Raw genomic sequence first — 57671 nt, 5'->3', positions numbered from 1 at the left:
CCTGGGTGATTACAAAGTTCAATATTTCTCCTTTGTCATTGATAATCAGATGTAATTTGAAGCCATAAAACTATCTCATTGTACTTTTCCCAGTTGTAGCAATACCGTTGAAAGTTTTATTATTTCGAATTCTTTTGTTCTTACATGCTCTGATAGGGGTAGAATCTATAAAAGATATTCCAGTAATTTCTCCCATACGGCAGGTCTTTAATAATAAGGTCATCGGTAAAGTAGATTGTTGCATTAGTTCAACAAAACGAGTATAAGAAACTGTTGCAGGAAAATAAGATTGCATATGTTTTTTGACATAAACAAGATAGAAATGTTTCATGTTTCTAAATTGTCCAAAATGAAACAAAACCATAATAGTTATAACTTCACTTGTTGACAAAATAGGTTTCCTTTTTGGCTTGTTTCCTAAAGTGTAAGAATTCATTGTTTTGAAAAATTCAGAACAAAAATCATCTGCTAAATAAAATATTTCGGTAATTTTGTCACTGGAGATATTCATGAGTTTTATTGTTAATTGTTTGATTATCAGTCGCAAAGATAATAAATACTCATGAATTCTCCTAATATTTCGTGTAGAAAACTCACTGTTATATTCTCATTTTCAGACGCTTAAAATCCGAACTCAGGTTAATAACTATCAGAAATAAGTGTAGCAAGGAATCTGTTACATTTGTTAGGGCGATGCTGTCTTTGATATATATTATTGAAATACAAATATAAAAGCAAAAAAAAGGCTCGCAAAACGAGCCTTTTGTAAATATATAGTATCATTAATTATTTTAGGATTAACTTGGAAGTAGCTGTGTAACCTCCTTGGGATTCTACACGATATAAATAAACACCTCTGGGTAATTGACTTAAATCTAGAGTAACTTCACTTTCACCTCTAAAATTTTGTTCAAAACTCAAGGTTCCTAACGCATTATAAATCTCTATACGACCATCATTAAGATTTAATTCTTGAAGATTTACCTTAATAAAATCATTGGCAGGATTCGGATATACCATAAGTACACTGCTATTTAAATCATCATCAATCCCAGTAATATCACTAAAAGCAACAGTAAATGAAAGACTATCGTTTTCATTAGCTATATTGAAATATTTATATCTTATAATAGTATTTCCATTCTGCTCATTAGGAGTATAATGAGACGTAAAAGGTTCTCCTGGAATGGCCATTTCACCTGCTCCCAGCACATATTCCTTAGTGGTTTCGTCACCAGTTGGAGGCAAACAAACACCTAAAGCACAAAAATAATTTACCGAACCACTTACCTCTTCAATTACTTCCTTTCTACAACGAAGTGACATCACTTGATCTGTATTATTCTTAACAAACAGTTCTGGTGATACAATCTCAAAAGCGGATAGGTCAGTCACAGGCAGCTCAATAAAATCACCATTTACTACTTCAATATTGTGATGATCAAACAGCTGTATTGGCGCAGAAGATGGAGAGCCCACAAAAGTATAAGTTACAGAAATGGTATCATTCAAATTATCTACATCAAAGTAAGTATAGCGCATAATAGCATTTCCTAAAACCTCACCTGGTTGATAATGAGAAGTAAATACCCCTGCATTGCCAATTTGCTCGCCAGCAGGAATTAAAAAAGGCTCAGGAGTCTCCATTGTTCCTGGAGCAAAACAGCTACCAAGTCCGCAAAAGTAGGTCGAAGTATTTTCAGGAAGACTTATTTGCTCCACTCGAATTTTTACAGAGATATCATTTGCAGAGATGTTTTTCACAAACAACTCTGGTGATACAGTTTCCCATTCTGCAAAATCAACGAACACATGATGCTGCTGACCATTAGCAAATTCGACACCTTCATCACTAAATAATTGTAAACTTCCTTGTCCTAATAAAAAGGTGGCCTGAAGAAATAAGGCGTAAAAGAGTAGTGTTTTTTTCATCGATAATTATTTAAATTTTTAATATTTCTTGATTTGGCTGTAAAAATAAACAAAAAACATATTAGTCTTCATCAAGAATACAATATTTTTTTTAAAAAGTTGCTCATACTTATGTAATTATTTTAAAAAGGTATGTGAATTTAGAGTTTTTAATTATCCAATAATAGCGATTATCTCCTATATTTTCATCAAAAAAACATAATAAATACTTAAATCTTGGCTCGCAAATATTTCATCAATAATTAAATATGTATATTTGAGGATAAATTAATTTTAACAAAAACCTTTAATTATGAAAAAAATCTTTACACTCTCACTATTATTCATTGTAATGGGCCTTTGGACTGTTCAAGCACAAAGAGCTCCACTCAATGAAATTACAAGAAACCTTGTAGTAGTAGAAATAGGAACAGGAACCTGGTGCCAATATTGTCCTGGAGCAGCAAATGGAGCTGATGATCTGGTTCATTTCGACCATCCAGTAGCTATTATTGAAAATCATAATGGAGATTCGTATACCAACGATTATTCCAATGCAAGAAACAACTTATATGCAATCACAGGATATCCAACTGCCAATTTTGATGGTGGTTCACCTGTAGTAGGAGGAGGTGCTGCTGGCTCTAATATGTACAATTCTTATGTACCAAAAGTAGATCAAAGCATGGGCACTCCCACTTCTTTTAGTTTAGATTTCTCCTATACTGACAATGGGGACAACAACTTTACGGCTACAATCAATATTTCTAAAGTAGCAGATTATAATAATGATGTTGTACTTCATCTTTTCCTTACAGAGTCGAATATTCAACAAAATTGGCAAGGAATGACTGAGCTACATTTTGTAAACCGGTTAATGGTCCCTGATCAAAACGGAACAGCTTTAGATTTTTCAGCAGGAAACGAAGTGGTAAAAGAACTTAACTTTGATTTAGATGCCTCATGGGTAAGAGACGAATGTGAAATAGTAGTTGCTGTTCAAGATATGGGTACAAAGGAAATATTAAATGGAGCCAAAGCACCATTAGTTCAAGCCGAATTTGATTATGATGTTTCAGTACCTAGCGTTGCTTTTCCAGTTGGAAATGTATGCGGCAATCAGATTACCCCCACTGTGATGATTAAGAATTATGGCGGACAAATTCTTACTAGCTTGGATATTGAATATTTCGTTAATGATGGTGAAGCTTCAATTTATGAATGGATTGGTAATTTGGGTTACTATCAATCAAAGTCGATTGTCCTTCCTGAATATATTTTCGAACCTCAAGACAATAACACATTTGCAGTTGAATTACTCAACCCAAATGGCGAAGCTGACCAAAACCCAGATAATAATAGCAATGAAACTGAATTTGGCAAAGCAGATGAAGTATCTAAGACCATTGAAATGGAGTTATTCGTAGGCTCTTCATTTGGTTCTCAAATTTCATGGGCTTTTAAAGATGAAATGGGAGCAACTCTAGCTGAAGGTAGCGGTTATTCAAATAATGAATTGATTACCATGGAACTACCTATCGAAAGCTCTGGTTGCTATACTTATTACCTATATGATACCCAAGGAAATGGTTTTGCAGGAAACGGCTATTTAAAACTTAAAGATAATGGAACAGTATTTGCTTTTATCACTGATGAATTAGAAGCCATGTACGACATCCCATTTATGGCTGGTGACATCACTGGTATCGAATCTTCTAATGAATTTGTATCAGAATTTAAAGTCTTCCCAAATCCTTCTTCTAACGCTACTCAATTATCTTTTTACATGGAACAAGATGCAAACATATCAGTAGAAATTTATAATAGTACTGGTGTCGAATCACTATTAATCCCTGTTCAAAAATATGCAGCTGGAATGCAAAATCTTAGTATCAATACTTCTTCTCTTGAAAATGGAATCTATTTTATCCAATTAAATATTGATGGAAAAATACATATTGAGAAATTAAGTATCCTAAAATAATAAACATTTTGTAAATTTATCGAAACGCCTAATCACTTAGGCGTTTTTTTTATAATCAATAATTACCTTAATTAATTTTTTTGCAAAGTTTGTACAAGTTTATAATATATTTATATTTGTCCCACACTAATCAAATTACACAAACATGAAAAGAAATTTACTTTTATTATTATTAATGGTTGGGATTGGACAAGTTTTCTCTCAAACCATAGTCAGTACAGATGCCGAAAATAAAAAGGTTATCTTAGAAGAATTTACCGGAATACATTGTGGGTATTGCCCAGATGGACACCGATTAGCAAATTTAGTAGCAGAAGCCAACCCTGGGAATGCATTTCTAATCAACATTCACACTGGAAGTTTCGCAACCCCTGGCGCCGGTGAACCAGATTTCAATACTGAATGGGGTGCGGCAATTGCTGGTCAAACTGGTTTAACTGGCTACCCTGCTGGAACAATAAACAGACATTTATTTCCAGGAATGCAACAAGGCTCTGGTAGTGCAATGAGTCGTGGTGATTTTGCCACAGCTGCAGGAATGGTTTTAGCAGAAGCCTCTTACGTTAATTTAGGAGTGGAAGCCTCTGTTGATTTTAGCGTAACACCTGCTCTTTTAACAGTACACGTTGAAACATATTATACTGGAACAGATGCTCCACCTACCAACAAATTAAATGTTGCCTTGGTTCAGGATAGTATTTTAGGTCCACAATCTGGCATGGCAGCTAACCCTGATTATGTAGTTGGAGATCAGTATTTACATATGCATGCGCTACGCCACATGTTAACAGGACAGTGGGGTGATGATATCACAACTACAACACAAGGAACTTTTGTTGATAGAACCTATACTTGGGAAATTCCTTCAAGCATTAATGAAGTTATTTTGAATCCAAATCAACTTAATATCATTGCTTTTATTGCAGAATCTGAGCAAGAGATTATTAGTGGTAACGAATGTCATGTTGAAGTCATTCCTCCAACAACACAAAACGATTGCGATTTAATGGGTACTACAAATATTCCAGAAATCATATGTGGTGAAGGACTTGTTTCTCCAATTATCAATGTATTGAACAAAGCTGGAAACCCAATTACTTCCATGGAAATCACCTATGATGCGAATGATGGTACTCCAATGGTTTACAACTGGACAGGAAATATTATCTATTATGCAAATGAAGAAATCACATTACCTGAACTTTCATTCCCTGTAGAAGCTACAAATACAATTAATATCACTGTAACCAAAGTGAATGGTGAAACGGATCCTGATCCATCAAATAATTCCATAACTGGCACTACTAATGAGGCATCAGAAGTGGTTAATGTTACCTTAGATTTAAAGACTGATAATTACGGATCAGAAACTACTTGGCAATTAAAAAATGAAGAAGGAGATGTATTATACAGTGGTGGTCCATACACAGATGCTAGTGTATTGGTTGAAGATCAAACAGCATTCGATTTACCTGTCGCTGGATGTTATACCTTTGAAATCCATGACTCTTATGGAGATGGTATGAACGCAGGTTATGGTGTTGGATATTATAAACTATATACTGAAGGTGAATTATTTTTAGAAGGTGGCACATTCGGCTCCGTTGATATTGCTCCATTTAATAATACAATCTTTGACGGCCTTGAAACTGATATTTATTTTTCTAATTTAAATATTTATCCAAATCCAAGCACTGGCCTTATAAACATTAATAATATGGAAGGTGCTCAAATTTCAGTGATGAATATTGTTGGTCAACAAGTAATAGAAATTAATAACGCTAGTCATCATCAACAAATCAATCTCTCTGATTTAGACAATGGTTGTTATTTAGTTAGAATTAAACTCGACAATCAAATAAAAACACAAATGATCATTCTGAAAAAATAATATTTCAATTTGAGTTTTAGATAAAGTCATACTGAAATTCAGTGTGGCTTTTTTTTGACTCCTCAATAAAAACTCGAATAATAATACATGAAATGGATTTTTATTCATTTATGTGCAATAAAATCAAATTAAAGAAAAAAATGATGACAAATAAGGACATTAGATAATATGCAAATCAAATAGGAGGTTTACAAAACTCAGGAAATTAGCGGTATATCTAAGATTCCATCAAACTTAAATAAATATTTTATAAAGTTACGAGCTGTTTATAATATTTTTATATTTGTTTTTTATTAATTCTTAAACTCAAACTATGAAAAACCTTTTACTTTTTAGTTTCGCTGTACTTATCTCATTAAGTCAACTAAACGCACAATCAATTGTCGGAACCGACCCAGAAAACAAAAATGTAGTCCTTGAAGAATTCACTGGAATCCATTGTGTATATTGTCCAGAAGGACACGTTATTGCTCAAGGAATTCAAAATCAACATCCAGAAGATGTTATTTTGATAAATATTCATCAAGGGAGTTTTGCTAGTCCAAGTGGAAACGAGCCAGATTTCCGTACCGAATGGGGAAATGCTATCGCTGGTCAAACTGGCCTAACTGGTTATCCATCAGGCACCGTTAACAGACATATATTCTCAGGTGGAAATACCGCTCTAGGTAGAGGCTCTTGGACAGGTGCTGCCAACACAATTCTTGGCCAATCAAGCTATTTAAATGTAGGCTGTGAAGCTTTCTGCACAGATGATGGACAATTACTAGTAAATGTAGAAGTTTATTATACAGGCGATAGCCCAGAAGCATCAAATTTCTTAAATGTTGCTATTCTACAGAGTCATATATTTGGCCCACAAACTGGTGGAGGAGCTGGGAATAATTATGAACATATGCATATGCTGCGCCATTTGATTACAGGACAATGGGGAGAAGAAATTTCTGAAACTTCAGAAGGTTCTCTTTATACTACAACATTGAGTTATCAAATTCCAGATGATTATAACGATGTTCCTGTTGTACTAGAAGACTTAGACATTGTTGCCTTTGTAACAGAAACACATCAAGAAGTTGTAAGCGGCATTAAAGGTACTCTAACCTTTGAAGCAGCCAATGATTACGATGTAACAGTTAGTGAAGTATTATACCCTATCGGAAAAGCTTGTATTGGGGATTTAGCACCACAAATTGAATTAGCAAATTATGGTGCGATTAACCTCACATCTGCTGATATAGAGTATAGTGTCAATGGTGGTGAAGTATATAATTACGAATGGACTGGTGAATTAGAATATACAGATACCGAAACCATTACATTACCTGCTATAGCACTAGCTATGGAGGACAATAATGAATTAGTGATCACCATTTCAAATCCTAACGGTGTAGAGGACGAAAATCCTGCAAACAATACGACAAACGTTGAATTTGAAGCAGCACCTCAAACTACCAAAATGATTGAAATGCAATTATATGTTGGTTCTTCTTTTGGAAACCAAATTTCTTGGGATTTCAAAAACGGAAACGGTGAAATCATTGCAGAAGGTAGTGGATACTCCAATAATGACTTAATTACAGAGATGCTTCCTATTGTAAGCACCGATTGCTACACTTATTCAGTATACGATGCTGTTGGCAATGGATTTGCTGGTAATGGTTATTTGAAATTAAAAGATGATGGTGTATTATTTGAATATATTACCTCTGAATTAGAAGACGAAGTAAACATCATTTTCTTGGCTGGAGATCCAACCGGTATCCATACTAATTATGAGAAAGTCAATCATATCAGTATTTACCCAAACCCAACTTATAATAATGCTCAGTTAACATTCTCATTAGTGGAAAAATCTAATGTACAGCTTAGTATTTATAATGTAATAGGATCTTTAATAATGGAACTTCCAACGGAATTGTTAAATGCAGGTGAGCAAAATATTGAAATAAATACTACTTCACTTGAAGAAGGTATCTATTTTGTAAACCTCAATATCAATAATGAAATAATAACTAAGAAAATTACAGTTTTAAAATAATTCTTAGACAACTATTTTAGGTAAAAAGCCGTCTTGTGTGAGACGGCTTTTTATTTTTGAGCCAATGAACTTAAATAAATATTTTAAAAAGACCACATTGGTTTGGAATATTTTTATCTTTGTCAATTAATAATCATTATATCACACAACTATGAAAAATCTCTTACTCATTTTATTAATAACCATGGTCTCTTTAGGTCAACTTAATGCTCAAAGTATTGTTGGAACAGATCCTGAAAACAAGAACGTGGTTTTAGAAGAATTCACTGGCATTAACTGTGGTTACTGCCCTGATGGTCACGCCATTGCACAAGCCATCCAAAATGCAAATCCAGAAGATGTTATTTTAATCAACATACACCAAGGTGGTTTTGCAACTCCTAGCGGAAGTCAACCAGACTATCGAACACAATGGGGAGATGCAATCGCTGGCCAAACCGGACTAACAGGATACCCATCAGGAACCGTAAATCGTCATTTGTTTTCAGGAGGAAATACTGCCCTTGGCAGAAACTTATGGGCAAATTCTGCAACTCAAATACTTGGACAATCAAGTTACTTAAATGTTGGAGCAGAAGCTACTATTGTTACTTCCACACGACAGCTTGTTGTAAATGTAGAAGTCTATTATACTGGTGATAGTCCACTTTCAACAAACTTACTCAATGTGGCTTTGGTTCAAAATAATGTTATTGGATACCAAACAGGAAATAATAACTATAACCACATGCATATGTTGCGTCATTTATTAACTGGTCAGTGGGGAGAAGAAATCACAGAAACAACAGAAGGAAGTTTATATACGACAACTCTTTATTATGAAATTCCAGAGGATTACAGAGATATCCCTGCTGTTTTAGAAAACCTAGAAGTTGCTGCTTATGTAGCTGAAAATCATCAAGAAGTTATTAGTGGTACCATGGCTGAAATTTCTTTTGTTGAGGCTTTAAATGTGGACGCCGGAATTGTAAACACTAACGTTCCTCAAACATCTTGTGGTGAATCTATGTCTGCTGAAGTTACGATTATGAACTATGGAATGGATGAATTAACAAGTTTCGATTTTGAATATTCTGTTAATGACGAAGCTATTCAAAGCTATACTTGGACTGGAAATTTAGCACAATCAGAAACTGTAACTGTAAGTTTACCAAGTTTTGACATAATAGCTGACCAATCTAACGAGTTTAACCTTGTTATGAGTAACCCAAATTCATCTGAAGACGAACTTCCTCAGAACAACATGACTTCTGCAACTTTTGAAAAAACTGCGTTTTTACCTCAAGGATGCAAAGTAGCCATTTTAACAGATAACGCCCCGGAAGAAACTACTTGGGATATTAAAAATAGCGCTGGTGAAATCATAGCACAAGGTGGGCCATATAGCGTTACAAGCATATACTTAGAGCCATTTGAGTGGACAGGAAATGATTGTTATAAATTCTCTATCTATGATGCTGGTGGAAACGGATTAAATGGCGGATTTTACAGAATTGTAAACTCAAGTAACCAACTAATATGGGAAGGCACAACTGATTTCGGAACTGTTGGTTCAGCAGAGTTTGCATATGATGAAGTAATGGATATTAATTCCGTACCTGAACTTCACAAAGTGAGTGTTTATCCAAATCCAATAATCGGTACTGCACATGTTGAATTTACTTTACTTCAACAAAGTACAATTCAACTTGATTTATATAACCTCCTTGGAAAAAGAGTTATTCAAATCTACGAAGGTAGAATGCCACAAGGGTTAAAATCGATAAAGGTGAATACCTCAGACTTAGAAGAAGGTGTTTATTTTACAAGATTAAGCATTGATGGTTTAGTATATACACAAAAAGTCAATGTTCTGAAATAAAAACAAAAGTATATCAATACTGAGCCAACGATTAATCGTTGGCTTTTTTTATGCCATTTTTTTAATTCGAAATTGCAATTGATTTAAATTTTAATGAATATTTGTATCTTTATATAGAAAACAGAATCTTATCACTAACATTTCAATACAAAACCCATGAGTCAATCACTATATCCTTTTGAGTTTAAGCCTATTTTTAAAGAAAAAATTTGGGGAGGTCAAAGAATCAAAAACAGTTTTGGGTTTGATACTGGAGAACTAAAAAACTGCGGAGAACTTTGGAGCTTATCAGGATACGAAACAGAGCAGAGCACTATTTCTAATGGTTTTTTAGCAGGTAATGAACTCAATGATCTGATTGAGATTTATATGGATGAATTAGTTGGTGGAAATATTTATCAGCGATTTGGGAACACCTTCCCTATTCTTGTAAAGATTCTGGATGCTGAAGATTGGCTTTCTATTCAAGTTCATCCTGATGATGAATTGGCCATTAAGCGAGGTATGGAAGGTGGAAAAACAGAAATGTGGTACATACTTGAAGCTGATAAAAATGCGCAATTGATAGCTGGTTTTAGCCAAAAAGTAAATGAAAATGTTTATCTCCGAAAAATAGAAGAAAAGAAACTTTCTGAAATCATGAACTTTGAGGAGGTTAAGAAAGAAGATGTATTCTATATGCCTTCCGGAAGAGTTCATGCATTAGGTCCAGGTATTTTGTTGGCAGAAATACAGCAAACCTCAGATACCACCTACCGTATTTATGATTGGGACAGAGTTGACGAAAAGGGACAAGGAAGAGCACTTCACTTAAAAGAAGCCATGGAAGCCATCGACTTTGAGCTTTATGACAACTACAAAACTGAGTATCAAAAAAAACTTAACGAAACCAATGAAATCATCAATAATGACTTCTTCACCACAAATCTACTGGAACTAGATCAGGGGATTCAAAAAGACTATAGTGAGTTAGATAGTTTTGTTATTCTTTTGGCTGTGGAAGGTTCTTTTAATTATACCGACAAATTTGGGAATTATGGTTTTATAAAAGCTGGTGAAAGCCTTTTGATTCCTGCAGCCCAAGATAATATTAATATACTTCCTGATGGGAAATGTAAAATTCTTGAAGTATATATTATTGATGTAGAAGATTTGGATACAGGTAATTTGTAACCCTCCCTTTCAAATCTCGTCCAACATATTGAACTAAATAACTATATACATGGACATTCTCTTATCCATCTTGGCCATACTCCTCATGATTGTTGGCTTCGTAGGCGCTGTAATACCCATACTTCCGGGACCTATTATTTCGTTCCTAGGCCTCCTCTCTCTTTATTTTTTAGAAGACAAGCCTTTCGACGATCGGTTTATGGTAACATGGGGTACTTTTACTATCATTGTAACAGCAATAGATCAGGTAGTTCCAGTATTAGGCACTAAAAAAATGGGTGGTACCAAATATGGCGTAAATGGGAGCATTATTGGTTTAATTATCGGAGTATTTTTCTTTCCTCCCATTGGCTTAATTCTAGGACCTTTTTTAGGCGCTTTATTAGGGGAGCTGATTGGCGGGAAAGATATTAACCAAGCTACAAGAGCCGGATTTGGAAGTTTTCTTGGGTTCTTGAGTGGAACCTTTTTAAAGTTAATATTTAGCGGAATTGCTGCATATTATATCATCATTAATTTATCTTTCTTCAACTAGAACCATAATTCCTATTTATCATTTTCATGATTTATTCCTATCTTAGCATTCATGAAAAAATCGACTAAGATTAGCATCTATATATTAATTGGGATCAGTATATTTATTGGATTGACCTACCTATCATCTGGGCTTATTCTAAAAGGAATTTTACAGAAAAAAATAGAGAATCAGCATATTGCAGATATCTACAAAATCGAATTTAAAAATGCCTATTTTGATATTTTTAACATGGGGTTTACTGTAACAGGACTTGAATTAATTCCAGACTCCACAGAGGACATCATGTTAAATTATAAATACCACAAGCAAATAGCCCATATTAATATCAAGCGTGCTGCCATCACCAGCTTCGATATTCTATTATTTCTTCAGGAACAGCAAATAGACATCAATAAGATTAGAATCATAAAACCCCAAGTAAAACTTTATAAGAATAAAGACTTCATAAATAAAAAGGCCATCACACAAAAAGATAGTAGCAAACATAACTCAGAAACTACTATTGACTTAATCTCACTTGATGAGATTTTATTCAAAGATTTTAGTCTTGAATATTATATTACTTCCACCGAAAGACCAGATTTATACATTAAAAGCATCAATATTTCTCTTATAAATCCCGTTATCGATCATAAAAAATTCCCTGAAATTAATAAAGTTTTGACCATTGATGAGATCAAGATGAACATGCAAGGGATTTCATTCTTCGATAAAAATGGTTTATATGAGATAGAATTAAAAAATCTGATTCTAGATGATGAAAACTCAAGTGTCCTATTAAATAACTTAAGCATTTCTCCAAGATTAAGTAAAAAAGAATTCGCGAAGAGGAGCCCTTTTCAAATTGATAGATTCGATGGAAAAGTGAAGCAAATTAACATTAAGCAAATAGACATTGCTCAGTACTTAGATGATGGAGTATTAATCATAGATCATATAATTGTGGATGATGCAAATTTTGAAATCTATCGTGATAAAAACTTTCCATTTAACACTAATAATTTACCTAAATTGCCTCAACAAGCCATTCGCCATATCAAGCAAGCATTGGCGATCAATACTATTGATTTGACAAATGTAGATCTTGTTTATATGGAAACTGCAGAAGGTGTTACAAAGCCTGGGAAAATAGAGTTCAAAAACACTGAAGCTCATATCAGTCATTTTGGAAATACCAAGGATTGGCAATCTAGCCAAGAAATGAAAATAGAACTTAAAACTCAAGTTTATGGTAAAGGAAACCTAATTGCTCAATTTAATTTTCCCTTAGCAAGTAACACCTTTTATTTTTCTGGTCAATTAGCTAAAACACAAATGGATATTTTCAATGAAATGACCATAAATGCTGCAGGAATAAAAGTTAAAGAAGGTATTATTGACAAGATGAGTTTTGATGTGGTTGCCACTTCTACGAAAGCTACAGGTAACCTTGACTTATATTATCACGATTTAAAGATTGCCTTATTAAAAGATGAGAACGAAAACGGACAAGTAAAAGAAAAGAAAATGCTAAATTTTCTTGCCAATAATCTATTAGTTCCTGTTCAGAACCCCAATAAGAATGGACAGTTTTATGAGGCCAAGATTGATTTTGATCGCGTAAAAAACAAAGGCGTTTTAAATTATTTATGGAAAAGTATTTTCTCCGGGATTAAAGATACTTTCCTTAAAGATCATAAAGATGAACAATCATATTCAAAGAAAAATGCAAAAAGTAATTCTGGTTTATCAAAAAGAGAATTGAGAAAAAAAGCCCGTCAAGAAAAGCGTGACAAGAAAAACAATTCAAAATAATAAAGCCATAAATTCATTTATAAAAAAAGTGGTCAAAAAACATTTTGACCACTTTTTTTATATTAAGAGTTTTCTTACTCGTAGATTTTAGCTATAGCCTCACCTTTAACCACTCGCAAACCATTAAAAGCCAACGCTCTCATTTCATCCTCGCCCGGGTAAACATGAATAGGAGCCATTTTATGAACACGTTCACTGATCTTATTTACCATCCACTTACCATGTGCTACACCACCAGTAATGAGTATTGCATCTACATCGCCTTTAAGAACAGCATACATAGATCCAATTTCTTTACTCACCTGATAAGCCATGGCTTCATTTACCATTCTAGCCTTCTCATCTCCGTTCATCATCCTTTTCTCAGCTTCATAGGCAGAATTAGTTCCAAGGTAAGCTACCATTCCTCCCTCACCTTTGTTCATCTTCAATAATTGCTTCAAGGTATATTTACCACTAAAACAAAGACGAATTAAGGCACCAACAGGAAGCGTACCTGTTCGTTCTGGGGAAAATGGACCATCACCATCTAAGCCTTGATTTACATCGACAACACGGCCTTTTTCGTGAGCTCCAACAGTAATACCACCACCCATATGAACAACAATAAGATTCATATCTTCATAATTTCGAAGAACAGATTTAGCATGTTGACGAGCTACAGCTTTTTGATTTAAGGCATGAAATACAGAAACTCTTGGTAATTCTGGATGACCAGAATATCGTGCTAAATCGCATAATTCATCAACTACCACAGGATTGGCAATATAAGCTTTAGCATCGGGCAGGGATTTGGCTAAATCATCAGCTATTAACCCACCTAAATTAGAAGCATGCTCTGCTCCCATTGGACTATTGATCAAATCCTCTTTTAAGCGATCATTCACTTCGTACACCCCAGACTCGATAGGCTTAACCAAACCTCCTCGTCCAACTACTGCACGAACTAAATCCATTCTAATTTCAGCATCCTCAAGAATTTTGATGATCAAATCTTTACGATATTGGAACTGATCTGTAATTCTTTCAAAGGGCTCTAATTCTTCTGTAGTATGAACTATATTTTTAACTAAAACTGGAGATTCATCATCGTAAACCGCAATTTTTGTACTTGTTGAACCTGGGTTTATGGCAATGATTCTGATGCCTTGACTAATACTCATGTGAGCTTGTTTTGTTTTATAATTAAGGGTTTGCATAAAATACAAACCCGATTTTTTTCTTATGCTTGTAATGCAGCTAATGCGATGGAGTATAACTTTGTCTTCACACTATCGCCACGACTACTCAATACCGCAGGAACCTTAGCTCCAGCTACAATAGCTCCTTGTTCTCCACCAGCTAATTTAGTATTGGCTTTATAAAAAACGTTTCCAGATTCAATATTTGGAAAAAGAATACAATCTGCATTACCAGCTACCTCGCCACCTACTTTTTTAATTTCTGCGCTTTCTTTGTCAATGGCCAAATCAAGACTTAAAGGACCATCAACCCAAGCACCTTTTATCTGACCTCTTTCAGCCATCTTGGCCATTAAAGCACCATCCACACTAGCTTGCATCTTAATAGACACCTGCTCGGAAGCTGCTAAAACAGCTAATCTTGGTTTTGCAATCCCCAATGATTTAGAGGTTTTAATCAAGTAATTAGCGATAGCCAATTTCTCTTTCAATTCAGGCGCTGGAATAATAGCCACATCACCAACCACCAATAATTTATGATAATTAGGAGTTTCCATTACTGTAACATGGCTTAAAGTAGCTTTAGGAGGCATCAAACCTATTTCTTTATTCAGGATGGCTCTCATATACTGATCAGTACTCACCAATCCTTTCATGATTAAGTCGCCTTCTCCTTTATTGATGAGTTCACAAGCTTTAAAAGCAGCTTTTTGACCATCTGCCTCTTGAACCATTTTGAATTTATTAGGGTCAATACCTTCCTCTTCACAAATAGATTTCATTGTATCGATATCGCCTACTAAAATAGCATCAACAATGTCCATATCAATAGCAGTACTAACCGCACCAATTGTATGATGATCGTTAGCATAAGCAGCTACTAATACTTTCTTTTCCTTACCTTTAAGGACTTCGAACATTTGATCTAATTTCGTTAATTCCATGTTGTATCTTAATTTATTATTTGTAATAATTTATTTCTCTGAATTAAAAACAATCATTTTTATGATGGCTTCTTTACAAGCATCACAAAATATATCTTCTTTAAATGAATTCATTAAGCAATCGTGACGTGGACGATAAACTCCTTTAGCCACATATCCTCCACCCTCGAAAACTCCTGTCACTCCTTTAAACTCCACTATATCAGGAGTTGGAATCGGTGTTTTTGAATCGACCAATTGTTTCCACTTGCTATCAAAATCGACAAGTGTTGTGATATTAGGTTCCCAAGGCTCCACTTCCAAATTATAAAACTCATTATAACTTGTTGAACTAGAATAATACTCGTCGCCTAATCCAATAAAACCATGACCTAGTTCATGAATGAAAATCTGACCCGCTTTGGCATTGGAGTTTACACTTACATTATAGAAATTATAGATGGCTCCCCCTCCATATTTCTCATTATTCACTAGAATATAAATTTGGTCATAGGGCGCATTTGCAGCTAAATCTCTAACGCTCTTAAAATCTTCTGTCATACAATAGCGCTCACTATCAAAAGTATAAAAGCTTGAGCTTAATTGTGTATTTTTCCAAATAGAATCTGCAGGTATGTCATTACCACTCTCCTGGCTTGGAGCCAATACTCCTCTAATATTAAAACGATTTTTATAATCAGTATATGGAGCATAATTAAAGAGCTCTCTAGCGAATTTATCACAATCGCTTTTGAATAAGTCCATTTCGTCTTTGCTATAACCATCGGGTAAAATAACAATATCTACTTTATCTTGTGGATCCCCTGAAACCAAAGCATCGTATACCGGGAAAGGCTTAGCTATACTTGGATCAATAAAATAGTTCTTTGGGTCTACTTCTAATTCCATTTGTTTTACAAATTTCCCATCCCAATTCCTAGAATACCACTTAACAATGATTTCGTTTTGAGGAAATGGGAAAACAATACTTTCGTAAAATGATTTATTAATTTCACGAGACTCATCAGTGGTTTGCCATTCTCCAAAAAGACTGCTATAACCTCTAGAATAAATCAAAACCCCAGATGCCTTATCATAAACTTCAAAAAAATATTTCCCATATTTAAAAGTGTCGATGAGGTTTTGGTGGTGACCTCCCCAATGAGGCTCTTGTTTTATTATTTGAACATAATATTGCTCCTGTTGATGATTTCCTGCATGAGTGTAATCAATGCGCATGGTTTTATTAACAAAATACTGATCAAAAGAAGCCCAAACTCCCTGATATATAAATAATAATAAAACAAAAATGACAACTTTTCGCATAGCTCAATTTTTGGCAAAAATACATATAATGTATCATTCTGAGTGCAAAAATTAGATCAGTGATTCTACTATTTTTAGCCTTTAAAGAGAAGAAATGTGAGAAGGACTTAATGAGACAATGAAGGAATGAGAGAATGATATAAAAAATGATACGGATCAATCTAGTAAATCCTTATGCCTTTAAATCATTCAATCCTTAAAGAAAAAAGAGAATGATTCAATAGTATAATGAGAAATTATCCTTTATAGAAAAACCATTTCCAAAGTTCTTTATAGCTCACTTTTTTACCATACATTAAAATTCCAGTTCTATAGATTCTTCCAGCAACATAGGTTGTGAAAACAAAACCAGCAATCAACAAGGCACCTGAAAGAGCCAACTCCCAAGCTTGAACTCCAAAGGGAATACGTAGCATCATAATTATTGGAGAAGTGAAAGGGAACATAGAAAACCAAAAGGCTACTTGTCCGCCAGGATCATTAATAATAAACTGCGCCATTACAATACTCAGAATAAGTGGAATGGTGATAGGCATCATAAACTGCTGAGTATCGGCTTCGCTATCTACTGCTGAACCAATGGCAGCAAAAAGAGCTGCATATAACAAATATCCTCCAATAAAGAAGAATATGAAAGCACCTATAACTAACGGAAAGTTAATAGCCATTACCGCTTCTATCATGAAGTTTACAGATTCGTCTTGAAAGTCTTGAGTAACTTGTTCTCCAGTTTCTGCTTGTTCAGGAAATAATCCTTGGGATGTATAGGTTGGCATTGGATCTGCTGCTTTAAAAGCATCGGAATAGACCAGTTGAAATCCACCAACAATAACAGAGGTAAGTATAATCCATAGAATGAACTGAGTTAAACCCACCATGGCTATTCCTACTATTTTACCCATCATCAATTGAAATGGCTTTACAGAGGATACGATGATTTCAATCACACGACTGGTTTTTTCTTCTATGACTCCTCTCATCACTTGAGCACCAAATAAGAAGATAAAGAAATAGATAAGGATGGCCGAAAATAATCCTACAACCATATTGGTTTCCACCGATGATTTCTCTTCATTCCCGCTCCCATCAAGTTTGATGGAACTTACAAAAACATTGGTTTTTATAGAACGAAGAATATCTTTTTCTATTCCATGCAGCCTTAGCTTTTCATCTTCCACCGATTTCTTCATGGTGGTTTTGATATAATTCTTAATGTCGAGGCTGGCTTGCCCATTGGAGTATAAAATGGCTGAAGTGGGCAAACTGGCTTCCGGAAGAGGAATATACAGCAAGGCATAATTCTCCGACTCTATCAAGTTTTCCTTGGCCACTTCCAAATCATTAACGGCAATCACAAACTTCGTATTCTCATCGCCACTTAAGTCTTTCATGAACATTCCACTTTCATCCAATACAGATATCACTTTAATATCTTCACCTAATGTGGTGAGGAAAAAAGGGACAATCCAAACAGCAGCCATCAATAGTGGGCCGAGGAAAGTCATGATGATAAAAGATTTCTTTTTGACTCTAGTCAGGTATTCTCTGCGTATAATTAATCCTATCTTATTCATTTTACTTCTTGTTTTGAGACTGAACCATGTCAATAAAGATATCATTCATACTAGGCAATAACTCCTGAAAACTTAAAAGTTGACCATGTTTCATAATCATTTGTGCGAGATCGTTGGAGGAGTGTTGTTCATCAAGTTTTAGTCTAAACTGATGTGCTTTCTCTAATCTTAACGAAGACTCAATGGTAAAGTGAGTAGACAAGTCGGCTTTTAGCGCATCAAAATCTCCGTTCACTTGAAACTCGAATAAGTGCTGTTTAAAATCTTCTTTAATCTGACCCACCTGCCCTTCGAGGATGGTTTCCGCATTATTTATAAGAGCAATATGATCACAGACTTCTTCTACAGAAGCCATATTATGGGTAGAGAATATGATTGTAGTTCCTTCATCCCGAAGGTTTAAAATCTCCTTTTTCAAAAGGTTTACATTAATCGGATCGAAGCCACTAAATGGTTCATCGAATATTAAAAGCTCCGGTTTATGAATAATAGTGACAATAAACTGGATTTTCTGCGCCATCCCTTTGGAAAGGTCTTCCACTTTTTTGTTCCACCAGTTGGTAATCTCAAATTTCTCGAACCACTTTCTCAACTCTTTTCTGGCATGAGCCGTGGAAAGTCCCTTAAGCTGAGCTAAATAAATGGCTTGGTCTCCAACTCTCATTTTTTTGTATAAACCACGCTCCTCAGGTAAATAGCCAATACGATGCACATCCTCAGGTTGTAATTTTTTTCCATTGAAAAGAAGCTCCCCAGAATCGGGACCTGTGATTTGGTTGATTATTCTGATTAAACTGGTTTTACCAGCTCCATTTGGACCTAATAAACCAAAGATGCTTTTTTCGGGAACAGAAATACTAACATCCTTTAAAGCAGTATGTTCAGCGTATTTTTTAATTATATTTTTAGCTTCAAACAGCATATTCTTGATTTTACGCAAATATAGTTTGATTCTATTCTAAAGAAATAAAAAATATGTTAAACGACAAGCAAATCATTAAAACCTAGGTTTGGTTTTTTTGGGCAGTGTGAAATAAAACTTACTTCCTATATCTAGCTTTGATTCCACCCAAAATACGCCACCATTTAGCCGAATAAACTCCTTAACCAACAATAAACCAAGCCCAGTTCCTGTTTCGTTTTCTGTTCCTTTTGTAGTATGGCTAGATTTTGTTTCTAAAATTCTTTTTAAGTCATCGGGTAATAGACCTTTTCCATTATCAGAAATACAGAATTCCAATTCAGCATTTCTTTGTTTTAGCTCCACACTAATCTTTCCGCTTTTACGAGTAAATTTAATGGCATTACTCATCAGATTTCTAAGTACAGTACTAATCATATTGGGATCAGCATACACCATATTCTTCTCACCAATATCCATGAGTATTTTAATGTTTTTATAACTGGCTTGATTGCGAAATAACTCATACATATCCACCAAGTAATCATTCATGTTAAATTCTTCTGGAAAAACATGAATAGAATTAGATTGATTTTTCGCCCATAATAAAAGGTTATCCATCAATTCATAAAGCGTATTACTGGTGGTATTTATTTCATTAATAATATATTTCTTCTCTTCATTTGGAATCGTATCCCATTCTGAGGATAATAAACTTGTTAAACCCAATACCGAGTTAAAAGGATTTTTTAAATCATGACCTATAATACTTAAGAACTTATCTCTTGTTTGGTTGGCTTCAGATAATTTCTCATTGGCCAGCAGCAAGGCAGAATTATCTGTAATTTTCTCTCTATTTTTTCTAAGTAAGATAAACACATATATTCCAATCCCAATTAATATAATTAACAGGGCGATAGTAATGTATTTATACGCTATTAAACTCCCTTTTACTTCATTATTCTCATGATTCAAATTCTCATTTTCCTCTTCAAGATATTTATTTTTCTTTGCCCTCTTGTCCAACTCATTATTAATCCTTAGGGCTGCTAACCTTTCTTTTGTTTCATAATCATTTTTGCTTATAACCGCCTGAGTATATTTCTCCTGAAAGGAATAGGCTTTCTTAAAATCATTTAATTCTGAATAAATAATAGAATATATCTCATAAGCATGGGCTATCTCCTCTTTGTCACCTATTTGTTTAGCAATACCATATCCTTTATCTATACTTTTAAAGGAATCATTTTTAAGTCCTTTCTTATGATATACATAAGCCAAATTAATCAGTGATGTAGATATTCCTTGCTTATTCTCAATTTTCTCATTTATGGCAATGGCTTGTTTATAATATGCAATTGCTTCTGAATATTTTTTATTTCGAACCTCCAATAACCCCAGATAGTTTTTAATAACAGCCAATCCCTTCTCATCTTTATTATTAATATATAAAGGTTCTAGTTCTCGATACAAACCATAAGCTTTATTATAATCGCCCATATCATAATAGGTGATAGCCTGAAGGTTAATCAAGATAGCGATTCCAACAGAATCATCCACCATGTTTTTATATTCAACTGCTTGATTGAAATACTCTATAGCCTCTTTGGTATCATCATTATGACGGTGCAAATTTCCTAGATTAACACAAACATAACCCAATCCTTTATAATCATCTATTTTCTTAAAATTAAAGAAGGCTTTCTCTAAATACTTTATAGCATTTAAATAATCTCCTTTTAGGGTGAATATTCCACCTAGATTATTATTAGAGTATGCTATTTGAATGGTATTATCGTATTTCGTAGCCAATTCTAGAGCTTCAAAATAATAATTGATAGCATTGGAATAGTCTCCTTTGTTTCTATGAACTAAACCTAGGTAGTTTAGTAATTCTGGTTTTAGGTAATCTAGCTCGGGGTGATTGTTTATTTCTTGAAGACCTCTGTTTCCATTATCTAAGGCCATTTGAGGGTTTCGGCTACGTTCAATCCAACACAATTTAGAATAGGCCTGGATTTTAGTTTTAGGATCTGAGTTAGCTTCAACAACACTCAATAAACTATCCACATAAGGAATATTGTCCGTATGCTGAGCTATAATGTTTAATGAAAAGAAAGTTGCTAAAACAACAATGATATATTTCTTCAAAACAAAATCATTTATTTATATGAAAGTGAAATCCTAATACAACTATTTGAAGTATTTTACTAAAATACGAAAAAAAAGTTTCATAAAGAATAAGCTGAAAAGAAAAATAAAACATAAAAATAGCCAATCCCTTCTGTTAGCACAGAACGAAAACCTTTGCTATTTTTCCACCACTGATGATGGTCATATAGCCGATCATTTATGGATATGATTCCTATATGATGCTCAGGTAGGGCTTTTTGAAATAGAAGCCAACTTCTACGAGAATGTGCACCCAAGGAAACAAGGTTAAAAGCATAGGTTCCCGGATAATTTTTCGATAAGAATTTTTTTAGCTCTAAAGCCGAATGATAGGTTCTGTCGCGCCAAACCAATTCCCTATTTACTGCCGTCATACTATCAGGTGAAGCACCATATTCTAATAATGTTTGAAAGGATACATCAGCCGTTGATCGATAATTCATGATAACGTATCCGGTGTTTAATGGGCCTCCAGTTATCATCAGGTGTTCATAATTTCCCTCCCTAAAAATTTCCAGACTTTCCTCAAGAGCATAATCATTTAACCATCCTTCGACAACGAGAATTTTAGCTTCTACTTTTTGATTGGGAGATAAAAATGAATAGGCATAATAAATAACAAAATACATAAGACCAAGGAAAGAGCCTAATATGAGTAACTTCACCCATACTCGTAATACATATTTTTCCTTTTTAACTCGCCAAGACATAATATTGGGTTTTGAATCAAAGATAGTAAATAAAGAGAGGATCGTTTTATTAGCCTCCTCAAATATTTATTTTGTTTGATTTATTTGATTCATCTCATTGATAAAGGCATCGATTTTATCATCATCAAATCCTTTTTCTTTTGCAGCCTCCTCTAAAGTTCCCCAAATAGGTTCTCCACAGGCAATACATCTTATACCATGCTCTGCTAAATATTTAACCGAAAATGGATAATCATTTACTAGATCTTCAATTTGAATGTGTTTTGTTATCATGATTCTAGATTTTAGGGTAAATTTAGAAAATCTTTAGCAGCCTCATCTGTGCAACAAGCTTCACCATCTAATTGCAATACATTAGGTTCTCCATCAGGCAATAAACCGTAGATAAAATGGCTGTCCCAGATATGCTGTATATACCAATCGGGTTCATCGCCCCAACGATTATCCAAAGTCTTTCTACTTAAGAAAGTTTCTTTCCTGATGCTCAAGAAAATCTTATGATCTAATACTTTTAAAAGTTCAGGGTTCCAAAAGACCATTAAACCTTCTACAATAATAGTCTTATTCCCTTCTTTTGCTTCCTTTATTTTTTTGATTAAGGATTCGAAATTTAATGATTTAGGATGTTCCCAATCAATGTGCTCACTAATTCTAGGCATTTTATCCATCGGTTGAATAAACTCATCTTGATGAAGTATCAGAACCTCATCATAGCCAATCCACTCTCTGATTTTAAAAGCTAAACTAGTTTTTCCGGCTCGGCTAACACCACCTATTCCTATAATCATTAATCATTTCGGTTTCTGGTATGAAAATGCAAATTTAAAAGAAAAATCGATTTAGGAAAAAATAGACATTCTAATGATTCCTTTCCTTTTTCGTAAAACAATAGCCCAATACGATTATCCATATTAATTCTATATTAACTCAGTAATAGTAGAACATTAAGGCCGAAGCAGAATGAAGGGAAGGCTACTTTTCCTAGGAACTTAATTCTCAACAAATACTCATGTTATCCACTCACAATCAATTACTTAAATTTATTTTTTCTTGCTTATTTCAATTAACAATAACTTAAATAGAGAAAACTAAAGTCCCTAAATCAGATCAATACATTTGCATCAGAAAAAAATTAAACAAGAATAAATTAAACAATTACCCAATGATTAAAAATCTTTTTAGCCTGCTATTACTTTTGTCTTTTAGCATTTCTTCATTTGCAGGTACCATAAAAGGAGTTGTTTCAGATAAAAATACTAATGAACTTTTAGTTGGAGTTACCATTATCGTTTCACAAGCTAGCGACTCAAGCAGAAGTATGTTAACAGGAACCTCAACAGACCTTGATGGCAATTATGCAATCAATTTAGAGGCTGGCCATTATAGACTCACCTATTCTTATGTTGCTTATGAAAGTACTGAATTTGTATTTGAGATTTCTGATGGACAAGTAATAGAACATAGTATTGGTATAATAGAATCTGGTTTTATGCTAGAAAGTGTAGAAGTGATTGCCAAAGTGAGCCGTGAGTCTGAAAACATCCTTTTAATGGATCAGAAAAAAGCTTCTGTTTCCATAGAATCCATAGGTGCCAAACAATTAACAAGCCAAGGGGTGAGTGACGCAGCCAGTGGGGTAACTAAAGTATCTGGTATTAGTCAACAAAGTGGTTCATATACTATTAATGTGCGTGGTTTAGGTGATAGATATAATTCTACTACCATGAATAACCTTCCACTTCCTAGCAACCACGCAGAATACAAAAACATCAACTTAGAATTATTTTCCACCGATATTATTTCAAATATTGGTGTAGAGAAAGTATTTACTTCTAAAATATTTGGTGATGTTGCAGGTGCCAATATCAATATTGTATCGAAGCAACAAAACGAAGACCCCTATCTTAAGTTTTCTTTTGGTTCATCGTATAACTCAAACCTTTCGAACACATCCAACTTTTATCTACAAGATGGACCCAACAAATGGGGTTTTAGTGATTTCGATCCTCCAGCAGGAGAAAATGTTCCTGAAAGCTATGATGCATTTGAAAACAATTGGAACCCAGTTACAGAATCCTCTCAACCTAATTTAAAAGGTTCTATTACGGGTGGCAAAAGCTTTGATTTAAAAAATGAGGCTTCTATTAATTTATTTGCAACGGCCTCTTTCGATAACGAATATGGATACTCCACAGAAATTCAAAATAGAGTAAATGGTAGTGATGATTATAGAATGGCATTAGAAGGAGAAAAGTTTTGGTATAATACTCAAACAACGGGGATGCTAAACTTGAATTATAATTCTGATAAAAATAAGATCTTCTTTAATTCACTCGTCCTCAATTCCTCCACTCAAGATTTAAATCATTTAGAAGGAAAAATTATTGATATCGCAGATAATCCTGAGACAGAATCTGCTTATGTAAGACGAAGCAATTATGAAAGAAACCTCATCTTCGTAAATCAATTACTTGGAAATCATAAAATTGCGGATAGCTATGAAATAGATTGGGGAATGGCATATAACAATATCACCAATACGCTTCCAGACAGAAGACATAATATTTTTGTACTAGACAAAAGCACCGGTATCTATACCCCTTCAACCAATGACCAAGCCAATAATCACCGTTATTTCCATAAGCTCAATGAAGATGAAATGGCTTTAAATTTTGAGGTTTCAAAAGGATTTTGGAAACAAGAAGCTGAAGATTATGAATACAAACTAAAGTTTAGTCTGGGTTATAATGGAAGATTCAAAGAACGTGAATTCAATTCCTACCAATACAACCATAAAATAAACAAGAATAATTATAACGATCCTATTGACCCTTGGAATGTGGATGACTATTTTAATGATGAGAACTACCAAGCAGGTTACTTTTCTTTAAAAACCTTTTATAGTACCCTTAACCTTCCTGTGACTTATACTGGTACTCAAAGAATTAATTCAGGAATTGTTTATGCAGAATATAATGCCAATAGTAAATTGCTATTTGTATTTGGACTGAGAGCCGAAAATGTATATCAATCAGTGGATTATCAAACCACCTTAAAAACAGGAGAGAATTCCTTTGACAAAATGTATTATCTCCCAAGTTTATCCATGAGGTATAAACTCCATGAGAAATCAAATATCCGTTTTGCAGCCAGTAAAACCTATACCTTACCTCAGTTTAAAGAGCGCGCTCCGATCCAATTCGAAGGAATTACCTATTCTAGCATTGGTAATGATTATTTATATCCTTCTACCAATTATAATGCAGATTTAAAATGGGAATTATTTCCAAAGACAGGTGAGTTAATATCAGTTACAGCATTTGGAAAATATATTAAAGACCCTATCAATCACTTTGTGATGTCCTCTGCATCTAATGACTTCACTTATGCCAACACTGGTGACTGGGCCTATGTTTATGGATTAGAGTTGGACTATAGAAAAACACTATTTCAGGTTAACCATGCTTCATCTAGCCAAAAAATATCAGCAGGGCTCAACTTATCATTTATGAAAACGGAGCAAGAACTCAATAATGAAAAAATAAGTGAAGAGACCGATGGAAAGTATATTTCTTCTTTTGTTACGGATAGAGAAGAATTACAAGGTGCTGCACCACTTTTAGGAAATGCTAGTCTGAGTTACCAAAGAGATTGGAATGATGCCAATAATAGCTTAACAGCCACATTGGTTTATGCATATACCTCTGACAGACTTTACCTACTTGGTTACGCTGGTGAAATTGGAAATCAGATTGACGAAGCTTATCATGACTTAGATTTTATTCTAAAAACAAGATTCAACAAACTTGAGATTAGCGCACATTTAAAAAACATATTAAACCCTAATCTAACACGAATCCAACGCAATAAATCCGCAGACCATATTGTATTACAATACCAAGAAGGTGTTGAATATGGTATTAGCATTAGTTACAAATTATAAGAAACAAACAATATTAAAAACAAATTTAAATCCTTTAAACAATGAAAAAATTATTGTATTTATTAATGGCAGCCGCAGTATTATTTACTACAAGCTGTACAAAAGATGACAACAACGAAACCGTTACACCAAGCCCTACTGAAGCGGAACTAATTGGTGAAATGACTGAAGACTTAACCTTAGATGCTTCAATAAGCTATAAATTAGTTGGAGCTTTAACCATGACAGAAGGAACTAAACTTACTATTCCTGCAGGAACTGTAATTGAAGCCACTGAAGTGAGTGCTAGCAATCCTAATGTAAGATATATTGCCATAGCTCGTGGAGCAGAAATTGATGTACAAGGAACAGCTGATGCTCCTGTAGTGATGACTTCTACAACTAAAGAAACTGAAGCTTGGGGAGGTTTAGTGATCTGTGGTGCTGCTCCTCAAAACAAAGCCGGTTCCACTGGTGGAGAATCTACTTCTGAAGTAGGTGATCTTCCTTATGGTGGTACTGATGCTAATGATAATTCTGGTAGTATTACCTATTTAAGAGTAGAGTATACTGGTTATAAATACACCAATGAAAAAGAATTTAATGGTGTTTCTTTCTTCGGCGTAGGTGCTGGAACCACTGTAGATTATTTAGTTTCCTATATGGGAGGCGATGATGGATTCGAATTCTTCGGAGGTACAGTTAATCCTACTCACCTTGTATCTGTAGGTTCTGGTGATGACGGAATTGACTTTGCTGATGGTTTTAGCGGTACTGGTGAATATTGGTTTGTATACAACTCTGCAAAATCTGGTATTGAAGGTTCTAATAATGGTGATAATGGTGCCTCTGATGTTCCCATGACAAATGCCACATTAAAAAACTTCACAGTATATGAAATGGGAGAAAAGCCATGGTTCCTTAAAGAAGGTGCAGGAATGCAAAATATGGACAATGTGGTTATTGGTGGTTTAGCTGATGATAAAAAACAAGCTTATTTCTATACAAGTAGCGATGATGCAGATGCTGCAGCTAGAATTGCTGCTGGAGATATCGTTATCAATAATGTTGCCTTTGTAAACATGGGCTTAAACAATACCGCAAAAGCTGTTGATGGTTTAACATTTGTTGAGAATGCTGATGCAACTGGTGCTGGAAACGGTGTGAATCGTCCAAATTGGGTTTCTGATGCCTTAAATACTGTGGATGAAAACACCCTAGTTATTCCTGAAAACATTGATGGTGGAACAATCGAAAACCTTCCTACTGGTGAACAAACTGCTGACTTAACACTAGATGCTGATGTTTTTTATAAATTAAATGGTGCTCTAGTGATGACAGAAGGAACTAAATTAACGATTCCTGCTGGAACTGTGATTGAAGCGACTCCTGTATCAACTGAAAATCCAAATGTAAGATATATCGCCATTGCACGTGGTGCTCAAATCGACCTTCAAGGTTCTGCTGATGCCCCTGTTGTCATGACTGCTACTAACAGAGAATCTGAAGAATGGGGTGGTTTAGTAATTTGTGGTGCTGCTCCTCAAAACAAAGCAGGTTCTGCTGGTGGAGAATCTACTTCAGAAGTAGGCGACCTTCCTTATGGTGGTTCTGATGCCAACGACAACTCAGGTATCATCAAATACCTTAGAATAGAATACACTGGTTATAAATACACCAACGAAAAAGAGTTCAATGGTGTTTCTTTCTTCGGCGTTGGAGCAGGTACCACAGTAGAATATGTTTCTTCTTATGATGGTGGTGACGATGGAATGGAATTCTTCGGGGGAACAGTTAACCCTAAATACTTAGTATCCATAAATAGTGGTGATGATGGTATTGATTTCGCTGATGGTTTTAGTGGAACTGGTGAGTATTGGTATGTAAAAGACGCTGTCAAGTCTTCTATTGAAGGTTCTAATAATGGTGATAATGGTGCTTCTGATGTTCCTATGACAAACGCCACACTTAAAAACTTAACTCTTATAGGTTCTGGTGAAAAACCTTGGTACCTAAAAGAGGGTGCTGGAATGCAAAACATAGATAATGTAGTGATTGGTGGATTAACAAATCCTGATAAAGCTCCATATTTCTATGCTTCAAGTGATGATACAGATGCTGCTGCAAGAATAGCCGCTGGTGATATCTTGGTTACTAATGTTTTATTTTATGAAATTGGTGATGTAGAAAAAGCTGTTGAAGGTTTAACAGTTACTGAAAACGCAAGTGCGACTGGTGCAGGTAATGGTGCTGAAGCTCCTGACTGGGCAGCTGGTTGGGCCATGCCTACTAAATAATACTCAAGATAATATAGTTTCAATTTAAACTATGTTTAATTTTTTTTAGAAGCCTTCTCTTTTGAGTTGGCTTCTTTTTTTTAAATGCACTTATCTATCTTTCTGGAATTATAGCATAATTGATATAGATCGATTGTTATCTGAATACATTTTAGTTTTCGAACATCTAAACAATGAACATTTCAACCCTCTTAAATTTTACATAGCATTAACAAATGCAATATTCGCTCAATTGCTTGCAAATTGTATCTTTGCGCACTTAAAATGGAGATATAGAAGTGGAGAATAAAAGAGTAGCATTTCAAACCTATGGTTGCAAGTTAAATTTTGCAGAAACTTCAACCATTAGCAAATCGTTTATTGACAAAGGTTACGAGGTGGTTGACTTTAAAGAGGAGGCCGATGTATATGTCATTAATAGCTGTACAGTAACTGATAATGCAGAGAAGAGATGTAAGGAAGCTGTTCGTCGGGCTAAGAGGTTAAATCCAAAATCGAAAGTTGCCATAGTCGGTTGTTATTCTCAACTTCGCACTAAGGAATTAGAAGCATTCGAAAATGTAGACTTCATTCTGGGTAATAAAGAGAAGTTCAAGCTTATCAACCATGTTGAAAATTTTGATGGAAACTGCTTTAGTAGCAACGAAGCCATCTTAAAAGATAAAGATTTTAGCCCAGCTTATAGCATTGATGACAGAACTCGAACCTTTTTGAAAGTTCAGGATGGTTGTGATTATTATTGTACTTTTTGTGCCATTCCATTTGCCAGAGGAAGAAGCAGGAGCGATACTGTTGAAAACACAGTAAAACAAGCTATGGAAGTAGTTGCTCAAGGGCAGAAAGAAATCATCTTGACTGGAGTTAACATTGGAACTTTTGGAAAAGGTAGAGATGAGAAATTCTATGATCTACTTATTGCTTTAGAAAAAGTGGAAGGATTAGAAAGGATTAGAATCAGCTCCATTGAACCCAACCTTCTCACCAACGAAATTATCGACCATGTGGCTCAGTCTAAAAAGATTCTTCCTCATTTTCACATTCCTTTGCAAAGTGGTTCTGACGAAATGCTGGCTTTAATGAAAAGAAAGTATAAGAGAGAAGTATTTGAAAATAGAGTAAAAAGTATCAAAGAGAAAATGCCATTGGCTTGTATTGCTGCTGATGTGATTATTGGATTCCCTGGCGAAACTGAGGAGCACTTTATGGATACCTACCAATTTATTGAGGAGCTTCCTCTATCCTATCTACATGTGTTTACTTATAGCGACCGCCCCGAGGCAAAAGCATCTCAAATGGAGGCCAAAGTAAAACCAGCCGACAAGAAAGATAGAAGCAAGAGACTTCATGCCCTTGGTGAGCAAAAGAAAAGAGATTTCTATAGAATCAATGCCGATACCGAACATATCGTATTATGGGAAGGTGCACATAGAAATGGAAAAATGAATGGTCTAACAGAAAATTACGTTCCTATTTCTGCTCCTTTCGATGAAAGCAAAATTAATACCCTTGAAACCGTCAAGCTTGAAAAAGTGAATACCGAAGGCGAGTGGGTCGTATAGAACTTGATGCTGGAGGACCTATGTGGGTGGTAAAAAAGAGGCCTGAGGTATGAAGCTTGGAGTAGGAAGTGTGAAGTGTGAAGTGTAAAATACTTCATAAGATTCGTTTTACTAAAGATTAATGAAGAAATAAAACAAAAACATATATTTGTACATCAAACAAAAACCTAATACTATGGTCAGCAAAACCAATTCAATTTTACTTTGGATATTCGCAGTTATTTTTACTGTTTCAACTGCTATCTACCAACGATTAACAGGCCCTACTCATCCTAAAAGAGTAACCATCTCTATGAAAGGTGAATCTTATTCCTTTAAGCTCCTCCGCTCTCATGGAGGTGAAAGTGATGCTGAAATCAAATTGGATTTCCCTGAGAATGTGAAAGGCGTGGTTGAATATAAAAGATTTAAAATGGATGAGGATTGGACTTCCGTTCCTATGCTAAGAGATGGAGAATCTGGAATTGCAAAACTTCCACAGCAGCCTCCAGCTGGTAAACTAGAATATCTGGTTAAGCTTATTGATGGGAATGATGAATACATCATTAACGAAGAACCTGTTGTGATCAGGTTTAAAGGAGAAGTGGCTTCATATATTTTAATCCCTCATATCTTCTTTATGTTTATGGCCATGCTATTTAGCCTTAGAACTGGATTAGAAGCTTTTTTTAAAGGTGACAGAACTAGAAAATACGCTAGAAACACCCTAATTTCATTAACAGTTGGCGGACTTATCCTAGGGCCGATTGTACAATGGATGGCCTTTGGAGATTTTTGGACAGGGTGGCCTTATGGTGGAGACTGGACAGATAACAAAACCATCTTTGGCTGGGGATTCTGGTTTATTGCCTATTTAATCTTATTAAAACGACCTGCCAACAGATTATTCCCAATTATTGCATTTATGGTATTATTTGCCATGTATATGATTCCTCACAGTATGGGCGGTAGCGAATTTGATTACGAAAAAGGGAAAGTAGAAACTGGAACAAGAAAATAAAAATTGATGTAAAATGTGGATAATTGATAATTGATTTGCAATACTCAAGAATCAATTATTTGCAATGCATTATAGAACTCTGAAAAATGATCATCAATTACGCTATTATTGCCGTAACGGTATTAGTTTCTATGTTAGCTTGGAACCGACCTGAGCTTTTTGCAAAACTAAAATTCAATCCCTATATTATTAAAAACAATAAGGAATATTGGAGACTAGGAAGCTATGGTTTAATACATGCAGATTGGATGCATTTAGGTATTAATATGTTTGTTCTCTGGTCATTTGGCTCCATTGTGGTTCAATATTTTCAAGTAGTTTTTCCTGGGAAAGCCATCTTTTTTTACCTGGTTCTGTATATAGGAGGATTGTTGGTGGCTAATGCATCCTCCTTTGGTAAACATAAAGACAATCCATATTATAATGCAGTTGGTGCCAGTGGTGCAGTATCTGCTATTTTATTTTCTTCCATTCTTTTCAACCCCATGGGTAAAATATATTTATTTCTGATTCCTATAGGTATTCCAGCAATTGTATTCGGAGTTTTATATTTGGTTTACTCTATTTATATGGATAAAAAAGCCCAAGATAATGTGGGGCATGATGCCCATTTCTGGGGCGGGGTATTTGGTTTCGTTTTCACTATCGCCTTAAAACCTGATTTAATTCAGCATTTCTTTTATGAAATCTTTGGGTAAAAAAAATCATATTTAATGCCTTTAGCCAAAAAAGACCTTCATTGGCTATTGACATCAGCCAATGAACCGACAAATTGTAGACCCTACATTTCAAAACCCATTTATTGCTAAGTATTCTTTATCTTATCCTCTAAACCATTTTACTTATTAATTCAGGTACTTCAATTCCTTTTATTTCCGAATAATTAATATATTTGAGTGTTCCTATTTTTTCTACAGCTGTCTTTAGAAAAAATAGATGACTCAAATGTTTATAATGAGATTATTCTCATTATATTTGCAAAAGAAATTATCATATGCCAAGACGAAGAAGACTAAGAAAAGTTGTTGCTCCACCTAGTTTCAGAGGCTATAAACCTTATGGAAATAAGAAATCGAGCAAAATCCCAGTTGAACTATATTACGAGGAATATGAAGCTATTAAACTAGCTGATTATGATTCTTTAAGTCAATTGGAGGCTTCAAAGATAATGGGAGTATCACGTCCTACTTTTGCAAGGATTTATGCATCAGCAAGACAAAAAATAGCTATTGCCCTTACTGAAACAAGAGAAATCATCACAGTCTATGGCCATGCTGTTTTAGATAAAGACTGGTATCAATGCAAAAAATGCCATTCCAAGTTCTCCTTACCACCTCAAGCAGATCAGTTTCATTGCCCTCTATGTCAATCAGAGAATTTCCAATCCATTAACCCAGAAAAATAAAAGATGAAGACAGTAATTACAGCAAAAGAAAATCAGGAGGAATCAACATTTGATTTAAGATTTGGAAGAGGCGCTTATTTTTGCTTATTCGACTCAGAAACTATGCAAATAGAGTTTCACAAGAATGAATTTGCGGAGGCTCAAGGTGGTGCTGGAACTAAAGCCGCAGAAAAAATGATAGCCTTAGGAGCACAAAAGGTTATTTCTGGTGACTTTGGACCAAAAGCAAAAGAGTTATTAGAGAAGTTTAAAATTCAAATGGTCATTTTTGAAAATGATGAAATCACCATTGCAGAAATTATAAAGTTAATTTCATAATTCATTTAAAAACAAACATTATGCCTGGTTTTAACAGACAAGGGCCACCATTTGGTGATGGTAACCAAAGTGGTAAAAGAATGGGAAAATGCAATCCCAAAGATAGAAAGCCTAAAACTTCAGATGAAGATTGGGAACTTGAAAATGAAAAAATATCCAAGGTATTTGGAAAAAGAAACGGATTAGGCCGTGGAAAAGGTCAAAAAAAGCATCATCGCTTCCGCTACGATGACGCTTCTGCAGAAGACTAATTACATTATTTTGATTTCGAAACTTAACAAAAAGTCACTACTAACATAAGAAAAGTAAAAATCAATAAACACCATAAGATATTGTTGAAATAAAGACTTAGACTTTTAGTAGAAACCTTGTGAAAGCTTCATATTAGAATAGCTAATACAACATATTATGCCTTTTAAAATAGCTGTGGCCAGCGGAAAAGGAGGAACGGGAAAAACGAGTATCTCGGTTCAGCTTTTTCACGCTCTTGGTAGAGTACACCCTAGTTTTTTAGTAGATTGCGATGTAGAAGAACCCAATGATGGTTTGTTTTTTCCAGATGCAAAAATCATAAGTACTGAGATCATCAATCAGCAAGTTGCCAATATCAACTCGGAAAATTGTACTTATTGCCAGAAATGTATTGAATATTGTGAATTTAATGCGATTACTGTTATTCCACCAGTTGAATACACTAAAATAGATCCCAGCCTTTGTCATTCTTGTGGAGCTTGTCTCTATGTCTGTCAAGACCAAGCTATTTTTGAAACTGACTCTGAATTAGGTAAAATGAAAACCTATCACATAGAAGCCCAAAACTATCTTATAGAAGGGCTATTAAAAATTGGGTCACCCATGCAAACTAGCTTAATCAGAAGCCTAAAAAAGCTGACTCCTCAAAATTCTTCTATCATTATATATGATGCTCCTCCTGGAACCAGCTGTCCGGTGGTAGAAACCATAAGTGAATCCGACTATATAGTTTTGGTAACAGAACCCACTCCTTTTGGTTTACACGATTTAAAACTAACGGTGGAATTGGTAAAAGAGTTGGATATTCCTTTTGGTATCATCGTTAATAAAGCAGGCCTTGGATTTGATAAAACCCATCAATATATCAAGGAAAAAAACATAGAACTATTAGCGGAAATACCCTTCTCAAAAACCTTTGCATCACAGTATTCAAAAGGAGAACTGCTAAAGAAAGGTTCACATGAATTCGAAGACATTCTCTCTAATTTGAGCATTAAACTCATCAACAAAATGAATCAACATGACTGAAATCACCATACTTAGCGGCAAAGGAGGCACTGGAAAGACCAGCGTTACAGCAGCTTTGGCTTCATTAGCTCAAAACACAGTATTTTGTGATTGTGATGTAGATGCTTCCGATTTACATTTGATTCTGAATCCCAATATTATTAATAAAGAAATATTTGAAGGAGCCTGGCTAGCAGAAATCAATACTGAAATCTGTAGTAATTGTGGATTATGTAAAGAATATTGTCGCTTCGATGCTATTCATATTAATGAAGAAAATCATTATCAAGTCAATCCATTTCAATGCGAAGGATGTAGATTATGTGAAAGAGTATGTCCAAGTAATGCCATCAAGTCGAGCCGAAGCATCAATAATTTTTGGTGTATTTCTGAAACTAGGTTTGGGAAAATGGTGCATGCCCACATGGGAGCTGGAGAAGAAAACTCTGGAAAACTAGTTAGTCATGTTAGAAAACAAGCCAAAGAATTAGCAAAAAAGCACAAAAATAACATCATCCTCAATGATGGCCCTCCAGGAATCGGCTGCCCTGTAATTTCATCACTTTCAGCAACACATCTTGTTCTTCTCGTCATAGAACCTAGTAATTCTGGCATTCATGACATTAAAAGACTAATCTCACTTGTTAGAGATTTTAAGATTCCTATGAAAGCTATCATTAATAAATATGATATCAATATAGAAAAATCGAAGGAGCTAAAGGAGTATTTAACCCAAGAGAACATAGAATTAATGGCGCAAATAAAGTTTGACGAGCAATTTACAGAAGCCATGGTTCAGGAACAAAGCATTATAGAATTTGCCCCCGAATCGGAAACCTCTATAAAGCTAATAGAAGTTTGGAAAAAATTGATAGCATAAAAAAAGCCAGCATAGAGCTGGCTTTTCTATATTATTTATCTCCACTTATTCTTTTACAAACTTACGAGTCGTTTTTCCATCGAGTTTAATGATATAAACTCCAGAATTCCATTTTGAGATATCTAGATCTACAGAATTATCTTTAATAGAATCGTTTAATTCCCATATAAGTCTACCATAAATATCAAATACTTGCAAGCTGTGAATATTAGAGATATTTTCTAGCCTTATTTGATGATTTGCTGGGTTTGGCGAAATCACCATTTCATCTTCAATCAAATTCTCTTCCAATCCAACATTGGGAGCAATAACAATATTATCTAGATATAAATTATTTCCTAACTGACTGTAGGTCTCAAACATCACTCGTACACTCTCAAAACCCAAGTAGGCATTTAAATTTAAGGTTAAGCATTCGGCTCCATAGCCATGACCACACCAATCATCGGATAATGCAGGAATAAACTCCTCCTCTATTCTTGGGGCAGTGGAAAAGCTTCCTGTTCCATCATCACCACCTTCAAAGATTCTTTCCCAAGAAGCTCCACAATCTACTGAAACATAAACAATCAAAGAATCGGAAAAGTTCTGCATATATTTGGCATAAGCATATTCAAATTGTAAATCCATATTTGAATAAGAAGTAAAATCAAAGGGAGGAGTCACCAAACCATCTCTATCACCTACGGTATAGTTTTTTCTAATTTGCATTCCGGCAGCCAAGGCACTTCCGTTACCATTAACAGGCATGGTTTTCCAGCCTATTTGTCCATCAGGATTTAAAACATAAAAGGATTTTGAATTTAAATTGCCCTCCTCAAATTGCGCCATAAAAGGCAATTCTGCGCTGGTAAATTGAATATAATCGTTTTTAGTCACATCAGAATTTCCATATTCATTATCTATACTCAAAGACACGGAGTAATTCTGCTCGCTATTAAAAACCACTTTAGGACTTGAAGAATTAGCATCTGTGCCGTCCATAAAAGCAACATCATCAGGTGTAAAATTCCATTGATAATCCTCAGGTAATCCAGCAGATTTATCACTAAAGGTTACGACCTGATTTGGACAGATAATGGTAGCATCCGCTTCAAAATTAGCTAAGGGTTCACCTGGCATATTCACAAAAAAGCTGATGGTTTCCCCTGCAGAAGATACCTCGGTGATTTCAATTCCTCCGAAATCATTATTAGTTAAAAATAGTCTAGGATCGGTTTCATTGGTTAAAGCAGTTCTATCGGTTTCAAGGCTTAAATGAGCTTGACCAGTAGATCCATTTACTGTTGGTGTTCCCCCTTTTCTATATAGATATACTTCATCTGGAGGGCCACTTGCATTTCCTTGTCCTTCCATGCTACCATCAATACGATAAACCAGCAGTCCACTTCCTGGAAGCTGAGATTCAAAGGTTCCTTCTTTTTTTCTATACTCCAATACAAAGTATTGCCAATTGTGATTTGGGGAGGCTATTTTAAAAACATTATTCTCAGCTTGATCTAAAGAGTTTAAAGTATAATATCCAGATTCAGTGATTTCTGGAATCTCATCAATCCAACCGCCATAAATATGTTTCATATACGCACCCATAGATTGTGGAGGGTTTTGATTTTGCTCCATCACATCCCAGCGACCTACTGGGGTAAAGTTATCTTGGTTATAATGATACAAATCAGGGGCACCAAGGGAATGATACATTTCATGACAAAGAACACCTACTCCACTGGCATTAAGACTAGACTCCAACTGGAAATTAAAATCCCAAACTTGTTTTCCATTGATATAAGCATCTTCGCCATATAATGACCAACGGTGAGGCCATAATAAATCAGCCCAAGCTCCTGGTCCACCCTTTACAATAAAACAAACATTGTCCACTCTATTATCATTATTATAATCCAAATCTAAATCTTCTGGCACTTCATCAGCAATATATTCTACTGCATTCTTCAATAACAGAAACTCTCTTTCTGACCTTTGACCATCTGAATAACCTTCTGGATTGTTTACAGCATGATAGGGCTCATAATAATTTCTATTGTGCTCGTCCACATAACTAATTACCATATTATCTTCTGGAATAGGATATGCAGTTGATGTTAAAAACAAGCTGCCATAGCTCACCATCTGAAAATAATTGAACATACTATTATAGTCTTCTTCATTATTATTGAACATATTCAAATATAGAGAAGTGTCAATATTGAAATCACTTTGATCTGCAAATCTGATATAAACCACCAGATTATTCAAATTTCCTTCGGCATCAGCTATAGATTTTATCATACCAGCCTTTTGCTCCATTTCTTTCGTTTGGGCAAGAAAAGATAATCTAATTTTCTCCATTTTACTAGAGGGAATATTGATTCCAGGATTTAATCCTACCTGGCTAGGCTCCACTTGTCCAACTCTAAAACTACTGGCTACCAATTCATCACCTTGCAAAATGGCATAAGCTAAATAGCCCTCCTCATCTAATAAAAGGGTATAACCTTGTTCATCGTGTATCCAGTTATAAAATTCATCGCCTGTGGCAAAAGCAGTGATTGTAGTTCCGTCGGCTTGGTTAATAGTTACTGGAACTTTATTTAGCCAAGCAGCCCATAATGGCATGATGATAATACTTAGCAGAAATAATGATAATACTCGTTTCATAGTATAATGATTAATTGATGTGTGTTGAAAGGCAAATATATTAGAAATAATGAAACCTTGAGGTATAATTATTTACCTAAGATTGATAAGGAAATAGACCTATAAATTGGGGTTTATTATTGCATACCGATGTTCATCTATGATTTTACCATTTTTAAAAATAGCTTTCTCAAAAATAGCTTCTTTATGGTAGCCACATTTTTCTAATACACGCATAGAAGCTTTATTATGATCGTAGATGCCAGTGTCAATTCTAATGAGGTTTAAGATACTGAAGCCATAATCAGTAATTAATGTTACTGCTCTAGTTGTCAAACCCATTCCCCAATAGGATTCACCAATGAAATAGCCAATTTCAGCTGATTTTCTATAAACATCTTGCCCTTGATGCAAACCAATGTTTCCAATATAATGCCCCTCAAATTCGATGGCAAAAATACTTTGAGGAATCCTTTTTTGTGCATTTTTTATAAACATTGAGGCATCCTCTTTGGTATAAGGATGAGGAAAACCATCGCGGAGATTACTCGCAATTTTAGCATTATTAGCTATAGGAGTAATGACAGTAGCATCCTCTTCTCTAAATTCCCTAAGTGTGACTATTCCATCAGATAATTCCATTATTTATGATATTAACTTTTATTCAAGGTTTGAAAAAATAACTTTAAATCTTTCTTTCTCTCTCTGGGTAAATCATGCCAACGAATATTTTGTATAGCCCCTTCAATAGCATACAACATATTAATACATACCCCTTCACTATCAATTGCTGCTATTTTTATGATTGCATTTTCACTGCCTAAAGCTATTAAATCTCCAGCTGTATTCACTTCTACATGATGGAGCTTTTGAGCTAATATTTTACCAATATTTGGGAGCTTTATTAATGAATCCATGTGTTTATAATTTGTGTAAAGTTATGATTTTTCATAAAACGATTAGATTTCTATTTGCAAGATTTTAACTATTCTAAAAGCCTTATTTGCAGTATATTTGCAACTCTAAAATTAACAAAAACTAAAAACAAATGAAAAAAGGAATTTTACTAAGCTTATTATTTGTATCTATTTTTACCATGGGCAGTTTTGCACAATTTGATTTAGCTTCAAAGACAAAAGACGCTGGAAACCTAGTAGAAAATATCATGTCGGAGACTGGTGTTAACAAGGAACAAGCCATGGGTGGTGCAGGTGCATTATTCGAAATGGCAGAAGGAAAAATGAATGCTGGTGACTTTAAAGAAGTTGCCAATGCCGTACCAGATATACAAGGCTATTTAGACGCAGTGCCTTCATTAACAGGAGGAAGCAGTACGTTAAGCGCTGCAGCGACCACCTTAACAGGAATGCCTAAGGTTCAAGCTCAATTTGATAAATTAGGAATAGGCGCCGACAAAGTAGCTTTGTTTACTCCAGTTATTGTAAATTATGTGGAGAAAAAAGGTGGTAAACTATTAGGTAGCAAATTATTGAATGCTTTGAAATAGTATTCTATTGAAAATAAGATTCAGGATTTATTCCTGTTTAAAAAAGCGAAATTCTAATGGAATTTCGCTTTTTATTGTGGGCTGTGATTTGCTTTCCTTAGATCTATTGTTAAATAGAACGGTTCTCTGTACCTAAAGTTTATTATTAGTATCCCAATTTTATAAAAAGAGCGGCACTTTGTTCCTTGGAAATAGGTAAATACTGATGGCTAATCAAAATGTATCTTAAGTTCCTTTCAATCTTAAAGCCACATTAATAATGTATCGGTATTTACAAAAGGTAAACCAAAATGGCTAAAGGCTCAAATGTCTTACATATACTATCATTTCTAGGCTTAAATCAAAGTGTATCCCCTACGGGGAAGAAAAAAAACATGTGCTAAGTTTTATACAAAGCCTTAACCGCTACGCGGTAAACCGATAGATTTAAATCCATATTAGTATTAAATATAGTAAAATATGAAATGGTGTTAAAAATAAAAAGCCCCTCCAAAATTGGAAGGGCTCATCAACAGTATTTCAATTTCAATCATTCTAATTTATCATTTTCACTCTCACTAAAGTAAAGCCAATAATTAGCATTCCACCAATAATCAAGGCCCAATTATTAAGAGGGACACTTGGAGAAGCATCTTCTCCATAAATAGCAAATGAAGAATTATAAGCTGAATAAATAGGCCAAACAGTACTTCCAGCTCCCCATGTTGGTGGATAAGTACCACCTGTCAAACCATCTGGGTCTTGAACATGCAATTCGTTTCCAATTTGTGTTCCATCAGCAAATCCCCAAAAAAGTTGTCCATATAAACCAAAAGCCATATTTGGCATCACACTAATCCAATAATCACCCGCAGGCAAATACATTGGGCTATTTAAAGTGATTGAATATACTCCTGCACTTTCTGTAAAAGATAAATTATCTGCTACAGCAAAAGGCACTGCAGCTGGAAGTCCGCCATCATTTTCATATATTTCAATAATAAAAGTCACATCCGGAAAAGATGGAACGGCTATAGATGGTGTAGCTAAAATCTCGACCCGCGAAACATCCCATCCAGGTCCTGATGGAACTGTAAAGTCATCAGCTGCTTGCAAACGACTGTCTCCAATATCAGGAAATTGCTGCGAGGCAACTGCAGTTACCCAAGGAGCTAATTGATCATAGAGTGCAACTTCTTTGGTGTTGTTTACAAACACTGATCCAACTCCTAAAACTGATGTTTTAATCTGAGCTGATACCATAGCTACCAAAGTAAAAGATAAAAGTAATAAAGTAAATTTTCTCATATAAATAGGTTTTTGTTAAAGTAAATTAGTTGTAATTTTTATAAGTGTAAAAATATGAGTTTAGAAAATAGACAGACAGTTAAACTAATGTTATAATTTTTAATTATCAAAGCATTAGCGTCCTAAATAATTATTAAAGATTCCTCACTACGCATCGGAATGACGACTATTTTAGCAAACCCCTTCCTTCTCTCTGATGTATTCTAATGTGCTGTCATTTTGAATGTAATGCAATGAAGTGAAGAATCTTTCTTTATATTAAACTTGTTTAGTACAACATTGTAATTAAAGCACTAGTGGTTTTAATGGCTCATGTTAATTTTTATGGGGAGAATCAGAATTTAGAGTTCGGATTTAGGAATAGTAAATATGAATTGATGTTTCGCTTCATTAGGCATAATATCGAGTGTAGATTGAAATTATAGCCGTTTCAATATCGTATTACAACTGGGATTAAACCTATCCAATAGTAGATTTTGACACCCTTTTAAGAAAATAATACTGGATCATACTTTTTTGTGGAAAAAAGTAAGCAAAAAGCCATACTGACGACTACCTGTCAGTAAGGAAACAGAAACTTCCCAAACAATTGCCTACCCGCCTCTTCTAGAATATTGATTTTTCTAGCAAAGTAGAAAACTAATGACCTGTTGACTGTACATATTTATCAGAACCAAAGCAGTCGGTTTTATTTCAATCACCTCCAATATCATTATTTTAAAAGCTAAAGCACTGACGCTTCGGTCAGCACAAGCCCTTGGCTGAACCGAAGTAAGACTAAATAGCCATTTAGTCTTGCGAAGCTCCATCTGGCAAATAAAACAAACTAGCAACAGATAAAAAATCTAACATTCTATAATTCACCGATTACACTTCGTCGTGTTTGGGAAAAGCCACCCCGCCTAATTTCTAAGTTTATTAATGCTTAATAGCATTGTAACTATGAAAAGGCTAAAAACCATTGCTTCCCATAATTTTTAATGTAACTTGTTTTGTTCAACATTTTTATCAAAGCATTAGTGGTTTTGTTTTTTCACAAAAAAAGCCCCTCCAAAATTGGAAGGGCTTGTATCATATTATATATGTATTTTCTATTCTTCATTATTCTTCATGCGGAAACCACCATAAGCAGCACCAAGGGCTACCATAATGCCAATTCCTGCACCTATGGGAGCACCACCACCTGGAGGAGCGTCACCGTCAGTACCATGACCACCGGGCATACCTGGAGGGTCGGCGAAGAGGCCTAAAGAAATTAAACTGAAACTAAATACCATTAAAGTTTTTATTGCTAATTTTTTCATGTTTAGTTCTCCTTTATTTGATGATTACTTTATTAGACTTCACAAATTCGCTATTCTGAACACGAACCACATAAATGCCTGATGGCAAAGATAATGCTTTTTTATAATTCTCGTCCAACACAATTTGCTCACTTACCAATTGCTTCCCTTGAATATCGAAGACCTCTAATTGCGCTTTTCCAGACTCCCCTAAAATATATAGGTTTTGACCTGATATGTATGCTTGGAGATTATCTTTGGCTAGTTCGTTTATTCCTGTTGCTCCGAAATGTAATTTAAAACGAGCTTGCTCATCTCCTACTTCTGCATTAAAAGTATAGCTTTCGTTTGCATAAACATCAATTACTTGATTTGTTACTAAATCTTCTAAAGTGATTGTTGTTTTTTGAGGAATAGTATTCTCTACAAACTCGATGGTATATTCACCATCTGTTCCAGGAATAAAATCTAGATTTACCGTTCTGTTTTCTTGTGAATCTGCAAAAGTATTAGTTGAGAATACTTCCTCTCCTATTCTTGTGAATAATTGTGGTGCAGCAGCCATTCCATATAATTTATGAGAATCGAATTGTGAATCGTAATTTTCAGAAGCATCTGTATTAAATTTTACTCTTGTATAATCATATAATGAATTAGTACCACCTGATATTTTAAATTTCAAAACTTCATCATTGCTTTTATACCATGGTGTAGCATCATGTGTCCTAGCATTAGCAGGGACCGTCAGGCTACCTGTACCTGAAGTTACTTGTACCATAAACCCATTCATGGCTGGAATAATTCCTGAGGATGCGATATCATCCCAATTTCCACCACCAATCCATACTTTTGCAGTTGCTGCAACATTGGACAAATCCCAACTTCCATTATTCCAAGCGACAGAAGAAGTAAACGGATTTCCAATTAAATTCCATCCATCTTCTGTAACACCTCCACCAGTATTTGTCAGGCCACTGATATCTACATTAGAATTATTAATAGTACCGTCAAATATTTTAGTCTCTGAATTAGAGTATGAACATAAGTATCCCTTTTCCTTTTCCAAGTCAAATCCAGGATTAGTACTTCCTTCTCCTGCTTTCCAATTGATCCAATTATCAATTGACTCATCATAATAATATAAATCATCATCGGCTCCAGGAGCAAAATCAGAACCTAATACTGTAAAATTATCGATAGGTGAAGCCAAATAATGCCAACCATCTTCAGAACTAGAATATTGGTCAATGTCTAATTCAATAAATTGACTTCCACTACCAGAAATAGTTCCATCTACGATTAAAGAGCCTGTTGGTGAAGCTAATTTACCATCATATCCAATACTCGCTAATATCAATTCTCCATCATTTACTAGATTTCCTGTTACTGTTAATCCACCACCAGGCATAACAACTAAATCACCACCAGATTCAACGGTTATACTTTTAACACTAACATCTGCTCCAGAAACTAAGAGCATAGCACCATTTTTAACTGTAATATCGGAATTAACCAGACTTCCTTGAAGTTCTAAAGTTGCATCAGAATTAATAGTTGTTGTTCCTGTATAGGTATTATTCTCTGCTAAAACTACTTTTGTTCCAGAAATACCTCCTACAATAATATTATTAACTGATGAAGTTGAATTACTATTTGACACTAAGCCATCTTTTATTAACCCAGGTGTAAATGTCTCAGAAGCTCCCAAATAATAACCTAATTTTACTGATTGAGTAGCATTATGTGATGTTAATTGTTTCCAATATACATCACCACGATCATCATTTAAATACATTGCAAAATGAGTGATATTTGTACCTGCAGTCCCGTTCATAGTCTGATTAAATAGTCTTTTGGTTGTTCCATCAACATCAAGTTGAACATCAAAAGTAGTTTCGGAAGTTATATAAATTGTAAATACATATGTTCTTCCTGTAGAACTAACACTATAATCCAACGATTTATTACCTCCAGCTGTATTAACATACCAAGAACCACTTACTCCATCTGCTTGAACATAAAACCTACTATTATTATGCCTATCATTCCAAGAAGTCATTGAACTAGGAGATGAATTAAGAGAAAAGCCAATATTTCCATTAGTATTTCCAAGATAAACCGAAATAGTAAAAACATCACCAACTTGTAAAATTCTTGATGAACCGGAATTATCACCTGCCGTTTGCAATTCTCGCCAGACAACCATTTGTTCATTACTATTATTTGCCCACATACCTAACTCGCTACCATTAGTATAAACACCACCTCCATCAGCAAATTGGGTATAATAAGTAGGATCTTGCAAGTCATAAACTACTTGAGCACTTAATAGCGATCCTAAACATACAAAATACAATAAAGTAAATATTCTCTTCATGATATATTAAATTTTAAATGTTACACAATTCAATCCCCAAATATAGGAAAAAAATTTATTTTTTAATTAATTTCTGGCTATAAAAGCTCACATCATTCTTAAAATAAAGCAAGTAGGTGCCTGCGGGCCATTTTTTCAAATTGATACTTTCCATGCTATTCAAATTTGATTTTTCCAAAAGCAATTGTCCTTCTAAAGAATAGATTTGTAATTGGAAATCTTGGCCATTTTCAATCATAAAATAATCGTTTGTTGGATTGGGATAAACCGCAATGCTATTCTCCCCTAATTCCGCTAAAGCATCTACGTTTTTTAAATAGATAGTCTCAATTTTATCAGACTCTCCTATAGTAATACTAGCGCTGGCTGTTTGATTTCCAGACTGCACCTGATAATCATAATTTTGATTGGAGGAGGGTAGAAAATAAGCTTCTCCCTGTGCATTGCTTATAGTGCTTCCAAATCCTTCTAAGGAAACAGAAGCTTGAGCAATTGGAGTATTATCCTCTTCTCTGAGTACCTTCATGGTTAAGGATACATAGGGTTTCCCTAGGTTTTGGTCAGTAAACAAGTAAAACTCACCTGCTGCTAAATCCATACTATAGCCTCCGCTCACTTCTATGCTTTCCCCAGTGAAATAATTATACCATGTGCCATCGTGATGGAAACCTGGAGTGGCATTTTGTGTAGTCACATCCATATTAAAGCCTGCACAGATATTCAAACTGGAATGGGTGAGCCAAGCTCGTTTAATCATTCCATTTAGATCTTTACCATATTCACCATATATAAAGGCTTCTTGAGAGGTTTTGAGCTTGGCCATGGCGGCATAGCTCTGATAAACTTCTTGTCGATTGATCTCATTGAAATATTCCCATTCTATGGGTTTTTGGCTGGTTCTACAGTCTTCACTCACACTACCATCAGGACAATGGTTGATACTATAATCGTAGCCCAACTCTCCAAATTGCCAAATCATCTTTGGCCCAGGAACCATATAGTATAACATGGCCATCCCCTGCTGACGATTTAAGGCTGTGGATAAATCCTTCACTGAATAATCGCCATATTCGTTTCCATAGGTGAGGTTTTCATACATCAAGCGCTCCTCATCGTGGCTTTCCATAAATGGTATTAAATTGGGATAAGTGAAGCCACGGTCAGAATAATAGGCCCAGTCGTAATTGGAGCTAGACTCCCAGCCCATGCTCACTTGTTTAAACTCCGATGTCATCACTCCCCAAAGCAACATACCCGAATTGGCTAATTCCTTTTGCTCGTCATTATCCGAAAGATGCTCTAATATCACATAGGTATCAGGATCTACAGATTTAATGAAATTATAATAATCGGTCAGCCTGTAGATTCTGCCTCCATCGTATTGGTTCCAAGAAGCCACATCGTCACCGGTATAGTTCTGGGTGAATCCTTTGGAAAGGTCGAAACGGAAACCATCTATTTTATATTCTTCCATCCAGAATTGCAAAGAGCGTTTTACAAAATCTTGGGTATGATAGCTTTCATGATTGAAATCGTAGCCTGGGCTATAGGGATGGGTTGGTGACTGATTATAATAAGCATTATTGGTGGCTGGCATATTATTAGCGCCATCCCAATACATCAATACCAAAGGCGATTGACCAAAACTATGATTATAAACCACATCGAGAATGACGGCAATACCTCTTTGGTGGCATGCATCTATAAAGGCTTTATAATCATTTTTAGTTCCGTAGGCTTTATCAGGCGCAAAATAGAAAGCTGGATTATAACCCCAACTGTCATTACCCTCAAACTCTTGTACTGGCATCAACTCAATAGCGGTTACCCCTAAATTCTTTAAATAATCGAGAGAATCCATTACCGAAGCGATCCTCTGATCTCCCACAAAATCTCTAATTAATAATTCATAGATGATTAAATTGGACTGGGTTTCGTTGATAGCTACTGGTGTGAAATTTTCAATATTCCAGTCATAAGCTTCTTGGCCCGTTTCTAAAACACTCACCATTCCTGTGGTTTTTCCGGCGGGATAAGCTTTTAAATTAGGATAAGTAGTTTCTGGAATATATTTATCGTTCCATGGGTCTAGAATCTTTTCGCAATAGGCATCGGCCAAAGTGAGTTCCCCATCGATATAATACTGATAAGCATATTCTTCACCTGCTGTTAATCCTTCTATGGTTATCCAGTAATAATCACCATTGGTATTACGTTTCATATAAGAATCCTCATCGATACTCCAATTATTGAAATCTCCTATCACGAAGGCAAAGTCTTTTGCTTTAGAAGGATCGTGTAAAACTAAAGTTACCGAATTATCATCTAAATAATTAATACCAGCTTGCATGCCTTCTGGTACTTCTTCAATCACTTGATTTCCTCTCAGAAATATCATTACAGAATCCAATACTTCTTCTTTTCCTGTACTTGCCTTCGCAATTAACCAATGCGAACCGCTGCTTAAATTGGCAGTATTTAAACCAAATACGATGGACTCATCTGTAGTGGTATTCATTAAACTGTCCCCTAAAAATAATTCGATTTGTTGAGATTGAATGGCGGATACACAAACAGGGACTAAAGTATTCGGACTAACTAATGGGGAATTGGAAGATGGATAAGTGATTTTCACATTCAACTCATCCATGTATATGGTCACAAAAATATCCTGATTATCTGCTGTTTTTCCTTCTAGATAATTATCTCCAACAGGTTCATCACTTCTGAATACGAGTGCTAGTTCTAGAATATCCTCACCTTGAGGAACTTCATAATAAGCTCTTGCATTAGAAATACTCAATTCGTAAAGGTCAGCATCTAAACGAGTTAATCTAGTTTCGGGTGTATTTTCACCCCAAGCAGTTTTCACATATTTCCAATCGCTTTGGCTGGTACTTAAATTGGTAATAACTCCAGTATGGACATAAATATCTCCTTCATAGCCAGCCAATCCAGCATTTCCCAATTCTGCATTAAAGGTAATCAGCAATGAAGTTTCAGTCATAGGGAAAGCAGGGTCAGTACCAATCAAGCTTAAAGAAGAACCACAGCTTAATTCTTCACCCACTTCATAAGAATAATGATTTCCGCTATTATTATCAAAATGAATGGTCATTAAATCTCTATTGGTATTTGGATTAGTAGAAATAGTGGAGAAGATATCATACTCCACTTCCACGCCATCTTCAAAAGAAGGAATCTCGGCCAATAGCTGAGTACCAGAAGGCGTCATTTCAATATAATCTGAGCTTGTCCAGCCATTGCTAGAATAATGAATATAGAATTTTTCTTCAGTAGAAGGCGCATCACTCAAATCAACAAAAACACTCACCACATCAGAAGAATTAGGCAACATAGGTGATTGAGCCACATTAAGAATAGAAACGGGCATTGCACTTAACTCCATAAAAATGACAGAGGTATTTTCGTAACCCGTATTTTTATAGTTCATCACATAGGATTTCCCATTGTTTAAAGAAATAGATGAATTTTCACCAACGCCATTATAAACGAATTCTTGAATGGTATTTAACTCCACAGTCACATCAGACCATTGGTTTTGCCAAATATTATCAATTGGACCGCTGGTAAATTTAAATTCATGATCGCCAGGCAGAATATCACCACCATTATCACTAACAGAGAATATGGTTTGATAAATGGGTGTTTCTAATTCTAAAAGTTGAACGAGACCACCAGAAGTTTGAGAAGATCCCGCCAAGACTAAATTTTGAGGAGGGTTATTCCAATCATCCCAAGAACCAGGCATATTAAGACCTTCGGGAGCATAAATCTGTGCTTTTAATGCCGTTGAGCCACAAAATGCCATGAAAAAAGCTGCCATGGCCAATGGTAGTATGATTTTTTTAATCGATTTCATTTTTTTGATTTTGCTTATTGTTTGATGATTTTAATACTGGCCTGATTATGAGAATCATTCAGTTTTATAAAATATATTCCACTTTCTAATGAAGAACAATCGATACTCGATTTTGAGGATTCTAAAATACCAGAAGCTTTCAAACTTCCTAAAGCATTTAAAATCTGATAATCGACTGGAGTAATGGAGTTGGATTGGATGAATAGTAAATCCTGTACTGGGTTGGGATAAAACTGAGTTTGTAATTCTAATGCTTCGGTCCCTACAAAAGTAATGACATAAGTAGTATCTCCAGAAACCACTCCTTCACTATCAACATTTACAACTAGGTTATCACCAATTACCAACCAAATACCATTGGAGCTACCATCATCTTCTAATACTCCCCATTCATAAGTTCCAGGAAAAACATCCAATGTTAAAGACCAATTTTCACCATCTTGAGTCATGGCTTGTGTTTCCCATGCAGTCATTTCTCCTTTTAGCTTGATATTATTATAAAGGTGTGTGGCATCAATAACATTGAAGTTTACAGGGAATGCTTGTAATTCTTCTGTAACAGTGAGTATTCCATTTACATTATTTATACCATCCCAAAAACCGCCATCGGAATCAGAAAAACCTCCATAAACAAAATCTTGATCTTGGTATTGAAAGCGAGTGGCATAATAATAAGTTCCGACATCGCTAATATATGTTCCAATATTTCCTGAATACTCATCATTATTCCCATCATTGCCCAAATAATAAGCAGGATACCAAGTGGTCCAAGAAGAAGGATCAGTATCGTCTGAACTATATCCAATCCAAGCTTGAAGCTCTACAAGAGAATCCTCACTTTGGGTGATTCCATCGATATAGGCTTGTCCATAAATTATAAATTCGGAATTAGGTTCGATAGAAGCATCTGGAGGCCATTGTAAATTGGCCCAACCAATGCTATCTGGTGCAGGAGTCTCTGTAACTGTTAATATCCCATTTACATTACTTGCTCCATCCCAAAATCCTCCACCCTCTTCAGAATAGCCACCAAAAACTATTTCTTGATCTTGGTATTGAAAGCGAGTGGCATAATAATAAGTTCCGATCTCGTCCATTAGAATTCCAATATTGGCAGAATATTCATCATTATCGCCATCCTCTCCTTGATAATAAGCAGGAATCCATTCGCTCCATGTTTCAGGATTGCTATCATCAGAACTTATGCCGATCCATGCTTTAAGTTCGGTTAATGAATCTGATTCACTAGTAATACCATCAATATATGCCTGCCCATAAACGGTAAAATCTTCTTCAGGTAATATTTCTCCCTGAGGAGGCCATTGAATATTAGCCCAGCCTATGGTATCAGGAGTTGGAGTATTGGTAACTGTCAAAATACCACTGACATTATCAACACCATCCCAGAAACCACCATTAGTAGCAGAATAACCACCATAAACCATTTCCTGATCGAAATATTGAAAACGTGTGGCATAATAATAAACTCCTTCATCGGTCATGAGGCTTCCAAGGTCAACAGAATATTCATCGTTATTTCCGGAGGCGCCTAAATAATAGGCCGGAATCCAATTGGTCCAGGTTTGTGGCTCTGTATCATCTAAACTATAACCTACCCAAGCTCTTAAATCAATTAAAGAATCTGCTTGGTTGCTTACGCCTTCAATCCAGGCTTGTCCATAAACTACAAATTCGTTTAGAGGCTCAATTTCTCCTGTAGCAGGATGCTGAAGATTAGCCCAGCCAATCACATCAGGCGTTGCCTCTGTAACCGTGAGCATTCCATTTATATTTTCAGTTCCATTCCAGAAACCTCCTCCATCTTCGGAGTATCCACCATAAACAAAAGCTTGATCTAGATATTGGAATCTGGTGGCATAATAATACTCCCCTTCCACATCCATCAATGCACCTAAGTCTAAAACATATTCATCATTATCTCCAACAGCTTGGAAGTAATCAGCAGCAATCCAGTTGGTCCAAGTTGAAGGGTCGGTATCATCATCATGATAGCCCACCCAAACTTCTAAATCAGAAGAAGGCTCGTCTTGACCAGTAATGCCCTCAATATAGGCTTGACCATAGACTAAAAATTCGGTTTCCACTTCAATTTCACCAGCACCAGGCCATTGTAGATTGGCCCAAGTTATTTCATCTACTGAAGATGAGTTTACTGTAAGTTCACCATTTACATTTTCAGCTCCATTCCAAAAGCCTCCGCCATCTTCGGAGTATCCACCATAAACATAATCCTGATCTAGATATTGAAACCTAGTGGCATAATAGTATGCTCCATCAGTATTCATTAAAGCACCTAGGTCCAAAACATATTCATCATTATTTCCTGCAGCTTGAAAATAACTAGCGGACACCCAATTGGTCCAGCCTGAAGGATCAGTATTGCCCGTATGATAACCAATCCACACTTGCAAATCATCGCTAGGATTTTCTTGATCTGTAATGCCTTCAATATAAGCCTGTCCATAGACTAAAAACTCTTGTGTTGGCGCTATTTCTCCTGAACCAGGCCATTGTAGATTGGCCCATGTGATTTCAGCTGGTGTTGGATCGTTAGTAACTGTTAATACTCCACTATTATATTCACTTCCATCCCAAAATCCTCCACCGGATTCAGAATAACCACCGTATTCATATTCTTGATCTTCATATTGAAATCTAGTGGCATAATAATAAGTTCCTTGTGTATTCATCACCTCACCAAGATTTACAGAATACTCATCATTTTCGCCTACTCCACCTAAATAATAGGCAGGTAGCCAGTTGGTCCAAGAAGAAGGGTCGTTATCTGTTGTGCTATATCCCACCCAAGATTTTAATTCTAAAAGAGAATCTGCTTGATTAGTTACATTATAAATGAAAGCTTGTCCATAGACTATATAATCTCCACCAGGAAGAATTTCACCACTTGCCGGCCATTGAAGGTTGGCCCAACCAATGGTATCGGGAAGTGCAACACCTACAGTATATGTAAAATCAGCTCCATCATTATCATTTATCTCCATTGCATATAAAAAACCATCGTTAGTGATTCCTGAAACCGTTGAACTAAAAACATTATACTCTACCACAGAGCTCTCGGCTTGACCGGGAATACTCACAGAACCAGAGGTTCCAGTGACATTAGCATCAATAATATTTATATTTTCCCAAGCATCAGTAGTATATTGAAGATAATAGTGTTCTTCGGCATTTGGGTTTGACTGTAGAGTGAAATTTACATCAATAATTTCATTGGCTGAAGCATCTGAAGGTTCAGTCACTGAAACAATAGCTGTGGGTTCAGAGGAGGTTTCCATGAAGATAGCTCTACTATCCATATAGCCTAGATCTTCCCATACTACAGTATACCATTTATTGTTGGTCAAGGTCACTTGATTATTATCAGCACCTTGATAAGAATAATTCTGAAGCTCATTCATGGACACAGTATTTGCTGACCATTTATTGGCAAAATAGTTGGTACTTGGTCCACTAGTGAAGAGCCACTCGTAGCTTCCTCCTACTAAATCAGCACCTGATTCTGCCACATGGAAAGTTGTTTTCCATCGTGCTATTCCATTAGAGGATTTCACCAACAATCCTCCATCTACTTGATTAGGATTTCCCAAAAAGAGATGATCTACTGGTGGATTTGCCCAAGCATTCCATGCACCAGGCATATTTAGGCCTTCAGGTTCATATATTTGAGCCTTGGAGCTATTTACATTAAAAACAAAAAGTGAGATAATGATAAAAGTGAAAAAGTATATGTTTTTCATTTTGAATGTTTTACATGACCTTTTAGTCACAACTAAAAAGTTATATTTTATATTAAATTGATGGTTCGATAGGTATGAGAGATAGGAATAAGCAAAAAATTAATGAAGCTACTCAAAACATGATTAGTTTACATATTCCGAACAGCCTCATTATATATTAAATGTATTTTATTTTCTGACTTTAATGACTACAAAAACGATGGCCAAGAATCCTATTAAAAGGAAAGACCAATTTGACAAAGGAACTTCTGTAGAATTAACAGTCAATGTTCCACTTACATTGGTAGTCCCATCCCAGAATCCACCTTGAAAACCACCATAAACATAGGCTTGGTTTTGATACTGATATCTTGTGGCATAATAATAACTTCCAGGTTGAGTGATAGAAGTCCCTAAGTTTACTACATATTCATCATTATTACCTACTTCTGTGTTAAAAGTTGCAGGAACCCAATTAGACCATGTTGAAGGATCCGTGTCAGATAAACTATAGCCAACCCATGCTTGGATATCTACGCCAGGTCCTGCAGGGTCTGTCACTCCATTAATATAAATCTGACCATAAACATTATAATCTGTTCCTATATCGATGGTTCCATCTCCAGGCCATTGTAGGTTTGCCCAATCTACCGTTGGAGGAGGAGGTGTTCCAATGTCATAAGAGTAATTTACTCCTCCATTATTATTGACATCAATAGCTTGTAAACCAAAATCTGCATTGATATTAGAGATAGTAGAAGTAAAAGCATAATATTTTACTCCAGTATTTACTACTTGACCAGGAATCGTAGCTGTACCTGAAGTACCAGTCATGCTGGCTAAGACAGCAGAAGCAGTACCCCAGTTATCGGTAGTATAACAGATATAAACCATTTCTTCTGGGCTAAGACTATTGTCCACAGTTACAGAAACATTTACAGGGTCGTTAGGCATTACAGTAGCAGGTTCGCTTACGCTAAGAATTTCTACTGGTTCAGCAGAAGTAGCCATGATAATCGCACGATTATTTGAATAACCAATATCCTCAAAATTAGCAGCATACCACATATCATTGAGTACAGTAATTGTATTATTATCAGGATGCTGATAGCTATAATCTTGAATGGTATTCATAGTGACAGCTACTCCATTCCATTTATTTGACCATTCGCTACCTGTTGCACCGCTGGTAAACAGCCACTCATAAGTTCCACCAACCACATCTGCTCCTGAAGCAGCTGCATGAATAATAGTATGATATTGTGCACCATCCCCGGTGGTTCTTAAAGCCACTTGTCCACCAGGAACCTGTGTGGCACTAGCTAGGGCTAAAGCATTAGTTGGAGGATTTGCCCAAGTATTCCAAGACCCAGGCATACTCACCCCTTCTGGACCCCATACCTGTGCATGTGATTGATTGGTAAATGCAATGAATGCAAACGATAGCATCATAATTAGCGTATAAATCTTTTTCATATCGTTGAATTTGAATTTAAAACTTATTGTATAATTAGTTATAATGATTAATTCAGAGGAAAAAACAGCCATACCAAGTTTTACTCGAAATAGCCTCAATATCAATACTGTAATTCACTCGATACTAAAAGCTGATTTTGTGATAATAGCAGTAAAGTATTAAAGGTCAGTTTATCAGCACCTAGCTCTACAAATGTATAAAAAAGTCATGTCTTTAAATAGCCTGTGAATAAAAATTCAAACGAACTAGCCTCATATCAAATACAGTAACTTGTTATTCCGATACTTACAGAGAAACAAGCCTTATTTTAATAACTATTTCAAACGTTTGAAATAATTTGCCATTTGTATTAAAACTAAACTATTTTAAGATTTTTTCTCACGACCAAATAAAAAAAGACCCAAATATTTAGTTCTTATTGAATTAAATAATTGGGTCTTTCTACTTGTTATCCTAAAAACTGCTATTGCTTGATAATCTTAATAGAAGCTTGATTCATATCATCACTAATTTGCAATATATAGACTCCTCTAGCTAATTCACTTAGGTCGATAGATTTTTCTGAGGAGGTTAAAACGCCCTGTTCTACCCTATTTCCTGTAGCATCTAGAATAATATAATTCAAGTTTTCGGCATCATTAGCCCTATCTATGTTCAATTGATTATGAACTGGATTTGGATAAATTTGCATCCCACTAGTGAATTCTTCTATAGCTGTGAAATTGATTTCATAGAAGATATCTCCACTCACCACACCTTGGTCGTGAACAGTAACAAATAGCTGCTCTCCTATGACCAACCAAATCCCATCTTGGGTTCCATCATCTTCCATCACTCCCCATTCATAAGTTCCTGGTTCAAGCTCTAAGGATAAAGACCAATCATCGCCAGTTTGAATCATATCCACTTTATTCCAGTTGGTCATTTCACCTTTAAACTTAATATTAGAATATAATTGAGTCGCATCAGTAGCTATGAAATTCACTCTATATGTAGGAGTTAAGCTTTTTACTGTTAGTATCCCACTTTGGTATTCTGAGCCATCCCAGAAGCCACCGCCATTGGTTGAATAACCACCATAAACAAAGTCCTGTTCTTGATATTGATAACGAGTAGCATAATAATAAATGGCAGCATTATCAATATCTGGACCAATATTAGCAAAGTATTCATCGTTGGCTCCAATATTTGAATGATAACTAGCAGGGACCCAAGTTTGCCATGTGGATGGGTCAGTATTAACTAAACTATAACCTACCCAGGCCTGAAGCCCTTCCAATTCTCCTTCTTCAATGGTTAATCCATCGATCCAAACTTGTCCAAATATTTCGAAATCTTCGCCTAAGAATATTTCACCTTGAGCTGGCCATTGTAGGTTTGCCCACTCTATGGCCTGACTTGCTTGATCACTTACTGTCAATACTCCATTTACATTTCCTGTTCCATTCCAGAATCCACCACCATCGGCAGAATATCCACCATAAACGAAATCTTCATCTTCATACTGATATTTAAAAGCATAATAATAGATGCCTTCTTCACTCATTTCAGCTCCTAAATCAAAGATATACTCATCGTTTTCATCTACTCCTAAATAATAGTCGGCAAGAATCCAATTATCCCAGGTGGAAGGATCTGTATTTTCTGTGTGATAACCTACCCAAGCTTTCAATTCACTTAATGAATCTTCTTGAATGGTGAGACCATCCATCCATACTTGCCCATAAACCAACAATTCGTCAAGAGGAGCGATTTCAGCAGAACCTGGCCACTGAAGATTAGCCCAATCTATACTTGAAGAAGAACCAGAACCAGTAACTGTTAATACACCGTTTATATAATCGGTCCCATTCCAAAAACCTCCTCCATCCATAGAGAAACCACCATATGCATAATCCTGATTTTCATACTGGAAACGCGTACTATAATAATAAGTTCCTTCAGAAGTCATGAATGCTCCTAAGTCTGCCGCATATTCATCATTATCACCCATCCCAATTTGATAATAAGCAGGGATCCAATCAGTCCAAGTGCTGGGGTCGGTATTTTCTAAACTATATCCTACCCAAGCTTGAAGTTCTGAAATAGAATCTTCTTGTGAAGTAATTCCATCGATCCAAACTTGACCATAAACCATAAAACTTTCCTCAACTTCTATTTCTCCATTTCCAGGCCATTGGAGGTTAGCCCAGCCAATAGAGTCTGTTATAGGATTATCGGAAACCGTGAGCACTCCATTTAAATTATTAATACCATCCCAGAAACCACCATTGGCTTCAGAGAATCCACCATAAACCATATCTTGATCTTGGTATTGGAAACGAGTAGCATAATAGAAAACACCTTCTGTGTCCATTAAAGCACCTAAATCCATACTGTATTCGTCATTATTTTCTGAAGCTCCTAAATAATAAGCAGGCACCCAAGTGGTCCATGTATTAGGATTGGTGTTTTCCATATTGAAACCAACCCAAGCTTGCAGATCGATTAATGAATCGGCCCCACCAGTTAGCTCTTCGATATAGGCTTGCCCATAGACCATAAACTCTTCTTCTAAGCCAATTTCACCAGAACCTGGCCATTGTAAGTTAGCCCAAAGAATATCGGTTACCGGAAGGCTAGTCACATTTAGGATACCTGAAGCATTGATACTTCCATCCCAGAATCCTCCTCCACCTTCAGAGAAACCACCATATACAAATTCTTGTTCTTCATATTGGAAACGAGTTGCATAGTAATATGTTCCTTCATCCGACATTAAAGCTCCAAGATTAGCGAGGTACTCATCATTTTCATCAATTCCATCATGATAATAAGCTGGAATCCATTCTGTCCAGGTACTAGGGTCGGTATCTTCTAAACTATAACCCACCCAAGCTTGTAAATTCTCTATAGAATCTTCTTGAATACTTAAGTCTTCCATCCATACTTGACCATATACATTAAACTCTTCCAAAGGCTCTATATTACCTGCTCCTGGCCATTGTAGATTAGCCCAACCAATGGAATCTGTGTTAAGGTTAGGTAATACAGTAAGCATACCACTTGTATTATTAACTCCGTCCCAGAAACCGCCATTAGTTCCACTGAATCCACCATAAACCAAATCTTGATCTTCGAATTGGAAGCGAGTGGCATAATAATAAACACCTTCAGCAGGTATATTAATTCCTAAATCCATGGCATATTCATCATTATTACCAACACCTTGGTTATAGTAGGCTGGCAGCCATTCAGTCCATGTTGAAGGGTCTGTATTTTCTGTGCTATATCCTACCCATGCTTGTAATTCTTGTAAGGAATCCTCCTGAGAAGTCATATCTTCAATATATGCTTGACCATAAATGACAAAACCATCTCCTTGTTCAATCTCTCCTGAACCTGGCCATTGAAGGTTAGCCCAAGAAATATCAGTCATTGGAGGAGCGGTCACGGTAAGCACACCAGAAAGGTAATCGATACCATCCCAGAAATCGCCACCACTAACAGAATGTCCACCATACACATAATCTTGATCTTGATATTGGAAGCGAGTGGCATAATAATAAACACCCTCTTCTGATATCATGGCACCAATATTTGAAACATATTGGTCATTTTCGCCAATGGCTGAATGATAATATGCGGGTATCCAATTGGTCCAAGTAGAAGGATCGGTATCGTCTAAGCTATAACCTACCCAAGCTTGTAATTCCTGTAGGGAATCTTCTTGAGATGTTATATCATCGATCCAGACTCTTCCATATACATTAAACTCTTGTGTAGGTTCTATATCGCCTGATAATGGCCATTGTAAATTAGCCCAAGCTATAGTATCTATTGGGTTATTAGTCACTGTAAGCTCTCCACTTACATTATTGACCCCATCCCAGAATCCACCATCAGATGTAGAATAACCACCATAGACAAAATCTTGATCTTGATACTGATAACGAGTAGCATAATAATATAGCCCTTCATCTGATAATGCAACTCCAAGGTTGGCTTTATATTCATCATTTGCTCCAATTCCAAGATTATAATAAGCAGGAACCCAATCTGTCCATGTATTGGGATCTGTATTTTCAGAATGATAACCTACCCAAACTTGTAATTCCTCAATAGAATCTGCTTGGTTAGTTATATTTTCAATCCAAACTCTTCCAAATACCTCATAATTTTCATTAGGCTCAATAACTCCATTTGCTGGCCATTGTAAATTGGCCCAACCAATAGAATCAATAACTTCAGGAATAACAGTTAGAACTCCACTTACATTCTCATCAGCATTCCAGAATCCACCACCACTTATGGAATAACCTCCGTATACATAATCTTGTTCTAAATATTGATAACGGGTAGCATAATAATAAGTGCCTTCTGTATCTAACAATAACCCTAAATCAGCTGTATATTCATCATTATTCCCAACTCCCTGATGATAATCAGCAGGAATCCAATTGGTCCAGGAGGAGGGCTCCGAATCAGTTAAACTGTAGCCAATCCATGCTTGCAAACCTTCTAAAGCTTCCTCTTGAGAGGTAAGATCTTCTATATAAACCTGCCCATATACCATGAATTCTTGGTTTGGAATAATCTCTCCTTCCCCTGGCCATTGTAGATTGGCCCAATTGATGGAATCCTCAACCACTTCTGTGCTGACAAGAAGTATTCCACTGATATTATCAATACCATCCCAGAATCCACCTTGACTTAAAGAATAACCTCCGTATACATAATCTTGTTCTAAATATTGATAACGGGTAGCATAATAATAAGTGCCTTCTGTATCTAACAATAACCCTAAATCAGCTGTATATTCATCATTATTCCCAACTCCCTGATGATAATCAGCAGGAATCCAATTG

Annotated in this window: 38 protein-coding genes and 1 pseudogene (1 of these 39 running past the window's edge); 18 read left to right on the top strand and 21 right to left on the bottom strand. The window is 35.4% G+C overall.

Annotation, left to right across the window (positions count from 1 at the left end; genetic code table 11):
• A pseudogene (locus HNS40_RS12355) lies at positions 1-511 on the bottom strand (IS982 family transposase); it reaches 389 nt to the left of the window's first position.
• A gap of 275 nt (positions 512-786) precedes the next feature.
• Positions 787-1932: a T9SS type A sorting domain-containing protein gene (locus HNS40_RS12350; RefSeq protein ID WP_172281226.1), complete on the bottom strand. Its 1146-nt coding sequence runs from the start codon at positions 1930-1932 to the stop codon at positions 787-789.
• Positions 1933-2224: 292 nt separating this feature from the next.
• Between HNS40_RS12350 and HNS40_RS12345 the strand changes: the two genes are divergently transcribed.
• The 7 genes from HNS40_RS12345 (at position 2225) to HNS40_RS12315 (ending at position 13190) form a co-directional block, all read left to right on the top strand.
• Positions 2225-3895 carry an Omp28-related outer membrane protein gene (locus HNS40_RS12345; protein WP_172281224.1) on the top strand — a complete coding sequence of 557 codons (1671 nt, stop codon included), beginning with the start codon at positions 2225-2227 and terminating at the stop codon, positions 3893-3895.
• 145 nt (positions 3896-4040) lie between these two features.
• Positions 4041-5786: an Omp28-related outer membrane protein gene (locus tag HNS40_RS12340; RefSeq protein ID WP_172281222.1), complete on the top strand. Its 1746-nt coding sequence runs from the start codon at positions 4041-4043 to the stop codon at positions 5784-5786.
• 313 nt (positions 5787-6099) lie between these two features.
• Positions 6100-7824 carry an Omp28-related outer membrane protein gene (locus HNS40_RS12335; RefSeq protein ID WP_172281220.1) on the top strand — a complete coding sequence of 575 codons (1725 nt, stop codon included), beginning with the start codon at positions 6100-6102 and terminating at the stop codon, positions 7822-7824.
• Positions 7825-7975: 151 nt separating this feature from the next.
• Complete coding sequence (locus HNS40_RS12330; RefSeq protein ID WP_172281218.1) at positions 7976-9685, top strand: Omp28-related outer membrane protein; 1710 nt, start codon at positions 7976-7978, stop codon at positions 9683-9685.
• Between the two features lie 156 nt (positions 9686-9841).
• Positions 9842-10858: a type I phosphomannose isomerase catalytic subunit gene (locus HNS40_RS12325; protein WP_172281216.1), complete on the top strand. Its 1017-nt coding sequence runs from the start codon at positions 9842-9844 to the stop codon at positions 10856-10858.
• A gap of 49 nt (positions 10859-10907) precedes the next feature.
• A complete protein-coding gene (locus tag HNS40_RS12320) occupies positions 10908-11393 on the top strand; it encodes a DUF456 domain-containing protein (protein WP_172281213.1) in 486 nt (161 codons plus the stop codon).
• Between the two features lie 51 nt (positions 11394-11444).
• Positions 11445-13190: a hypothetical protein gene (locus HNS40_RS12315; protein WP_172281211.1), complete on the top strand. Its 1746-nt coding sequence runs from the start codon at positions 11445-11447 to the stop codon at positions 13188-13190.
• A 74-nt stretch (positions 13191-13264) separates the two neighbouring features.
• Here the strand turns inward: HNS40_RS12315 and buk are convergent, their stop codons facing one another.
• The 9 genes from buk to HNS40_RS12270 form a co-directional block, all read right to left on the bottom strand.
• Entirely contained in the window at positions 13265-14353 is a 1089-nt protein-coding gene (buk, locus tag HNS40_RS12310; RefSeq protein ID WP_172281209.1) for a butyrate kinase, read from the bottom strand.
• 59 nt (positions 14354-14412) lie between these two features.
• Positions 14413-15315: a phosphate acyltransferase gene (locus HNS40_RS12305; RefSeq protein ID WP_172281206.1), complete on the bottom strand. Its 903-nt coding sequence runs from the start codon at positions 15313-15315 to the stop codon at positions 14413-14415.
• Positions 15316-15345: 30 nt separating this feature from the next.
• Positions 15346-16620: a M64 family metallopeptidase gene (locus HNS40_RS12300; RefSeq protein WP_172281204.1), complete on the bottom strand. Its 1275-nt coding sequence runs from the start codon at positions 16618-16620 to the stop codon at positions 15346-15348.
• 236 nt (positions 16621-16856) lie between these two features.
• Complete coding sequence (locus HNS40_RS12295; protein ID WP_172281202.1) at positions 16857-18194, bottom strand: ABC transporter permease; 1338 nt, start codon at positions 18192-18194, stop codon at positions 16857-16859.
• Position 18195: 1 nt separating this feature from the next.
• The gene (locus tag HNS40_RS12290) at positions 18196-19116 is read right to left on the bottom strand and encodes an ABC transporter ATP-binding protein (protein ID WP_172281200.1); all 921 of its coding nucleotides are present in this window, start codon (positions 19114-19116) and stop codon (positions 18196-18198) included.
• A 75-nt stretch (positions 19117-19191) separates the two neighbouring features.
• Positions 19192-21246 carry a tetratricopeptide repeat-containing sensor histidine kinase gene (locus HNS40_RS12285; protein WP_172281197.1) on the bottom strand — a complete coding sequence of 685 codons (2055 nt, stop codon included), beginning with the start codon at positions 21244-21246 and terminating at the stop codon, positions 19192-19194.
• Between the two features lie 80 nt (positions 21247-21326).
• Positions 21327-21977, bottom strand: coding sequence for an ElyC/SanA/YdcF family protein (locus tag HNS40_RS12280; protein WP_172281195.1), 651 nt, complete (start codon positions 21975-21977; stop codon positions 21327-21329).
• A gap of 66 nt (positions 21978-22043) precedes the next feature.
• Positions 22044-22250 (bottom strand): DUF1858 domain-containing protein, encoded by a 207-nt coding sequence (locus HNS40_RS12275; protein WP_172281193.1) that lies wholly within the window; start codon positions 22248-22250, stop codon positions 22044-22046.
• Positions 22251-22261: 11 nt separating this feature from the next.
• Complete coding sequence (locus tag HNS40_RS12270; RefSeq protein ID WP_172281191.1) at positions 22262-22765, bottom strand: uridine kinase; 504 nt, start codon at positions 22763-22765, stop codon at positions 22262-22264.
• A 374-nt stretch (positions 22766-23139) separates the two neighbouring features.
• Between HNS40_RS12270 and HNS40_RS12265 the strand changes: the two genes are divergently transcribed.
• The 10 genes from HNS40_RS12265 (at position 23140) to HNS40_RS12220 (ending at position 34618) form a co-directional block, all read left to right on the top strand.
• Positions 23140-25920, top strand: coding sequence for a TonB-dependent receptor (locus HNS40_RS12265; protein WP_172281189.1), 2781 nt, complete (start codon positions 23140-23142; stop codon positions 25918-25920).
• Between the two features lie 41 nt (positions 25921-25961).
• Positions 25962-28196 carry a hypothetical protein gene (locus HNS40_RS12260; protein ID WP_172281187.1) on the top strand — a complete coding sequence of 745 codons (2235 nt, stop codon included), beginning with the start codon at positions 25962-25964 and terminating at the stop codon, positions 28194-28196.
• 278 nt (positions 28197-28474) lie between these two features.
• The gene (gene mtaB, locus HNS40_RS12255; protein WP_371742943.1) at positions 28475-29755 is read left to right on the top strand and encodes a tRNA (N(6)-L-threonylcarbamoyladenosine(37)-C(2))-methylthiotransferase MtaB; all 1281 of its coding nucleotides are present in this window, start codon (positions 28475-28477) and stop codon (positions 29753-29755) included.
• Positions 29756-29930: 175 nt separating this feature from the next.
• Positions 29931-30755: a hypothetical protein gene (locus HNS40_RS12250; protein WP_172281185.1), complete on the top strand. Its 825-nt coding sequence runs from the start codon at positions 29931-29933 to the stop codon at positions 30753-30755.
• An 86-nt stretch (positions 30756-30841) separates the two neighbouring features.
• On the top strand, positions 30842-31453 hold the full coding sequence (locus HNS40_RS12245) for a rhomboid family intramembrane serine protease (protein ID WP_216663682.1): 612 nt from the start codon (positions 30842-30844) through the stop codon (positions 31451-31453).
• Between the two features lie 296 nt (positions 31454-31749).
• The gene (locus HNS40_RS12240; RefSeq protein WP_172281183.1) at positions 31750-32160 is read left to right on the top strand and encodes a DUF134 domain-containing protein; all 411 of its coding nucleotides are present in this window, start codon (positions 31750-31752) and stop codon (positions 32158-32160) included.
• A gap of 3 nt (positions 32161-32163) precedes the next feature.
• Positions 32164-32478, top strand: a complete 315-nt coding sequence (locus HNS40_RS12235; RefSeq protein WP_172281181.1) for a NifB/NifX family molybdenum-iron cluster-binding protein — start codon at positions 32164-32166, stop codon at positions 32476-32478.
• 20 nt (positions 32479-32498) lie between these two features.
• Positions 32499-32729, top strand: coding sequence for a DUF5320 family protein (locus HNS40_RS12230; RefSeq protein ID WP_172281179.1), 231 nt, complete (start codon positions 32499-32501; stop codon positions 32727-32729).
• A 157-nt stretch (positions 32730-32886) separates the two neighbouring features.
• Entirely contained in the window at positions 32887-33759 is an 873-nt protein-coding gene (locus HNS40_RS12225; protein WP_172281177.1) for a 4Fe-4S binding protein, read from the top strand.
• On the top strand, positions 33752-34618 hold the full coding sequence (locus HNS40_RS12220; RefSeq protein ID WP_172281175.1) for an ATP-binding protein: 867 nt from the start codon (positions 33752-33754) through the stop codon (positions 34616-34618). The genes HNS40_RS12225 and HNS40_RS12220 overlap by 8 nt, the downstream gene beginning before the upstream one ends.
• Positions 34619-34663: 45 nt before the next feature.
• Here HNS40_RS12220 and HNS40_RS12215 read toward each other — a convergent pair whose 3' ends face one another.
• The 3 genes from HNS40_RS12215 to HNS40_RS12205 all read right to left on the bottom strand — a co-directional run bounded on the left by HNS40_RS12215 (position 34664) and on the right by HNS40_RS12205 (position 38169).
• Complete coding sequence (locus HNS40_RS12215; RefSeq protein ID WP_172281173.1) at positions 34664-37273, bottom strand: M6 family metalloprotease domain-containing protein; 2610 nt, start codon at positions 37271-37273, stop codon at positions 34664-34666.
• A gap of 99 nt (positions 37274-37372) precedes the next feature.
• Positions 37373-37894 (bottom strand): GNAT family N-acetyltransferase, encoded by a 522-nt coding sequence (locus HNS40_RS12210; protein ID WP_172281171.1) that lies wholly within the window; start codon positions 37892-37894, stop codon positions 37373-37375.
• An 11-nt stretch (positions 37895-37905) separates the two neighbouring features.
• The gene (locus HNS40_RS12205; RefSeq protein ID WP_172281169.1) at positions 37906-38169 is read right to left on the bottom strand and encodes a TfoX/Sxy family protein; all 264 of its coding nucleotides are present in this window, start codon (positions 38167-38169) and stop codon (positions 37906-37908) included.
• A 131-nt stretch (positions 38170-38300) separates the two neighbouring features.
• On the opposite strand from HNS40_RS12205, the gene HNS40_RS12200 reads away from it, so the two are divergent.
• On the top strand, positions 38301-38759 hold the full coding sequence (locus tag HNS40_RS12200) for a DUF2780 domain-containing protein (protein ID WP_172281167.1): 459 nt from the start codon (positions 38301-38303) through the stop codon (positions 38757-38759).
• Between the two features lie 534 nt (positions 38760-39293).
• Here the strand turns inward: HNS40_RS12200 and HNS40_RS12195 are convergent.
• From HNS40_RS12195 to HNS40_RS12165, 7 genes are all read right to left on the bottom strand, one after another.
• Positions 39294-40046 carry a hypothetical protein gene (locus HNS40_RS12195; protein ID WP_172281165.1) on the bottom strand — a complete coding sequence of 251 codons (753 nt, stop codon included), beginning with the start codon at positions 40044-40046 and terminating at the stop codon, positions 39294-39296.
• Positions 40047-41137: 1091 nt separating this feature from the next.
• On the bottom strand, positions 41138-41350 hold the full coding sequence (locus tag HNS40_RS12190) for a hypothetical protein (protein ID WP_172281163.1): 213 nt from the start codon (positions 41348-41350) through the stop codon (positions 41138-41140).
• Positions 41351-41363: 13 nt separating this feature from the next.
• Entirely contained in the window at positions 41364-43706 is a 2343-nt protein-coding gene (locus tag HNS40_RS12185) for a T9SS type A sorting domain-containing protein (RefSeq protein WP_172281161.1), read from the bottom strand.
• A gap of 55 nt (positions 43707-43761) precedes the next feature.
• Positions 43762-47589 (bottom strand): alpha-amylase family glycosyl hydrolase, encoded by a 3828-nt coding sequence (locus HNS40_RS12180; RefSeq protein WP_172281159.1) that lies wholly within the window; start codon positions 47587-47589, stop codon positions 43762-43764.
• Positions 47590-47603: 14 nt separating this feature from the next.
• Entirely contained in the window at positions 47604-51368 is a 3765-nt protein-coding gene (locus HNS40_RS12175; RefSeq protein ID WP_172281158.1) for a T9SS type A sorting domain-containing protein, read from the bottom strand.
• A gap of 168 nt (positions 51369-51536) precedes the next feature.
• A complete protein-coding gene (locus HNS40_RS12170) occupies positions 51537-52823 on the bottom strand; it encodes a hypothetical protein (RefSeq protein ID WP_172281156.1) in 1287 nt (428 codons plus the stop codon).
• A gap of 464 nt (positions 52824-53287) precedes the next feature.
• Positions 53288-57671, bottom strand: a 4384-nt coding sequence (locus tag HNS40_RS12165; RefSeq protein WP_172281154.1) for a T9SS type A sorting domain-containing protein, incomplete at its 5' end; no start/stop codon positions are given.

It is taken from the genome of Lentimicrobium sp. S6 (genome assembly GCF_013166635.1).
Classification (GTDB): Bacteria; Bacteroidota; Bacteroidia; order Bacteroidales; family UBA12170; genus UBA12170.
This window is presented reverse-complemented; position numbering and strand designations above follow the sequence as displayed.

Bases quoted from the DNA above. Each gene is read 5' to 3' on its own strand.
- HNS40_RS12350 (WP_172281226.1), bottom strand. From the start codon at position 1,932: ATGAAAAAAACACTACTCTTTTACGCCTTATTTCTTCAGGCCACCTTT.
- HNS40_RS12345 (WP_172281224.1), top strand. From the start codon at position 2,225: ATGAAAAAAATCTTTACACTCTCACTATTATTCATTGTAATGGGCCTT.
- HNS40_RS12340 (WP_172281222.1), top strand. From the start codon at position 4,041: ATGAAAAGAAATTTACTTTTATTATTATTAATGGTTGGGATTGGACAA.
- HNS40_RS12335 (WP_172281220.1), top strand. From the start codon at position 6,100: ATGAAAAACCTTTTACTTTTTAGTTTCGCTGTACTTATCTCATTAAGT.
- HNS40_RS12330 (WP_172281218.1), top strand. From the start codon at position 7,976: ATGAAAAATCTCTTACTCATTTTATTAATAACCATGGTCTCTTTAGGT.
- HNS40_RS12325 (WP_172281216.1), top strand. From the start codon at position 9,842: ATGAGTCAATCACTATATCCTTTTGAGTTTAAGCCTATTTTTAAAGAA.
- HNS40_RS12320 (WP_172281213.1), top strand. From the start codon at position 10,908: ATGGACATTCTCTTATCCATCTTGGCCATACTCCTCATGATTGTTGGC.
- HNS40_RS12315 (WP_172281211.1), top strand. From the start codon at position 11,445: ATGAAAAAATCGACTAAGATTAGCATCTATATATTAATTGGGATCAGT.
- buk (WP_172281209.1), bottom strand. From the start codon at position 14,353: ATGAGTATTAGTCAAGGCATCAGAATCATTGCCATAAACCCAGGTTCA.
- HNS40_RS12305 (WP_172281206.1), bottom strand. From the start codon at position 15,315: ATGGAATTAACGAAATTAGATCAAATGTTCGAAGTCCTTAAAGGTAAG.
- HNS40_RS12300 (WP_172281204.1), bottom strand. From the start codon at position 16,620: ATGCGAAAAGTTGTCATTTTTGTTTTATTATTATTTATATATCAGGGA.
- HNS40_RS12295 (WP_172281202.1), bottom strand. From the start codon at position 18,194: ATGAATAAGATAGGATTAATTATACGCAGAGAATACCTGACTAGAGTC.
- HNS40_RS12290 (WP_172281200.1), bottom strand. From the start codon at position 19,116: ATGCTGTTTGAAGCTAAAAATATAATTAAAAAATACGCTGAACATACT.
- HNS40_RS12280 (WP_172281195.1), bottom strand. From the start codon at position 21,977: ATGTCTTGGCGAGTTAAAAAGGAAAAATATGTATTACGAGTATGGGTG.
- HNS40_RS12275 (WP_172281193.1), bottom strand. From the start codon at position 22,250: ATGATAACAAAACACATTCAAATTGAAGATCTAGTAAATGATTATCCA.
- HNS40_RS12270 (WP_172281191.1), bottom strand. From the start codon at position 22,765: ATGATTATAGGAATAGGTGGTGTTAGCCGAGCCGGAAAAACTAGTTTA.
- HNS40_RS12265 (WP_172281189.1), top strand. From the start codon at position 23,140: ATGATTAAAAATCTTTTTAGCCTGCTATTACTTTTGTCTTTTAGCATT.
- HNS40_RS12260 (WP_172281187.1), top strand. From the start codon at position 25,962: ATGAAAAAATTATTGTATTTATTAATGGCAGCCGCAGTATTATTTACT.
- HNS40_RS12250 (WP_172281185.1), top strand. From the start codon at position 29,931: ATGGTCAGCAAAACCAATTCAATTTTACTTTGGATATTCGCAGTTATT.
- HNS40_RS12245 (WP_216663682.1), top strand. From the start codon at position 30,842: ATGATCATCAATTACGCTATTATTGCCGTAACGGTATTAGTTTCTATG.
- HNS40_RS12240 (WP_172281183.1), top strand. From the start codon at position 31,750: ATGCCAAGACGAAGAAGACTAAGAAAAGTTGTTGCTCCACCTAGTTTC.
- HNS40_RS12235 (WP_172281181.1), top strand. From the start codon at position 32,164: ATGAAGACAGTAATTACAGCAAAAGAAAATCAGGAGGAATCAACATTT.
- HNS40_RS12230 (WP_172281179.1), top strand. From the start codon at position 32,499: ATGCCTGGTTTTAACAGACAAGGGCCACCATTTGGTGATGGTAACCAA.
- HNS40_RS12225 (WP_172281177.1), top strand. From the start codon at position 32,887: ATGCCTTTTAAAATAGCTGTGGCCAGCGGAAAAGGAGGAACGGGAAAA.
- HNS40_RS12220 (WP_172281175.1), top strand. From the start codon at position 33,752: ATGACTGAAATCACCATACTTAGCGGCAAAGGAGGCACTGGAAAGACC.
- HNS40_RS12215 (WP_172281173.1), bottom strand. From the start codon at position 37,273: ATGAAACGAGTATTATCATTATTTCTGCTAAGTATTATCATCATGCCA.
- HNS40_RS12210 (WP_172281171.1), bottom strand. From the start codon at position 37,894: ATGGAATTATCTGATGGAATAGTCACACTTAGGGAATTTAGAGAAGAG.
- HNS40_RS12205 (WP_172281169.1), bottom strand. From the start codon at position 38,169: ATGGATTCATTAATAAAGCTCCCAAATATTGGTAAAATATTAGCTCAA.
- HNS40_RS12200 (WP_172281167.1), top strand. From the start codon at position 38,301: ATGAAAAAAGGAATTTTACTAAGCTTATTATTTGTATCTATTTTTACC.
- HNS40_RS12195 (WP_172281165.1), bottom strand. From the start codon at position 40,046: ATGAGAAAATTTACTTTATTACTTTTATCTTTTACTTTGGTAGCTATG.
- HNS40_RS12190 (WP_172281163.1), bottom strand. From the start codon at position 41,350: ATGAAAAAATTAGCAATAAAAACTTTAATGGTATTTAGTTTCAGTTTA.
- HNS40_RS12185 (WP_172281161.1), bottom strand. From the start codon at position 43,706: ATGAAGAGAATATTTACTTTATTGTATTTTGTATGTTTAGGATCGCTA.
- HNS40_RS12180 (WP_172281159.1), bottom strand. From the start codon at position 47,589: ATGAAATCGATTAAAAAAATCATACTACCATTGGCCATGGCAGCTTTT.
- HNS40_RS12175 (WP_172281158.1), bottom strand. From the start codon at position 51,368: ATGAAAAACATATACTTTTTCACTTTTATCATTATCTCACTTTTTGTT.
- HNS40_RS12170 (WP_172281156.1), bottom strand. From the start codon at position 52,823: ATGAAAAAGATTTATACGCTAATTATGATGCTATCGTTTGCATTCATT.